A 56,572-nucleotide genomic window follows, 5' to 3' on the forward strand; every position below is an offset into this window, starting at 1 on the left:
TGCTCGCGAGCGCAGCGAGATCGCCGCGCAGGATGATGATCAGCACGCCGAGAAGCGAGATCGCGATGCCGGCGAGCTGCGCACCCGTCAGCCGCACGCCGAACAGCACCAGCGACCACAGCGCCACGAACAGCGGTCCGGCCGACTGGATCAGCAGCGCGTTCAGCGCCTCCGTGTATTGCATCGCCCAGTACGAGATCGCGTTGTTGAAGGCAAAGCCGACCAGCGACAGGAACAGCATCAGCGGCAGGCTCTTGCGCAAATTCGGCCAGTCGCGCTTCAGATGCGGCCAGGCGAACGGCAACAGGATCAGGAACACGCCGAACCAGCGGATCGTGGTCACCGTCAGCGGCGGCACATGCGCGCCGACATGGCGCGCGAGCACGATATTGCCTGCCCAGAACAGCGAGCTCAGGCTGAGCAGCAGGTAAGGCTGGTTGTTGAGCCAACTGGCCGGATTCGAGGCCTTTGGCGCGGGCGAAGCAATCGTCATTGGCGTTGGATGCGACCTTGCGCCGGATTCTTGTTGTGACACAAGTCTCGCGGCCGCAAGGCTACAATGCAGGCTTGGCTTGAGGAGGTGTCATTGGCGGTTAATATGTTGAACATCGAGGGCCTGGAAAAGCTCGATCCGAATGCGCCCGTCGTGATGCTGAATCTGATGCGCTTCCATGCGCGCTCGCGCGACGGCGACGGCTCGGGCTGGGACGCTTATCTTCGTTACAGTGCGATCACGGTGCCCATGATCAGGGCACGCGGCGGCACGCTGCTGTGGACCGGCGAAGCCAAGGCCGTCGCGCTCGGCCCGCACCAGGGCAATGGATGGGATTTCGTCGCGCTGGTCTATTATCCAACGGTTGCGGCTTTCATCGACATGATGACGTCGGAGGCTTACGAGACGCAGGCCGATCCGCATCGCGTCAACGGCTGCGCCGAGCACGTGATCATCGCGACGCGCGAAGCGTACAGCAAGTTCAAGACGAAGTAGTTGCCGTCTGTCGAGCGTACGGCTCTTACCCTCCCCCTCCAGGGGAAGGTGAACAGGCAGCGGTGTACTCGGCTCGAAGCGGTGACTACGTCGCCTGCTTCCTTGACGCCACGAACACGCCGGCCAGCACCAGCGCGAAGCCGATGAAATGGAACGCCTGCGGGTGTTCGCCCAGAAACGCCATCGCCATGATCGAGCCGAACACCGGCACGACATGAAAGAACGGCGCGGCGCGGTTGGCGCCGATCAGGCGCACGCCGCGATTGAAGCAGAGATAGGCGAGCGTCGACGGGAACACCGCGACATAGAACAGCGTCAGCAAATTCGGCCCGTCGAGCTTCATCACCGGACGCGCGGACAATTCCCAGATCTCGAGCGGGATGAGGCAGGCGGCGCCGGCGCCGAAGGTGAAGGCGAGGAACGACAGGCCGTGCATCGGCGGCCGCTTCAGGGTCAGCACCGAATACAGTGCGAAGATGATCAGCGCGACGATGAAGATGAGATCGCCCTTGTTGAACGCGATGTTCGACAGCGTGGTGAAATCGCCATGCAGCAGGATCGTCAGCACGCCGCACATCGACAGGAGCACGCCGAACGCCTGCGCCGCCGTGAGGCGGACGCCGAGAATGGCCAGCGACCACAGCGCCACGACCAGCGGCGCGGCCGACTGCAGCAGCAGCGTGTTGAGCGCCTGGGTATGTTCCAGCGCCCAATATTGCAGCGTGTTGAAGGCGCCGATGCCGGTGATCGACAGCACGATCATCAGGCCGAGCCTGCTGCGGATCGCGGGCCAGTCCTGGGCGAGATGTTTCCAGGCGAACGGCAGCACCAGCAGGAAGGCGAAGGTCCAGCGCAGGAACGACAGCGTCACCGGCGGAATGTGGCCGGCGGCCAGCCGTCCGACGATGGCATTGCCGGCCCAGCACATCGCGGTGATGCTGAGCAGCAAATAAGGCTGGTTGGCGATCCAGCTGTGACTGGATGATTCGGAGCCGGTGGTCTGGCCGGTGGCGGACATTGTGATTGTTATGGCCCCGCATGCGCCGGAGCCCCGGCCCGGCGAGGTCGGGCCGGCAGATAGCCCGGCGGCTCCCCAAAGACACGGAAATCGAGCCTGCATCAACGGGGGCGGACGCATCGCGACCATGCAGCGGCAGACAAGCGCCTCACTCTTTGGTGGAAGGCTGCCGAGCCATCCGGAACGTTTCTGGATTTTCCGGGGATATCAAAGGCTTAAAGTGCCTCTTGAGCCCCGAAAAAGCCCCGTTCTTGCTTGCCTAGAGAGGCTGCTTCCTTTATCCGGTTGGCTGCCTCGCGTGCGAACGGCTCCGGCCGTCAGCTGGGCTGGCGCATCTAAAATCTTCAGAGGATTACCCGCGAATGGCCAACGTTGTCGTCGTCGGAGCCCAGTGGGGCGACGAAGGGAAGGGCAAGATCGTCGACTGGTTGTCGGAGCAGGCGGACATCGTCGTCCGCTTCCAGGGCGGTCATAACGCCGGCCACACGCTGGTCATCACCGGCAAGACCTACAAGCTCGCGCTCCTGCCTTCCGGCGTGCTGCGCGACCAGAAGCTGTCGGTGATCGGCAACGGCGTGGTGTTCGATCCGCAGGCCTTCCTCGACGAGGTCACCAAGCTGCGCTCGCAGGGCGTCGCGGTCTCCCCGGACAATCTGCGCGTCGCCGAGAACGTCACCCTGATCCTGCCGCTGCACCGTGAGCTCGATGCGCACCGCGAATCCGCCAATGCGGCAACCGCGATCGGCACCACCCGCCGCGGCATTGGACCTGCCTATGAGGACAAGGTCGGCCGCCGTGCCATCCGCCTGATGGACCTCGCCGATCTCGACACCCTCCCGCACAAGATCGACCGGCTGCTGGCGCATCACAATGCGCTGCGCCGCGGCCTCAACCTGCCGGAGTTCGACGGCAAGGTGATCCTGAAGGAATTGACCGCGCTGGCGCCGGAGCTGCTGCCTTACGCCGAGACGGTGTGGCGGCTGCTCGACATCAAGCGGCGCGAAGGCAAGCGCATGCTGTTCGAGGGCGCGCAGGGCGCGCTGCTCGACGTCGACCACGGCACCTATCCCTACGTCACCTCGTCCAACACGGTGGCGGCGCAGGCCGCGACCGGCTCGGGCCTCGGTCCCGGTGCGGTCGGCTATGTGCTCGGCCTGTGCAAGGCCTATACGACCCGCGTCGGCCAGGGCCCGTTCCCGACCGAGCAGGACAACGAGACGGGCCGCAAGATCGGCGAGCGCGGCCGCGAGTTCGGCACCAACACCGGCCGTCCGCGCCGCTGCGGCTGGTTCGACGCCGTGCTGGTCCGCCAGGCGGTCCGGACCTGCGGCATCAACGGCCTGGCGCTGACCAAGCTCGACATCCTCGACGGCTTCGACACGATCGAGGTCTGCACCGGTTACAAGCTGGACGGCAAGGAGATCGACCACTTCCCGGCCGGCGAGGGCGCCCAGGCCCGGGTCGAGCCCATCTACGAGACCATCGAGGGCTGGAAGGAGCCGACCGCCAATGCCCGCTCCTGGGCGGACCTGCCGGCCCAGGCCATCAAATATGTCCGCCGGATCGAGGAATTGGTGGGGTGCCCGGTCGCACTGCTTTCCACCAGCCCCGAACGCGAGGATACTATTCTGGTGCAAAATCCGTTTGAGGCTTAACGATATCTTACCGGGACGTGCGCTAGTTGAGTTGAAATGGCTGATTACTATCCGCTGATCGCCCGCGCTATTTCCGCCCTGGACCCCAACGCTCCCGGCGAAAGCCGTCGCGCGCTCTATGAGCGCGCGCGCACGGCCCTGATCGCGCAGCTCCGCAGCGTGCAGCCGCCGCTCTCCGAATCCGAGATCACCCGCGAACGGCTGTCGCTGGAAGAGGCCGTCCGCAAGGTCGAATCGGAGGCCGCCCAGCGCGCCCGGGAGGCCTCGCGCCCCGGTCCCGGTGGCGGCGCCCGCAGCGGCGGCAGCGGTGACGCCTTCCGCCGGGCCAGCACCCGCGCCGCCGAAGGCAACCCGCCGCCGTCTCAGCCGGCCGCTCCGCGCACCCGTCCGGCTCCGCCGCCGCCGCGTGCCGACCGCCCGTCCTTCAATGTCGATGACCAGGGCGACGCCCCGCGCGCGCCGCGGGCCCCGCGCTTCGACGCGCCGCGCCAGCCGGGTCCCCCGGCAGCGCCGCCGATGCCGGAGCCGCCGGCTGCTCCGCCGGCCGGACGTGATCGCCCGCCCGGGCGCCGTCCGCCCGATGTCGGGCCGCCGCCGCCTCAGCCGCCGGCACCGGGCGTACGCGGTTTTCGCGACATCACCGCCGACGTGAACGATCTCGGCGGCGCTGCCGCGCAGGCCAACCGCGCCGCGCGTCGCACCTATGCCAATGTGCCCTCGCCGTCGCCAGAGTTCGACCGGCTGGAGCCGAGCCTGGAAAATCGCGCCGGCGAGCAGGACGCGCCCTATTCCTACGACGAGTCGATCGAGGAGGCCGAGCGCTACACGCCGCAGCCGCCATCGCCGCGTTCGCGCGTCGCGCCCGAGCGCGAAGCCAAGAAGCGCGCCCGCACCGGCTCCGCCTTCCCGTTCAAGAGCGCGATCGCCGTCGGCATCGTGCTGATCCTGGTCGGCGCCGGCATCCTCTGGGGCAAGCCCCTGATCCAGACCGTGAGCGGCCTGTTCAAGTCCTCGCCGACCCAGGTGGTGGAGGCGCCGAAGGATCCGGCCCAGCCGCAGAGCAAGCCCAAGATTCCGGATCGCGTCGGCCAGCCTTCGGCCAGCGACCAGCCGGTCGCGCCGGTGGCGCAGAAGGTCGTGCTCTATGACGAGGATCCGTCCGACCCGAAGGGCAAGCAATATGTCGGCTCGGTGGTGTGGCGGCTCGAGCCGATCAAGGCCTCGGGCAACCAGAAGGCCGACGTCGCCGTGCGCGCCGACATCGAGATCCCGGACCGCAAGTTCAAGATGACGATGTCGTTCCGCCGCAACACCGACTCGTCGCTGCCGGCGAGCCACACCGCGGAATTGACCTTCATCCTGCCGCCGGATTTTCCGGGCGGTGGCGTCGCCAACGTGCCGGGTATCCTGATGAAGTCGAACGAGCAGGCGCGCGGCACGCCGCTCGCGGGGCTCGCGGTCAAGGTAACCGACGGCTTCTTCCTGGTCGGCCTCTCCAATGTCGACGCCGACCGCGCCCGCAACGTCCAGCTCCTGAAGGAGCGCTCATGGTTCGACGTGCCGCTGGTCTACGCCAACCAGCGCCGCGCCATCATCGCCATTGAGAAGGGCGCCCCCGGCGAGCGCGCGTTCAACGACGCGTTCGCGCAATGGGGCGACTAGGGCCGGCGCGCGACCGATGTTCACCTCGCTCGACGAGAGAGGTGAATCGAACTCTCAAACGCTCCGATCGGGATTGAACCGGCCTATTGCGCCGCGGCCTCCCGCTTGCGCGCGGCGGCGTGCTCGCGGTCCATCACGGCGCGGCAGCCGGGGCTGACCTGCGCCTTGTTCCGCACCATGCAGGCCCTGATCCTGGAGATGTCTGGAATCTCACTGGAGCACAGCCGCATCGCATCGCCCGTGCACATCTGCTGTGCTTCGGACGAGAAGGCGAGGCCGGGCGATGTCTGGAGTACGATGGCGGTGGTTGCGAAAGCGAAGAGCGAAACGATGGTCGTGTAGCGTGTCATGACGAATGCGTCCCCGAGTTCCGTGGTTTGAACCACTTGGTTTTGGGGCGCCGCACGCGGCTTGATCTGCCGCATGTCACAGCCTTCACGCCGGGAACTTTGGTCCCGCATGTGGTCGCTCGATCTCTCGTGGTGTTCGAATCGAAAAGTGCTGCGCCGCCCGATTCGAGTATGCGCGATTGTCACGCCGCTGCAATGGTCCGCTCGAATGAATTCGCAGTTGTTGCGTGTCCGTCACGCAGCATGCGGCGCGAGATCAGATCAACCGATCGGACGACGCGCTCGCTTCTTCCGCATCGCTCGCGCCTGATGCTGCGGGGTGTTCCTCGACGGCAGTGACGCCTTTCGCAGTGAGCTCGAACAGATCGCCATCCTTCATCACGTAGCCGTCGGCGATCAGCTCGCCGATCTTGCCGTGCCGGTCGTCGGCAAAGGCGACCGACTGGCTGATGTCCCGCAGGATCGAGAGCTGCTCGTCGCGCAACATGGCTTCACTCTCCGTGCGACGGGGATCGTTCCCGGCCTTACATGCCGTGGCTCTGAAACACCTTGCTGCAGGACTTCGACAGCTTCGCCCGGTTGGCCTGCAGGCACGCCTGCACAGCGCCGTCATTGCCGAGGTCCTTGCGGCAGAACCGCGAGGCGTCACGCGAGCAGGCGTTCTGCTCCTGCGGCGTACCCATGTGGCCTTGCGCGAGAGCAGGCGTGAGCGACATGCCGCTCAGGGCTGTCAGGGCGAGCGTCGCCATAAGGACGGGTTTCCGGAACATCGACAAACTCCAATCTGACTGCTGGTATGAATTTCAGTCCTGTCTGAACTCGTCGCCTTGCCGCTTGTTCCCGCCAGGACGGGCCGGTGCCCCGCTATTCAAGGTTCCCGCGTCGCTGCTATAACAGCGGCGAAGGATGAGGATGCTTGATGAAACGCTATCTGGTGTTTGCGCTGGTCGGTCCGTTCGTCGGCGGGTTCCTGCTGCTGCTGACGACGACCTATCAGTCCGGTTATTGGGCCCAGACCAACCTCAGCGAGGTTGGCAAGCTGTTCGCGGTGTTCTTCAAATCGCTGCAATACAGCTATCTGTTCGGCTTCCTGCCCTCGCTGATGATCGGTGCGGTCGACGACATCCTGATCCATGTCCGCCGGATCGGCCCGGCGCTGCGGATGATCCTGGTCGGCCTGTTCGCCTTCGTGCTGGCGTCGCTGACCTACAGCTCGCGCGGGCCGGATTCGGGCGCGCTGCAATTCATCCTGTACGGCCTCGTCGGATTCGTGCCGGCGGTGCTTTCATCCTGGCTCGTGCATAGATATGTCGAGGAGCCGCAGCCGGCTGCGGCTCAGACCTGAACGCGCGGCGTTCGGGCGCGGCGCGGCAACTTCCGCCACACCGGCGCGTTCTCCAAAGGCCATGGCCATGCCCGATGACGACATTCTTGCTCCGCATCGACCCCGTTCCGGGGCCCGCCCGCGCGGGCCGTTTTCGGGGACCGAAGCGCGCGGGCCGATCATCGACCAGGACGGCCATGAGATCCGTCCCGAAACGCTGGAGCAGGGGTTTCGCGAGTTTCGCTTCGAGTTCGGTAAAGACGGTCAGTTCGCTGGGAACCCGTTCGGCAATTTGACGCGGGAGCAGCGGGTGGCGCGGATCGAGGCGATCGCAAAGCTGCTCGATGTCGCCTTCATCCTGCCCGGCACGAATATCCGCTATGGCATCGACGGCCTGATCGGGCTGATCCCGGTCGTCGGCGACATCATCACCACCGCGATCTCGCTGTGGCTGGTGCGCGAGGCCCGCGCGCTGGGCGCGCCGTGGTATCTCACCGCGCGCATGCTCGGCAATGTCGCGGTCGACGGCGTGGTCGGCATGGTGCCGTTCGCGGGCGATGCCTTCGACGTCATGTTCCGCGCCAACATGCGCAACGTCCGCCTGCTGCGCCGCTGGCTTGACAAGCAGCCGCGGATTTAGCGTGGCGCTTCTTGCTTCGCCTTTCCCCGTAAGAACGGGGAGAGGGAAGAGAGAGAGCACCGCCCCAAAAAGCAAAAAGCGCGACGGCCTTTCGGCCATCGCGCCTTCAGCGCATATCGGGCTTGGCGAAAACTTACGCCGCGTCGGCGTCGGTCTCGGCGGCCGGCGCCGGCCGGGGGCGGCGGGGCAGCGGGAAGGCTTCGCTCTCATAGAGCGAGCGGATGCCGTTCTGGTCGAAGCGCGCTTCCTCGACCTGGAGATAGGCGCCGTTCAGCGAATCCGTCGGCAACTGCTCCATCGCGAACTGCACGGCTTCGGCCGCGGTGCCGAACCGGCGGTAGGTAAAGCCCGCGCGCTTCTTCTTGCGGATCGCGGCGGGGAAGAGCTCGGCGGAGGTGTTGAAGTTGAACGGACGCAGTGGACGCATGGTCAAAGACCTCGTGATCTTGTCTGGGGCTTTAAGCGCGTGGGGTTTTGAAAGGCAGGGGCCACCATCGAGTGGGCCCGCCGCACATGTCATTTTCGCTCTCTAATATAGGCCGTTTTGACAGAAATGCGACCCCCGCGATGGGAGATGATGAATCCGCGCATGGCAGCTCCGCAAGCGCCGTAAACCAAGTAATTTCAATATGTTAGATGGTTTACAGTTTGCCAAGCAGCAAGAGCACGACCAGGACCACCAGCACGACGCCGCCGATCCCCATGCCGGAGTGGCCCATGCCATAGCCATAACCACCGAACCGTCCGGACATGCCGCCCAGCAGATAGATGATCACCAGGATGATCAGGATGGTCCCAAGCGTCATGGCATCCTCCCTGGCGGCCGCCGGATTGCGCGCATCGGCTGCACCGCCAGAAGAGAAAAGCACATCGCGCCGCCGGGTTCCATGACGGAACCGGGCGGCGCGCAATGTTATTTGGGCTCGAGCTTCAGCGCGGCCGAGTTGATGCAGTAGCGCAGGCCGTTCGGGCCGGGGCCGTCGGGGAAGACGTGGCCGAGATGGCCGCTGCACTTGGAGCACAGCACCTCGGTGCGGATCATGCCGTGGCTGGCATCGTGCTCCTCGTCGATATGGCTCTCGACCGCGGGCTGGGTGAAGCTCGGCCAGCCGCAGCCGGAATCGAACTTGGCATCGGACTCGAACAGCACATTGCCGCAGCCGGCGCAGACATAGGTGCCGGCGCGGTGGTCGTGCTCATATTCGCCGGAGAAGGGACGCTCGGTCGCCTTCTCGCGCAGCACCGCGTACTGCATCGGCGACAATTCGCGCCGCCACTGCTCTTCGCTCTTGATGACCTTGTCGTCGGTGGTTTTCGTCTTGGTGTCGGGCATGGGTCTCCCGTCTGTTTGGTGAACTTGTTTCGGTGATCTTGCGATCAGTTGGTGGCCTTGCTGGCGCTCACCAGCGTCGGCTTTTCAATGTAGTTATCCGCGAACAGCTTTTTGAGGTTCTCGACCTTCGGAATGTCGTTGTAGGCGATGTAAGGCTGGTTCGGGTGCAGCGTCAGGTAGTCCTGGTGATAGGCCTCCGCCGGGTAGAACGCTTCCAGCGCGCCGACCTTGGTCACGATCGGCTTGCTGAATACCTTGGCGCCGTTGAGCTGGGCGATATAGGCCTCCGCCACCTTCTTCTGCTCGTCGGAGGTGGTGAAGATCGCCGAGCGATATTGCGTGCCGGTGTCGGGGCCCTGGCGGTTGAGCTGGGTCGGGTCGTGCGCCACCGAGAAGTAGATCTGGAGGATCTTGCCGTAGGAGATCTTCTTCGGGTCGAACTTGATCTCGACCGACTCGGCATGGCCGGTCCGGCCGCTCGAGACCGTCTGGTAATCGGCCGTCGCCTTGGTGCCGCCGGCATAGCCGGAGACTGCGTTGACAACGCCGGCAGTGTGCTGGAAGACGCCCTGGACGCCCCAGAAGCAGCCGCCGGCGATGACGGCGGTCTGGATCCCGGTTGCGGGCGCCGCATCCACGGTGGGCGCGGGGATCACGACCGCATCCTCCGCGGCCCTGGACGGCAGGGCGAAGGCCAGCGTCAGTGCGGTGGTGGCGGCGAGCAGCGAGGCGAGGGCGGTGCGGCGCATGGCGATCCTCTTCGGAAGGGTCTGACAGTGTAGGGCGGCCGGGGACGGGCGAACAGCCTGTTTGGCCGCGTTTTCGGACATCTGAGATACGGGCGCAGACGGCGATTGTTACGGGGAAACGGACACGAGTCTGTGAAAAATAGCCTCAGATAGTGCGGCTTGGCGAGGCCGGGAACTCCGGGCTAGATGAACGCGCGCGATCGGCGCTCGACTCAATATGTGGTGGCTGGAGCTGACCTGACAACATGCTGCGCGTCATTCCCCTGACCCTGGCCATCCTGATCTCAAATGCCGCCATCGCCGCGGCCGAGCCGCAAGCCGGCGACGACCTCGCCACCTGTCGCGACCGCCAGGCGGAGGCCCAGGCCCGCGCGACGGCCTGCGACAATTTGTTGAAGGCCGATAAGCTCGGCGGCAAGGACAAGTCGCTCGCGCTCGTCGTGCGTGGCAATGCGCTGATCAACAAGCGCGACTATGACCGCGCCATCGAGGCGCTGTCGTCCGCGATCGATCTCGATCCGGACAATGTCGGCGCCATCAACCTGCGCGGGCTTTCCCACGAGCGCAAGGGCGAGGACGATCTTGCCATGGCCGACTACAATCTCGCCATCCAGAAGCGCGCGAATTTCGGCTATGCCTACAACAATCGCGGCACCATCCATCTGCGCCGGGGCGCGCTGCAAAGCGCGCTCGACGACTTCAACCTGTCGATCAAATACACGCCCGCGTTCCTGCTCGGCTGGACCAATCGTGCCCGCATGCGCACGCTGAACAAGGATTTCGACGGCGCGATTGCCGACTTCGCGGCAGCCGAGAAGATCGACCCGGCCGCGCCGCAGATCGCCGGCAACCGCTGCATCACCTACGGCATGATGGGCAAGTACGACCAGGCTTTCGCCGACTGCGACGGCCTGATCCAGAAGCAGCCGAGGAATACCTTCGCGATCAACAATCGCGCCGAGGTCAACGTGATGAAGGGCGACCTCGACGCCGCGCTGAAGGACTACAACACGGTCATCCAGCTCAATCCGAACAGTGTGCGCGCCCATTCCGGCCGCGGCCAGATCTACGAGCGCAGGAAAGATCTCGCCCAGGCCCGCGCCGACTACCGCGCGGCGGCCTATTCGCTGACGAGGTTCGACGAGCCCGACGTCGCGCGCGCCCGCGCCATCGCGCAGGAGCGCCTGGCCGCACTGACGCCGCAGGCGCCGGCCGGGTCCACCGGGCGCCGCGTGGCGCTCGTGATCGGCAACGGCGCCTACAAGAACGTCCACGCCTTGCCCAATCCGCCGCGCGACGCGAAAATGATTGCAAACGTGTTGCGCGATGTCGGCTTCCAGACCGTGATCTCCGTCAGCGACCTCTCCCGCGACAAGTTCTTCGAAGCGTTGCAGACGTTTGCCACCGAAGCCGAGAATGCGGATTGGGCGGTGGTCTATTACGCCGGCCACGGTTTCGAGATCGGCGGCGTGAACTATCTCGTCCCTGTCGACGCCAAGCTTGCCGCCGACAGGGACGCCGAGACCCAGGCGGTTGCGCTGGAGCAGGTGATCGCCGCGGTGGGCGCTGCGAGAAAAGTGCGTCTGGTGATGCTGGATGCCTGCCGCGACAATCCCTTTGCGCCGGCCATGCAGCGCACGCTGTCGCTCAAGCTGGTGGACAAGGGCTTTTCCAACATCGAGCCCGGCGCCGGCTTCATGGTGGTCTACGCCGCCAAGCACGGCGAGACCGCGCTGGACGGCGACGGCGGCGCCGACAGCCCCTTCGCCACCGCGCTCGCCCGCGAGATCAAGGTCCCGAAGGTCGAGATCCGGAAACTGTTCGACATCGTCCGCGACGACGTCTGGTCCGCCACCAAGCACGAGCAGCAGCCGTTTTCATACGGCTCGCCGCCGGGACGCGAGGATTTTTATTTTGTGGCGGGGAAGTGAGCGGGTGCGTGTCAGACGCGAAAGCCACGCCTCATTTGCGGTGCCGTAGGGTGCGCCAAGCGAAGCGTGCCCACCATTTTTATTGAATGTGTGGAGAGACGGTGGGCACGGCGCGTTGCGCCTTTGCCCACCCTACGGCAGCTTCACACGACGATACTCAACCGCTTCGCCGCCCGCGTAATCCCCGTGTACAGCCACCGCGCCCGGCTATCCTGGAACGCAAAGCTCTCGTCGAACAGCACGACGTCGTCCCATTGCGAGCCCTGCGATTTGTGCACGGTCAGCACATAGCCGTAGTCGAACTCGTCGTACGGCTTGCGCTGCTCCCAGGCGATCTGCTCGACGCCGCCCTCGAAGCAATCGGCGCGCACCGAGACTTTTGTCACCTTGTGACCGAAGTCTTCATCCGGCGACAGCCGCATGCTGAGGATGCGCGATTTCGAGCGCGAGGTGTTGCGCGACTTCACGCGCCACAGGCCGCCGTTGAACAGGCCCTTCTTGCGGTTGTTGCGCAGGCACACCAGCTTGTCGCCGGCGACCGGGAAGACGTCCTCGATGTTCTGGCGCTGGCGCACCCTCATGTTGTAGGCGCGGCGCGTGTTGTTGCGGCCGACCAGCACCTGGTCGGCGCCCATGACGCGGTCCGGGTCGAGCTCTTTCCGCGACACCACCTCGCTCTCGCCGTAGCGGCCGATGTCGAGCTCTCGGCCCTCGCGGACGTCCATCGACATCCGCACGATCGGATCATCCTGGGCCTGGCGATGCACTTCGGTCAGCATCGCGTCGGGCTCGGTGTTGGTGAAGAAGCCGCCGCCCTGGATCGGCGGCAGCTGCGCGGGATCGCCCAGCACCAGCAGCGGGCAATCGAACGACATCAGGTCGCGGCCCAATTCGGCGTCGACCATCGAGCATTCGTCGATCACGATCAGCTTGGCCTTGGAGGCCGGCGCATCGTCCCACAGCTCGAAACTCGGCTGCTCCTCGCCGGATTCGCGGGCGCGGTAGATCAGCGAGTGGATGGTGGAGGCCTCGTCGCAACCCTTGTTGCGCATGACGAGCGCGGCCTTGCCGGTGAAGGCGGCGAACTTCACCTCGCCGTCGACGCCTTCGGCGATGTGCCGCGCCAGCGTGGTCTTGCCGGTGCCGGCAAAGCCAAACAGGCGGAACACCGGCGGCGTGCCGTTGCGGCCTGGTTTTGCCTTGAGCCAGTCGCCAACGGCTTTGAGCGCGGCATCCTGATGCGGGGTGAAAGTGGCCATATCTGTCTTGAGAAGGGGCGAAACGAGGCGATTCGCCGTCCCTCAAAACTAACCATTCCCCCGCCGGTTCAAGCGGCGGCGCCGCCCCTACTGCCACCCCGGAACGCCGCGCATGTCGGGCAGGTGGTGCGCGATGCCCTTGTGGCAGTCGATGCAGGTCTTTTCCTTGGTGAACAGGAAGCGCTGGTGCGCGACCGAGGCCCGCGGCGACTGCTTGGTGATGTCCATGGAATCGGCGCTGTGGCAGTTGCGGCATTCCAGGGAATCGTTGGCCTTGAAACGCGCCCATTCATGCGCGGCGAGCTCCAGCCGGTGGTCCAAAAATTTCTCGCGGGTGTCGATGGTGCCGAAGATCTTGCCCCAGACCTCCTTGGAGGCCTGCATCTTGCGGGCGATCTTGTCGGTCCAGTTGTGCGGGACGTGGCAGTCCGGGCAGGTCGCGCGCACGCCGGAACGGTTGGTGAAGTGGATGGTCGACTTCAGCTCGGCGTAGACGTTGTCCTTCATCTCGTGGCAGCCGGTGCAGAACTTCTCGGTGTTGGTCAGTTCCAGCGCGGTGTTGAAGCCGCCCCAGAAGATCACGCCGGCCGCAAAGCCCGCGAGCACCAGCACGCCAAGCCCGAACACCGAGCTCGGCCGGATCAGCACCTGCCAGAGCTCGACCGCGAAGTCCCAGCAGCGCAGGATAAAGCTACGCTTGGCTTCCACCTTTCCCTTGGGCTCGTCAGCGGCCGTCGTCATCGTCGGCCACCGGGGCTGGCGCGCGACAGCAGCGTGTCGATGTCGATGAAATCGTTGCTCACCGGCGGCGTGGCGGTGTTCTGCGGCACGTGGCATTCCGTGCAGAAGAAGCGCCGCGGCGAGATCGAGGCCAGGAACTGGCCGTCGCGGTCCATGAAATGCGTGATCGAGACCATCGGCGCCTGCGATTCCGCGGTGCGTGCCCGCGCATGGCAGGACAGGCATTTGTTGCCGTTGAGGTCGATCTGGTAGCCGTCGATCGTGTGCGGGATCACCGGCGGCTGCTCGGGATAGTTCCGCGTTTCCTTCTCGGACGTGTTGCGGTTCGGCAGCATCGGCGGCGCCGGGCCCTCGTCATTGAGCGGGGCCGGGCCGCGCAGGCCTGACGTCACCGTCTGCGCGGTCAGCGAGCTCGCGCCCGCGGCGATCGCGACCGCGAGCAGGGCTATGCCAAATCGTTTCATCATGACAGGTTCACCCGCTCGATGCGCACGGCGCATTTCTTGTAGTCGGTCTGCAGCGAGATCGGATCGGTGGCGTCCAGCGTCACCTTGTTGATCATCTTGGATTCGTCGAACCACGGCACGAATACGAGGCCACGCGGCGGCCGGTCGCGGCCGCGCGTCTCGACGCGGGCGCGGATGAAACCGCGGCGGGATTCCACCTTCACCTCGTCGCCGCGCCGGAGTTTTGCTTCCGACGCGTCGTCGGGATGCATGAAGCAGACGGCCTCGGGGAACGCCTTGTAGAGCTCGGGCACGCGGCGCGTCATGGTGCCGGAATGCCAGTGCTCCAGCACGCGGCCGGTCGAGAGCCAGAACGGATATTCGTTGTCGGGCGATTCCGCCGGCGGCTCGTAGGGCAGGGCAAAGATGCGCGCTCTGCCGTCGGGATAGCCGTAGAACTGCACGTCGGTGCCTTGCTTGACGTAGGGATCGCTGCCCTCGCGGAAACGCCATTTGGTTTCCTGGCCGTTGACGACGGGCCAGCGCAGGCCGCGCTCGCGGTGATAGGCCTCGAACGGCGCAAGGTCGTGACCGTGGCCGCGGCCGAACGAGGCGTACTCTTCAAACAGTCCCTTCTGCACGTAGAAGCCGAACGCCTTGGATTCCGCGTTGGCGTAGCCTTCCTCGATCTCCGAGGTCGGAAACTTGTCGACCTGGCCGTTCTTGTAGAGCACGTCGAACAGTGTCTTGCCGCGAACCTCCGGCTTCTTGGCGATCAGCTCCTCCGGCCAGACCTCCTCGATCTTGAAGCGTTTGGAGAACTCCATGAGCTGCCAGAGGTCGGACTTGGCCTCGCCGGGCGCGTTGACGAGCTGGTGCCAGAACTGCGTGCGCCGCTCGGCATTGCCGTAGGCGCCTTCCTTCTCCACCCACATCGCGGTCGGCAGGATCAGATCGGCGGCCAGCGCCGTCACCGACGGATAGGCGTCCGAGACCACGATGAAATTATCGGGGTTGCGGAAGCCCGGATAGGTCTCCTCGTTGACGTTGGGACCGGCCTGGAGGTTGTTGTTGACCTGTACCCAATAGGCGTTGATCAGGCCGTCCTTCAGCATCCGGCTTTGCAGCACGGCGTGGGCGCCGTTCTTGTCGGGAATGGTGCCTTCCGGCAGCAGCCAGAGATGCTCGGCGTGGTCGCGGTGCGCCTTGTTGGTGACGACCATGTCGGCGGGCAGGCGGTGCGAGAAGGTGCCGACCTCGCGCGCGGTACCGCAGGCCGAAGGCTGGCCGGTCAGCGAGAACGGGCTGTTGCCGGGCGAGGAGATTTTTCCGGTCAGGAGATGGATGTTGTAGACGAGGTTGTTGCACCAGACGCCGCGGGTGTGCTGGTTGAAGCCCATGGTCCAGAACGAGACCACTTTCGTCTTCGGATCCGCGTAGAGCTCGGCGAGCGCCTCCAGCCGGTTCAGCGGCACGCCGGACATCTCGGCCGCCTTCTCCAGCGTGTAGTCCGAGACGAATTTGACGTATTCGTCGTAGCTCATCTCGGTGGAGTCGTTGGCTTTGGCCGCACCGGTTGCTTTTTTCTGGAGCGGATGCTCGGGCCGCAATCCATAGCCAATGTCGGTCTGCCCGCGCCGGAAGATGGTATGCGCGGCAACAAAGTCCTTGTTGACGCGGCCGGTCTTGATGATGTGGTTGGCGATGGCGTTGAGGATGTAGAGATCGGTCTGCGGCTTGAACACCATGCCGATGTCGGCGAGGTCGAACGAGCGGTGCTCGAAGGCGGACAGCACGGCGACGCGGACATGCGGCGCGGACAGCCGGCGGTCGGCGAGGCGCGTCCACAGAATGGGATGCATCTCCGCCATGTTGGAGCCCCACAGCACGAAGGCGTCGGTCGCCTCGATGTCGTCATAGCAGCCGGCCGGCTCGTCGATGCCGAAAGTGCGCATCATGCCGGCGACGGCGGAGGCCATGCAGTGCCGCGCGTTGGGGTCGATGTTGTTGGTGCGGAAGCCGGCCTTGAACAGTTTCGAAGCCGCGTAGCCTTCCCAGATCGTCCATTGCCCGGAGCCGAACATGGCGACGCCGTTCGGCCCGCGCTTCTTGAAGGCCTCCTTCCACTTCACCTCCATGATGTCGAAGGCTTCGGTCCAGGACACGGGCGTGAACTCGCCGTTCTTGTCGTACTTGCCGCCGGTCTTGCGCAGCATCGGCTGCGTCAGCCGGTCGTGGCCGTACATGATCTTGGAAAGGAAGTAGCCCTTGACGCAATTGAGGCCGCGATTGACCTCGGCCTTGATGTCGCCGTGGGTGGCGACGACGCGGTTGTCCTTGGTCGCGACCATCACGGAGCAGCCGGTGCCGCAGAAGCGGCAGGCGGCCTTGTCCCATTTCAGTTCGCTGTTGTCGCGCTCGGCGACGAGATTGGCGGCGAGAGCAGGTGCCGGCATGCCCGCAGCGGCGGCCGCGATCGCGGCGGCCTCGAGCTTCAGGATCTGGCGGCGGTCGAGCTTCGGCGATGTCATGATGGCTCTCCCGTCCCTTAGGCGGTTTCGATGGCGTGGAAGACCAGCGCCGCGGAATAGACGTTGGGCAGCGACTGGATGGTGTTGAGCAGGGTGCCGAGGCTGCCGGCGTCCGGCGCTTCGGTCACGACGACGAGTTTTCCGCGCGGGTCTCGTCCGTGAATTTCGCAGCCGGGAAGTGCTGCGATCTCCGCTTCCAGCGCGTCGAGGCGTTCGGGGCGCGCCTGCACGATGATGCTGGCGATCTCGTAGCCTGGCGGCGCGACGACGCGGTCGGCGGTGAGCACCCGGCCGGTGATCAGTGCGCGGCGGTTGAGTGTGGATTGGGCCATGATGCCTGTCTTTCGCTGTTCGGGGGTCAATGCGGGGAGGGCGGCGGGCCGGGAGGGCCGGCGAACATCTGATAGATCCAGACGCCGAGCCCGTATGAGCCGACCGTTCCGACCGCGAGGACGGGCATCACGACCGCGGTCAGGAACAGGAAAGCGAAAATCTCCATGCGCTTGCGGCGCACGCGCGAAGTCCCGTCGTCAGGGGCCGACATATTCGGTCTCTTTGAAAGGTATAGGAATCGGGACGGCATCCGGGCCGTTGCCTTGCTGCAATTTAAATGCAGCAGGGCCGCTAACGCGTTGATCTGGATCAACTGCTCAAGTTGCGATGATGGTTGTCGACACCGCCAAAAGCGCAAGTTTAGATTGTGCACGCGCGAAGGCGATGCGAGAGTTGAGCTCCCCAATGGAGACGGCAGGGCGTGATGGGGCTCACGGCCATCGATCTCGGTCTTCGCGGCGCAACGAGCGGCGTGTTCCTGTTGATCATTTTCGTGGCGCTGCTGCGTCGAGCCGGCAGTCAGCAGGCTTTGCTTGGCATGGCCATGTCCGCCGGTGGCGTGTTTTACGCCATCGCGACCGCCCCGTTCTTTCCCAAATCGTCATGGTGGTGGGTGTTGCCGATCCTGTCCGCGCAACCCCTCGTGTTCTGGCTGTGGGCGCGCGCGGCGTTCGACGACGATTTCGTGCTCAGGCGATGGCACGGCGGCCTCTGGCTTGGCATCGTGGCCTTCGGCTTTGCGCTCACGCTGGGCTGGGCCTACTCGCCCGCTTTGGCCGGGGCCGGCGGGCGAGGCCTGGCGTTGGTCAATCTGGCGCTGGCTCTCGCGGCCGCGGTCCAGACGGTCAAGACCTGGCGTGCCGATCTGGTCGCGCGCCGCCGTCGGCTGCGGCTAGCGATGCTGGCGATCAATGTCGGGCTCATCGTGGTCGTGGCCGGTGTCGGCTTCGCCGCAATTCCCGTCGCGGTCCCCGGCGCGCCCGGCAGTCTGCCGACCGCGCTCGCCCTGTTCGTGGTGGCCATGATCGCCGGACTGGGGACTTTCGCCACGCAGCCGGTCGTGCCTGTCAACGACGCCACCGCGGCGATCGCATCCGGCGGCGGACGCGGGGCCGATCGTGCTTCCACGGGCCGGGTCGCCGTCGACCCCCGGGTCGCCGTCGACCCGATCCTGCTGCGGCGTCTCGACCATCTGATGACCGTGGAACGAAGCTACCGGCAGGAAGGCCTCGCGATCGGGGCGCTCGCCGCGCGGCTTGACGTTCCCGAGCACCGGCTGCGCCAGGCCATCAACGAAGGGCTGGGCTATCGGAACTTCAATGCGTTCCTGAACCGCTATCGCATCGAGGATGCCAGGCTGGCGCTCTCGGACGCGACGCAGCGGGAGGTCCCGGTGCTGACCATCGCCATGGATGCGGGTTTCCAGTCGATCGGACCTTTCAACCGCGCCTTCAAGGCCGAGACCGGCGTAACCCCGACCGAATTCCGGCGCGAGGCGCTGAGCCGGCCGGATAGGGCTGACATCCGCGAACCGCGTCGAGAAATCGGCTAGCCGATTTTTGGATCGGGCGAGAGGGCCGCGCCCCGATTCGGCAGATTGTCTGGCGGAAACCTTTCGCCAACCGGAATGAGCGCATCCATGTCTGCTTCGACCACCGCCGCTCCCGCATCGGAACGGCTCCATGCCCTCGATGCGCTCAGAGGCGGCGCCCTGTTGCTCGGCATCGTCCTGCACGCCGCAATGTCGTTCGTGCCTGCCACGCCCCGGTTCTGGTTCATCCAGGACACCCATCCAAGCCTGCTGCTCGGCCTGCTGACCTTCACGATCCACGTCTTCCGGATGACGACCTTCTTCCTGATGGCCGGTTTCTTCGCCCGCATGAGCTTTCATCGCCGGGGCACCCAGGGCTTCGTCCGGGACAGGCTTCAGAGGATCGGGCTGCCGCTCGTGATCGGTTGGCCGATCCTGTTCACGCCGATGAGCCTCATCGCGATCTGGGCGTCGCATTTCCCGAATGGCGGCTGGTCCCGCAGCTGGCCGCCGGTGCTGCCGAATTTCCCCCTGGCCCATCTCTGGTTCATCTATGTGCTGCTCGAGCTCTATGTCGCCATGCTGCTGCTGCGCGGCGCATTTGTCTGGCTCGATGCATCAGGCACGTGGCGAGCGGTGATTGACCGCGTCTTCGCAGGGATCATGAGAAGTCCGCTGGCCCCCCTGGTTCCGGCGATCCCGATCGGTATCGCATTCTGTCTCGACCAACGCTGGATCAACGTGATGGGCGTGAGGACGCCGGATCAATCGCTCATCACCAACGCACAGGCCTGGATCGGCTTTGGCTCCGCATTCGCCGTCGGCTGGCTGCTGCATCGGCAGGTCGATCTGCTGCGCCTCATCGAGCGACGCTGGTTGCCGCACCTCCTGCTCGCGGTCGTCCTGATCCTGATCAGCTTCGTGCTCGCGGGTGTGATGTTGTCTGCGCCGGGCGCGCCGAAATTGCCGGTCAGTTTCGCGACGCTCAGGCTTGCCTCCGCCATCCTCTACGCGCCCGCAATATGGATTGCGACCTTCGCGGCCATCGGCCTTGCGCTCCGCTTCATGTCGGGCTTCAGCCCGACCCGGCGCTACCTCGCCGATGCCTCCTACTGGCTCTATCTGATCCACATGCCGATCGTGATGGCGCTCCAGGTCGCGCTGTCGCAACTCGACTGGCCCGGGCTGATCAAGTTCACAATCATTCTCGCCGTTGCAATTCCCGTGATGCTGGCGAGCTATCATCTGCTGGTGCGCTTCACTTTCATCGGCGTGGTCCTGAATGGCCGCCGCGCCGAAAAGCGCGTTCTCCCGCACGGCGGAATTGCCACTGCGTAGACAGCGCCGCCCCGCTCACTAAGATGAGCGCAACAAGAATAAGCGGGAGAGGCGTCATGAAGTTCGGCATCTTCTACGAGCTGCAGCTGCCACGGCCCTGGGTGGCCGGCGACGAGCTGAAGCTCTACCAGAACGCGCTCTCGCAGATGGAACATGCCGATAGGCTCGGTTACGACCACGCCTGGGTCGTCGAGCATCACTTCCTCGAAGAGTACTCGCACTCGCCCTCGCCGGAATCGTTTCTCGCGGCGGCAAGCCAGCGCACGAAAACATCAGGCTCGGCCACGGCATCCTCCAGCTCACCACCAATCATCCGGCGCGCGTCGCCGAGCGCGTCGCGGTGCTCGACCTGCTCTCCAACGGCCGCTGCGAATTCGGCATGGGTGAGAGCGCCTCCATCACCGAGCTGACGCCGTTCGACCGCGACATGGAGACCAAGAAGGAGGTGTTTGAGGAGGCCGTGCAGGCGATCTTCCCGATGTTCAGGGATGCGGGCAGCGAGCACCACGGCAAGTATTTCGACATTCCCTTGCGCAATGTCGTGCCGAAGCCGGTGCAGAAGCCGCATCCGCCTTTGTGGATGGCGTGCTCGCAGCTGCCGACCATCGAACGCGCCGGCCGTCACGGCTTTGGCGCGCTGGGCTTCCAGTTCGTCAGCGCGGATGCGGCGCATGCCTGGGTGCACGCCTATTACAACGCGATGACCAAGCGATTGCACAAGCTCGCCGACTACGAGATCAATCCGAACATGGCGCTGGTCTCGTTCTTCATGTGCGCCAAGACGGACGAGGAAGCGCGTGCGCGCGCCGACGGCGCCACCTTCTTCCAGTTCGCGCTGCGCTTCTACGGCGCCTCGCAGAACCGCCAGCGCCCCGCGCCCTACACCGTCAACATGTGGGACGAGTACAACAAGTGGAAGCGCGACAATCCCGAGGCGCAGGAGGCGGCGCTGCGCGGCGGCCTGATCGGCTCGCCCGAGACCATCCGCAGGAAGCTGAAGCGCTTCCAGTCGTCGCATATCGATCAGGTGATCCTGCTGAATCAAGCGGGCAAGAACAGCCACGAGCACATCTGCGAATCGCTCGAGTTGTTCGGCCGCGAGGTGATGCCGGAATTCCAGAACGACCCGGCGCAGGCGGCCTGGAAGCAGGGCGTGATGAGCGGCGAGATCAAGCTGGAGGAGATCGACACCGAGGCTTTCACGGATCGCTACGGCAAGCTCGCGATCAACGTCGCGCCGGCGAAGGCGGCGGCGGGGTAGGGGGCGCAGGCGTTTCCGTTGTTGCGGCATGGGCCCCGGCTCGGCAGCGCACCGCTGAAGAAGCGCTGCGCTGCGTCCGGGGCACGAGACCATCCTCTGCATCGACCAGCAACACTCTCGTGTCCCGGACGCGCGGCAGCGTGTAACGCTGCTGCGCAGAGCCGGGACCCGGAAGGCGGCATACGCCGACCCAGCCGACTTCCTGCCAAATCCCCTTGCTGATATCGTCCGCCAAAAGAACTTTTGCGGAGGAAACCAATGCGGCCCCACGGCATGGCCTCAACTCCAGCGGCGAACGACATCGCGCCGGCGGTGCTCGCCATCGGCCGACCTGATTTCCCGAATGTCCTCATCGACACACTGCGCCGGCAGGCGGGCGTCGGCCATTGCATGGTGTTCGCGCTGGCGCGCACCGGCGCGGCGAGCTGTCTGCTCGACGCCGGCAACATCCCGATCGGCAGCGATCTCGGCGCGGCCTATGCCGGCCAGTTCCACGAATCCGATCCCAATCGTGATGCGCTGTTCGAGGCCGAGACCAGCACGCCGGTCATGCTGCCGTCGTTCGCGCCGCGCATGTATGGCGCGCGCTACCGGAAAATCTTCTTCAATGACTCTGATATCGTCGACAAATATGCGACAGCGATCTGGGTCGGAGACACCTGCTTCTATGTCAATTTCTACCGCATCACGGCCCAGGGCCGCTTTGGCGACGCCGAGCGTGCGCGGCTTCAGGTTATTGCGCCTGCGATCGGCGCCAGCGTTGCGCGTCATTTCCAGCAGGCGGCCACCGCGACGCCCGACCAGAACCTCGCTGCGTTGTTCGCAACGCGCGCGCCACTCTCCGCGCTGACGCCGCGCGAGCAGGACGTCTGCCGCCGCATCCTGCTCGGCTTCAGCTCCGAGGCGATCTCGCAAACGCTCGGCATCAGCCTGCATTCGACCCTGACCTACCGCAAGCGCGCCTATGAGCGGCTCGGCATCTCCTCGCAGAATGAATTGTTCTCGATCGTGCTGGGCCTGCTGGCTGGTCCGCGCGGCCTGAACTGAGGGGACTTGGTCTGCGATATCTGCTTCCGAGAGCAAAGCGGACATGCAATCTGCCGCCAGGGTTGTCGCCTCTTGACCCGTCGCGGACATCAGGCGGCGGAGCTCGTAGAGGTGCGAGAGACCGGCCTGATGTGCGCGAACATGCTGCGGGCGTTCCAGGTTGGGAACGCTCTTATCAGCGAGGGCGGGCCGTCGAGTTGGATGCGGCCCTCGCCAGTGGCTTGGGCCCAGGTGAGCTGGCCGGCATGCCATTTGACGAATGCTTCCGCTTCCGCCGTGATGTAGAGATCCTCTTCGAAGCCGGGGTTTGTCTTGCAGATCTCGGTGTCTCCCAGTTCGATGAGTAGCCAATAGCGCTCGCGGCGCGGGCGGCCGGTGAAGTCGAAGCGGATGACGACGCGTCGATCCGGGAGCCGGTCTTGGCGGAGCGCGTTGCACATCGACCACAGGGCCACAAAGGGGTCGAGGTGCTCGGGGGCGATCTCGAGCCAACGCGCACCCCACTCGCCGAGCGACTGACAGACCGTGAAGAGATCGTGGCCTGCGGACGTGAGTTCGTAGCGGTGCCCGCGCCCGTCGGACTTGAATGCCGACTCGACGAGACCGACCCGTTCGAGCTGCTTGAGCCGTTGCGAGAGCAGGGTACGGGAGAGTCCGGGCGCGCCCTCCAAGATCTCGCTGAAGTTTCCGCAGCCAAGGTGCAGGTTGCGGATGATCAGAGGTGTCCAGCGCTCGGCGAAGATCTCGGCGCCACGAGCGATGGGACAATATTGGCCATACGTCCTCATGAGCCCAGTGTCCCACACCCGCCTTCGGCTTTGAAGTCCAGATTCTTGACTATGCGACGGTGGCTCGCCGTGGTCCGATCTCGCCTCTCGAAGAGAGGAGGACACCATGACGACACCAATGTCCGGGGAAGTCAGCCAACGCAGCAAGGGGCCACCCCTCGTGGAGATCGACGGGTTCCGAGGCCGGCTAATCAGCGCCGACCACGCCGACTACGACAGCGCCCGTGCAGTCTGGAACGGTGCCATTGACCGGCGCCCGCACCTAATCGCCCGTTGCATCGGAACCGCCGACGTGGTCGCGGCCGTGCGTTTCGCCCGCAACCACGATCTAGGGATTGCTATACGGGGCGGAGGCCACAACGTGGCGGGCACTGCCGTTTGCGACGACGGGATCGTCATCGACCTCTCGGCGATGCGGGGCGTCCGCGTCGATCCCGCCGATCGCAGGGCCTGGGTGCAGGGCGGCGCGCTGTGGGGCGACGTCGACCACGAGACGCAGGCGCACGGTCTGGCCACTACCGGCGGAATCGTGAGCCACACCGGCGTCGCCGGACTCACCCTCGGCGGTGGTGTCGGCTGGCTGATGCGCAAGCACGGCCTTACGGTCGACAATCTGCTCGCCATTAACCTCGTAACGGCCGACGGCGGGCTGTTGCGGGTGTCCGAGGACGAGCACCCCGACCTGTTCTGGGCGTTGCGGGGCGGCGGGGGCAACTTCGGCGTGGTCACCTCGTTCGAGTTCCGCCTCCACCCCGTCGGACCCATCGTCCTGGCCGGGCCCATCCTCTGGGATGCGACCGACGCCGCGGAGGTCCTGCGCCTCTACCGCGACTTCATCGCAGACGCTCCTGACGAACTCGGCACGGTCGTAAGGTTCGGCACCGCGCCGCCGCTAACGGTCATCCCCGAGAATTTGCACTGGCGCCCAGTGATGATGGTTGGTGCCTGCTACGCCGGGCCGATCGAGGAAGGCGAGCGCGTGCTCCGCCCGCTCCGCGCATCCCGGCCCCCCCTCCTCGACCTCGTCGGGCCCGCGCCGTACGTGGGATTCCAGAGCGCGCTCGACTCGACTGTCGTCCACGGTTGGAACTACTACTGGAAGTCCACCCACCTCCCCGAGCTCCGCGACGACCTCATTGACGTGATCACCGAGCACGCGTTCTGCTGCTCGTCACCGCGGTCGTACGCGGCGATGTTCCATCTGAAGGGAGCGGTGAGACGAATAGCCGAGGGCGCGACGGCATTCGGGAACCGGCAAGCGTCGCACGCAATCACGCTCGATGCTGTGTGGCGGTCCGGAGAGGACTTCGGCGACCGGGACACGGCATGGACGAGGCAGTTCTTCGCCGCCCTCCGCCCCTTCCGCCAGGGCGTTTACGTCAACTTCCTCGGCGGCGACGAAGATCCGGGCCGGGTCCGCGAGGCGTACGGCGACGCCGTCTATGACCGGCTGGTTGACGTAAAGACCACGTACGACCCCGAGAACGTCTTCCACCACAACCAGAACATCCGCCCCCGCGCCGGGACGCGGATCATCGGGCCCACCAGGGCGCCACATTAGCGCACTGATGGCGGGGATTTCGGGAGCCGACCGCTTTCATGCTGCCGCACAAGAGCTCGGCGTTAACCATCGCCAACGGCTCCAGTCGGAGCGAAATCGCTTCGAAGTTTCTTAAATTTTGCCGGGTACGTCTTCCGGGCATAGTGACTTGGGGAAAGAGTATGGGTAAGCGGGCCAAACGTAAGAAGGCAGAGGCCCTCGCAATACCCATGGCCGCGAGAGTCGCAATTGGCGCCGTGGCCGTCGCCGTCGTGGGGTATAGCTTGCTGTCCAGCCCGGCGGACGTGCAACCGATACGAAAACCGTCCGCACACGAAGCCCAGGCATCGTCAACTCCGGTTTACGTGGCAACTCCAGCTCGTGTATCAGCGCCAGCTCCGGCTGCGATTCCGGTCCCGGCTCCGATCCCGGCCCCGGCGGCTCTGGTCGAACCACCCAAAGCCGACGCTGGCGTTCCCGGAGCGCTTGTCCGGCAGGTGGTCGACTACGCCAGCCGCCAGGCGCCGGGCACCGTGATCATCGATACCGGAAACACATTCCTCTATTTCGTTCTGAACGACAGGCAGGCGATGCGCTACGGCATCGGTGTCGGGCGCGAAGGTTTCACATGGTCCGGTGAGCAGACTGTGGCCCGTAAGGCAGAATGGCCGGATTGGCATCCGCCTGTGGAGATGGTCTCGCGTCAGCCCTATCTGCCGCGATTCATGGCGGGCGGTCCGGGCAACCCGCTCGGCGCCCGGGCGATGTATCTCGGCGAGACCGAATATCGAATTCACGGCACCAACAATCCCGATACGATCGGGAAGAAGGTTTCGTCCGGCTGTATCCGGCTGACCAATGACGACGTCACGGACCTCTACGAGCGGGTGAAAGTCGGAGCGAAAGTGATCGTGCTTCCGGCAACCGCAGCCCGCAGGCCATCCCAGGGAGCGCCGGCCGACGCCGCGTTCCGGTTGCCGGACCCGGCATCGCCGTCGAAGCGGCCCCTGGCGGCCAACGCGCAGATGTTGTCATCTGGACCGAAGATCGCCGAGGTCCGGTAAATCAGTCCTCTGTCCTCGGTCTGCAACTGAGGACAAGGAGGCAATTCTATCTAACCCGACGATCGCTTCTCGATAGCCGTCGCGATACTCTCCAAGGCGGCGTTCCTGCGCTTTATCTCGACGAGTTCATTCTCGCACATCTGAACCATCGTCGGCCCAGACCACCGTCCCGGCAAATGGGCGCTCCTTCGGCAACAAAGCCAGATCACCACTGCCAAAAAGGCAGCAGCAGCGAGCCATGATAGCGCCTGCCGCCGATCGAAGTCCGCGATGGCGCCGCGGAAATCGCCCTTGGACAGGTGCGCAATGGCGCGATTGCTGTAAGCGGAATAGTCGTGAGCATATTCCGGATCGAGTGCGATCACCCGGTCGTAGTCGGCGGTGGCACGATCAAAATCGCCCTTGGCAAAATAGGCGTTGCCTCGCGCGGTGAGAGCGAAACTATTGTTCGCACCAAGCTGGATACTCTCGGTATAGTCCGCGATGGCACGGTCATTGTCGCCTTTGGCCTGATAGGCGTAGCCGCGCTCGCCGTATCCGACCCGCTTTCCATAGTCCGACAGGCCACCTTCGAACGCCTGGTTAACGTCCGCTATCGCCCGGTCGTAGTCGTGCCGTTGGTTGTAGATGTGCGACCGATTGAGCAGTGATCCGCCGGATTTCGGGTTAGCTCGGATCGCCTCGGTAAAGTCTTTCAAGGCTCGGTCGTCGAGATCGGCAAAGCTTGTCCATGACCAGGAGTAGCCGCGCGCATGATAGAGGGCGGACAGGTCTTGGTCATTGCTGTCTCCGCTTTCGATCGCGCGTGTACAGGCGGCGATCGTCGCGGCAGCGGTTTCCTTCGACCCATTCAAACACTCCTGTCGATCGTCGGCTGCCGCCGGCTGGCTGACAGCAGCGGCTGTTGCGAATGCCAAGGCAATCAGCCAGACGTGCGCGGAAATCCCTGAGCGCATATCCTTCCTCCCCGCGATGCGCCAGTGTTCGAGCTAACCCGGAGACGGCTTTTCCAGAGCCGCCGCGATCCTTTCCAACAATGCGTTCGTGCGTTGGGTCTCGGCGACCTGCTGCTCGAAGAGATCGACCCAACTCGCCCCGGATGATGCGCGCCCATTCCTGCGCGAAAACCATAACCAAACGCACACCAGCGCCAGGAAGGGTAACCAGGAGACAATCAGACTCACCAACCAGTACGGCGCACCACCGCGTGGTGTGAGCGTAAACCAGGCGAGAAGAACTCCGACGAGAGCGATCCACACGACAACGGGCAGAAACCAAGAGCGAAGCTTGGTCATTCCAGGCACGATAGTCCCCTTGGTTGGTCTCAGGAAGGGCATGCTATCATTGGTTGTTTGGCCTTTCCATGTCCTCCCCTCTGCAGCAGTCGCAACGTGGTTAGCCGTTCCTTTGCGAGATGCCTCAGCCACCATGAGAGGCTCGTCGTCATGATGAAAGTGACGGCGCCATATAGCTCGCTGCAATTGTCCGGATTTGGCTCGAAGCCGACTGACTTCGCTCTGGAACGTTCGCGCGTGACCCCTTAGCAGAAATTAACGTTGTGCGACCAACATGCTCAACATGTATTCCGAATGGCGTCGTCAACTGCCCTATTTGGTTCATACCAATAGAGAACTTGGCTTAATGCTGAGGGGGACCAAGCCCCTCGCATATTTCAAGGATTTCGTTGGCCACGAGCCGGACATCTGCATTCGGTATTGGCGCATGTTCGACAGGCATGTTGCCGAAGGCCGCTTCATAAGACGCGAGTTGATCGAAGCCTGTCCTGGCGCGCCGCAGCTCGAATATCGGATGCTGTTTTACACATTGCCCGGCAGCGAGTGGCGGGTTGACGCCATGCTTGCGCTGCTAGGCGAATCCGGAGCTTGGTCCGATGATCGCGAACGGCGCTTTGGCGAGTTGCTTGGTTACGAGAGCTGGCAGATCGACTATTGGCTGATGCATGGCCGCTCGCTCGCGGATGCTTAGTCCGCGTTGGGCCTCTCGCTAGCGCGCCTATGAGCGTCTCGGCATCTCCTCGCAGAACGGATTGTTCCGTCCAGCCCAATTGTCTGAACCTTGAAGGCATTTTCAGTCTGCTGCCCAACGTTGCCTGGACGACCTCGGTTCCCGTGACGGAACGATCGGGTTCCGAAGTTGGTCAGCATCGCTGTCCAGTGCGTCTTGGCCGCAACAGCCAGTGAGAAAATGCGGGCCGTCCAGCCTCATGCCTTCGTTGTGGCGAATCCAAAAATAAACCGATACCGGATTGGGGCCGGGCTGAACACGGGGTGGTTGGATCGATTGGGGGCCGCGGCCGCGCGGCTGGCGACATTGAAGATTTGGCAAGCAAGCTGTATTGCCGGCGCGCTGACAGTGACTTCGCTTGCCGCGATTGGTCTGATCGCGGTACCGCGTCCAAGCATCGCAACGGCGAATGCAAGAGTGGCTGATGCATTCAGCGGCATCCCGCTGAATGTGACGACGGTCCTGGCAAATGCCGGCGCCGCATTTCCGGCCCCGGCCATCGAGACGAAATTCGATACGGGATTGTCGGCTAATGCGATCGTTGCGGCGGGATTCAGCGCCGCGGCGCCGGACTCGGTGCCGCCATCCGATGCAACCACTTCGCAAGGGCCAATGTTGCAGGTCGCCAGCCTTGAGGTGGCGTCGCCCGAGAGCTCGGCAACGCTTCAGCAGGACCGTCCGCCCGTTGCTTCGCCCAATCCGGGCGAAGGCAAACCGTCGTATCTCAAATACTACGTCTACTCGGAAATTCCGCCGCCGGAGAAACCCGCGAAGATCGCCTTGTCGGCGTTGAGCGGCGTTCCGCTCGGAACGCCCGTCCAGGAGATCGAACGTGCAGCCGAAGCGTTCGGTGTCGATGTCAATTTCATGAAGGCGGTCGCCAAGATCGAATCCGATTTTGATCCCAAGCAACGCACCGGCTCCTATATCGGCCTGTTCCAGCTGAGCAAGTTTGAGTTCAGCAAATACGGATCGGGCGACATCCTCAATCCTCGCGACAACGCTATGGCTGCCGCCTACAAGTTTCTCAGCGAGGCTGCGCTATTCGAAATATTGACGCACAAGAAGCCGACCTTTTCCGACCTTTACCTGATCCACCAGCAGGGCTGGGAAGGAGCCGCCCAACACATCAGCCGTCCGCAGCGGATTGCCTGGAAGTCGATGTGCGCAACCCGGGAGGGCTTGGCGAAGGGTGAGCGATGGTGCAAGCGCGCTATCTGGGGGAACACGCTGCCTGCGGTCAAACGCGAATGGAAGTCGGTCGATAGTCTCACCTCGGGTGCGTTCGTGGCGATGTGGCGGGACCGCGTCGACACGTTCTATGCCCGCTATCCTGTGCTAACTGCGGCGGCCGAACGCTTGAGATAGAACAGCTGGCGACTGCCCACACGTACACCTCTGGGTTCACATTCGTTTCGTCGAGAAGCTGTGTCGGTAATCTAGTTTCCGGCGCCAGGTAAGTTTGCGTTCCGCTTGGAAACTGGGTGGTTGTTAGGCCCGGCGGCCGGATCGACCCAACACCTCGACCAGTGCCGTTCCGCGGCCCGGACTCCTATTCACAGGCAATCAGGTCGGCTGATGGCCCGACTGAGACATTCCGACCGGCCCGGAAACTGTCCGCTTATCGAGGGGAGACCGGAAGTGGCTCGCCCGCGGTCAAAATGGCGTATTGACTCCAACCGGACGTTGCGCGCCCCAAGACAGGAACTGTGGTATCCTCCGTCAAACGCGATGGGACGGTTCAATGAAAGCGGCTGCCCCCTCGAATGGCACTTGCTGCGCGTCCTCGTGTCCTCGCCGGCTCCGGGACAGCATAAAATGGCCTGGCATCCCCACCTCTTAGGCGCCTGCTCGGCCCGCGCCGACGAGGTGATCGAATGAGTGCGCTAGGCAGGATGGTGCAATCCAGCCGGCGGAAGACCGATCCGAGTAAGGGGTAGCGCTCTCCCGGGTCTCGAGGAGGACCAGCGTCGTGAAGCGGGACTTCGACCTCATCGTCTATGGCGCGACGGGTTACACCGGCCGTCTCATCGCCGAATATCTGGCGACGTCCTATCGCGGCGACGATGCTCCGTCCTGGGCGATCGCGGGACGCTCGACCGACAAGCTCCAGAAGGTGCGTGCCGACATCGGCGCACCAGACGATTTGCCTTTGGTGAAGGCGGATGCCGGCGAGCCGGCCAGCCTACGTTCGATGTGCGAGCGCGCGACCGCGATCATCACGACGGTCGGGCCTTATCAGCTCCACGGCACCGAGCTTGTGGCGGCCTGCGCGGCCACGGGCACTGGCTATATCGATCTGTGCGGCGAACCGGCTTGGATGCGGCGCATGATCGACGCCCATCACGAAGACGCGAAACGGACCGGCGCGCGCATCGTCTTCTCATGCGGCTTCGATTCCGTCCCGTTCGATCTCGGCGTGCTCACGTTGCAGGACAAGGCGCGCGAGAAATTCGGACGCCCGGCGCGGCGGGTCAAAGCCCGCCTGCGCAAGGTGAAAGGCGGCATGTCTGGCGGTACCGCGGCGAGCGCCCAGGCAACGTTGGCGGCCGCCGCGCGCGACCCGGCCCTGATCCGGCTGCTGACCGATCCCTTCGCGTTGACGCCGGGGTTCACCGGGCCGTCTCAGCCGTCGGGCCTCATCCCCGAATACGACCCGCGTATGAACGTGTGGCTCGTCCCGTTCCCTATGTCGCCGGTCAACACCAAGAACGTGCACCGCACGAATTTCCTGTTGGGGCATCCCTACGGCACGGACTTCGTTTACGACGAGATGATGGTCGCGCCGGGATTGGGGGAAATCGGTCGCGTGACGACGGAGACGTTCGCCACGATGGTTTCCTTGTTCGGGATCGGCGGCCTCAAACACGGCGCAGGCCCGACTCGGGAACAGCGTGAGAAGGGCTTCTACGACATCCTCTTCCTGGGCGAGCTGCCGGATGGCGGACGGGTCGAGGCCGTGGTCACGGGCGACCGCGATCCGGGCTATGGCTCGACCAGCAAGATGATCGCCGAAAGCGCTCTCTGCCTCGTGCGCGACGTGCAGGGCGAGGGCGGCATCTGGACGCCGGGCGCGCTGATGGGTACGGCGTTACGCGAGCGTCTGAAGGAGCGCGCCGGCCTTACCTTCAGCGCGCCGAGGTAACGCTCAGAACTGCAGCGGCGTGCGGGACCTGCTGGTGAGGGGGCGCCAGCATTTGCGATCGGAAAACGGGGCAAACCGGATGCGACCAGAAGGCGAGAATAGCATGACTTCTCAGTGGAAGTATCAGGTTAGATTCGATGTAAGCGATTCTACCACGGCGGAATCGGTACGCCGAGAACTCCGTGATCCGGTGCTTGCGCCGCTATTCGATGTTCTCGCCGAGCATCGCGCGGCACCGAAATGCCAGTTCGACGCTTTTGCCGAGTATGTCGCCGCAGCAGAAGAGCGCGGCGTCGAAAACTATCCGCTCTACGAGTGGACGAAGGCGACGATCGCGGATCCGGCGAAGAAGGAAAAATATTTGAAATCCTTCACGCTCTACGTGGACGAACGGGAGATCTATGCCAAGGAGATTGCTGACGCCCTGGAGGCAGGTTTGCAACCGCTTGCCACCAGCGGGCTAATTGCGCGAATATCCAAGTACGATACGAATCCCGCAAACAATCCGCAGCCGCCGCAGCGCACCAGCGATCAGGGTTAGCCCATCCGCGAGACGGCGCCCTAAGGTTTTCCGAGATTGGCCCTTGCGAGATAGGCCGACCGGCGCCGAAGATGTCCGTTCACTGGGATGGACCTGAAGTCATCGTAACCGGGACAAACAGACGCGAATGACCCGAAGCCGAGATCGGCGAGCACAAGGTCGTGCGCTATTTGGTCGGTCCTCCCGGTGGTCAAATGAGGACATCAGATGGTGGACGTTTGCGTTTTGGGCCCATCGAAAAGCTTTCTTCAAGAATCGCTTGTGAGGGATCCGCACCCGCGCACGCAACAAGGCGGCGATGACGTCGTGTTCGATTTCTCCAAAAGGGTACGGCACGCCGTCACGTCGGATGACGTCGGGGACGCTTCGCGGCCATGGACCCGTCCTAGTGCGGCTGGGAAGCACTGCCATTTCAAGAGTTTGACGCAGAATGCGCTGTACGACTGCGAGCACATGGTATTCAATCCCTGGAACTGTCTGCCTGGGGACGGGCCGCTCGGCAGCGTCAACTGGATGCGGCTCGCCGTCTATCTTGCCTCGCGGCGGGTACGGCGGAAAGTGAACTTGGTGGGTCATGAGCAGCGAGCCGAAGCCCGATCGTTTGGGCGGACTTCAGCGGACACAGGGGCCGCCGAATGTCGAGAATGAGGCTCCGCGTGCCGAACGCCGCCAGCTCACCGTGACATTTATCGACATCGTCGGTTCGACACCCCTGAGCGAGCGGATCGATCCCGAGGAGTTCTTCGCGATTATCAGAACTTACCGCGATATCTGCGACGAGCAGATTCGCCGCTACGGCGGTCATATCGCCAGGATGATTGGTGACGGGTTGCTCGCATTTTTTGGCGTCCCGCAAGCACATGAAAATGATCCTGAGCGCGCGGTCCGCGCCTCTCTGGCGATTGCCGCGGCGATCAAGGAACACAAGTTTCTGCTGTCGGACGGCAGCTTCGTTCGCCTGGGCGTGCGCATCGGGGTCAACACCGGGGTCGTCGTCGTCGGCAGCGTGCCCGGCGAGCCCCCCGATCGACGGGAAGTGTTCGGCAGTACGGCGCATGTCGCTGCCCGCCTGCAAGGACTCGCGAGTGAGAACGGTATCGTAGTTGGCTCGAGCACTTACGATCTGACCCGGAGAACCTTCAGCTATGTGCCGCTTGGCCGACAAGCTCTCAAGGGCGTGGAGGGGCCGGTCGAGGCTTGGCGTGCAGAGGCGCTTGGGTCAAACGAAAGCAGGTTCGACCGCGCGCGGAGGTCGCCTCTTGCCCCGATGATAAACCGAACCAGCGAAAGTGCGTTGCTTGCCGAGATGTGGCAGCAGACTCTCGCCGGCTCGGGGCAAGTTGGCGTCATTTCCGGCGAGCCCGGAATCGGCAAGTCACGTTTGATCCGCCAGTTCCGCAGTTCGCTCGGTGCGTCTCCGCGTGATGTTCTGTCGCTGCAATGTTCACCGTTCCACATTAACACGCCGCTTGCCCCGGAAATCGAGCGCCTCATACGCGCGACCGGCATCCACGACACCGACAACGCGGAACTCGCGCTGGCAAAACTGCAATCGCTGTTGGCGAGCGCCGTCACCGATCTCAAGCAGGCGCTTCGTTACTACGGGGCGGTGCTATCGATCCCCGCATGCGCGGGATACGAGCCCGCGGATTTCGGATCTCCCCTGGAGCGCGAGCGTGCGTTTCAGGTGTTCGTCGACGCTCTTGTCGCCGCCTCGCGCAAGCAGCCGATCCTCGGGATCGTCGAGGACGTCCAGTGGATGGACCCGACCACCATCGAACTGCTGGTACGCGTGATGGCTCGCTGTCCTGGCGAGCGGATCATGGTCCTGATCACGCATCGCGATGATTACAAGGCCGACTGGTTGTCAAGCACGGCAATTAGACGGGTCCCCCTCCGGAAGCTGGCAGCGCATGAATGCGAGCAGATGGTCGCAGCCGTCGCGGGCAGCGATTTCGTGCCGCGCCAGATTACCAGCCAGATCGTGGAAAGGACCGACGGCGTGCCACTCTTTGTCGAGGAGTTCACGCGGGCCGTCGTCGATGCCGGTGCGGTCCCGCCGGCCGCCGTAAGCCCTGTGCCGAAGTTGCCAGAACCCCTGGTGCCGTCAAGTATTCACGATTCCCTGATGGAGCGCCTTGATCGTCTCGGTCCTGCCAAGCGCGTCGCCCAGATCGCCTCCGTTTTCGGAAGGCGTTTCGACTATGAAGGCATTTTCAACGTGTTTCCGGATAAGAGCCAAACGCTGCCACAGGCGTTGCGAGCTCTCGAGAGAGCGGGGATCGTGTATCGCAGCAAGGAACCTCAAGGCGAGGTCTTCACGTTCAAACATGCGATGATACAGGAAGTGGCCTACTCCTCGTTGCTCATGGAGGAAAGGCGTGAACTCCATGCGCGCGTGGCATCGTGGCTGCTCCAGGATGCCTCCATTGAAGAAAGCGGCCAGCCGGCGGTATTAGGCTATCATTATGCGCGCGCAGGCAACATTCCGGAAGCGATCGAGGCCTGGCTCCAGGCTGGAAAATCCGCGCTGCGCAGATCTGCCACCAAGGAAGCCGTGGCTCACCTTCGCGAAGGCCTCTCGCTGATATCCAAGATGCCGGCGTCGCCACGGCGCTTCGAGGCTGAAATTGGACTGCAATCCAATCTGGCGATGGCGTACACGGCCAACGCCGGATGGTCCGACCCGAACGTCTATGGTCCCTACAGTCGTGCGCTCGAGCTTTGCGCGAGCCATGGCACCATTCGCGAGAAGGCGACGGTGCTGTGGGGAAGTACCATAGCCAAGCTGGTCAACTGCGAGCTCACCAAAGGCCTCGAACACGCGGAAAATTTCGTCCAGCGGGCAGAAGAGTGGCGCAACGACGAGGCTGCCCTCATGGCCTACACCGCCGCCGTGATCGCCAATTTCTTCCTCGGTCGTTTGCAGCAGGCGAGTGAGCTCGCGGCTCTGGTCAGCGCTCGCTACAATCCGCGCGAGCACGGCAAGCTGGTCCAGATCTATCAGCATGATCCATTAATTGTATCGCTCGTCTATTCCGGACACATTGAATGGCTGTTGGGCCGGCCTGGCCGGGCCAGAGAGTGCTGCGTGACGGCGCGGCAGCTTGCGAACGAGATTGGACATCCGTTCATGGTGGCTTTTGCCTCCATTCTCGGCGTCGCCGATCACTGGTATGAGGGTGACCTTGCGGAGAACCTTGCCAGCGTGAAGCGTGGTCTGAAGGTCGCTGACGAGTATGGCTATCCGATGTACCGGGTCATCGGTCCATTGTGGGCAACCGCAGCGTTGGCGGCACGAGGCCCCGCGCCGGACGTGCTCGAGCAGCTATGCGGCCTGCTCGATAAGCTGCCCGCCGAGAACCGGTGCATCCAGATGCCGCTCTATCGAATTCTGCTTGCCACGGAATTCGGACGGATCGGGCAGATGGATAGGGCTCGAAACTTCGCTGCCTCGGCTGAGGCTCTGGTGAAGCAAACCGGCGAGTGCTGGGCTGCTCCCGAGATTTACCGGATCCACGGCTCGCTGCTGTGTCGCGATCCATCGCGGGACGACCGGGCCGCCATGCGCTTGTTCAAGCGCTCGCTTGCCTCCGCCAGGAAGCTCGGGGCGGTCGGTTGGGAATTGCGCACGGCGATCAGCATCGCACGCCTGGTCAGCGCAGGCGAGAGCGCATCCGGACGCACTGAGGCACGAGACCTGCTAATATCGACCCGGGCGAAATTCGCATCCGCGGAAACTTCCCGCGATCTGCGCGAGGCTGATGATCTGGCGAGAGTGTTGAACTAGTGTTGGCGCCTGAGATCGGATCGTTGGAGCCGGTGATGCGCGGAGTCTGGAGGCCAAGATTCAACCAATCGCAGGACATAGCCTCGAACTTGGCGCCGACGCACAAAGTTAGCCGAATGATGCGCCGCGCAATTCGAGTCGAATTGCAAGGTTCGACTCCCGATGGTACTCGCGCGCACTGATAAAGTGATCGGCTCAGTGCGCATCTTGTTGCGCTGCATGAGTCCGGATGTGGCCCGAAGCCGCCGATGGTGGACGGGCAGAGCATGTCCGCTCTGCTCAGGTGGTTCAGACATCAACTTGTTCGGCAATCGCGAGCGCGTCATCAACCTCGATGCCAAGATAGCGGACCGTGCTCTCGATCTTGGTGTGGCCGAGCAAAAGCTGCACGGCTCGCAAGTTTCCAGTGCGTCGGTAGATCAGCGTTGCCTTGGTCCGGCGAAGTGAGTGTGTGCCAAACACTCTTGGGTCGAGCCCAATGCTTGCAACCCAATCGGCAAGAAGGCGAGCATATTGACGGGTTGTCATAGCCCAGCTCGGGCCGCGGCGCCCAGTGAATAGGTAGTCACCTGGCGTCTTGCCGGCCACCTTCAGAAAATCATCAACGGACTGACGGGTCTGATCGGTCAGCTCGAACTTGACCGGTCTCCCTGTCTTTTTCTGTCGGACGGTCGCGCGATCGAGTGCGTAGCCGTTCGGTGCAACATCTTCGACCCTCAAGGCAACGACGTCGCAACCACGCAGCTTGCTATCGATCGCAAGATTGAACAGGGCAAGATCACGCGACCGTCTCTCGATCAATAGCCGGGTTCGGATCGACCAAAACTTGGTTTGGCCTCAACGGCGGCTTGGCACCAATCAGCTTGCCCTTGTTCCAAGGGGTGTGGTGGGTAGAGGTGGAAAGGCAATTTTCGTCAGCCATGTCCGTGCTCCTCGTTTTTCGGGGGCAGCAAGCATGCACGTGGCGAGCAGATTGTGTCTGCTTTCAGAGACTTGCGGTCATAGCCGCGTCGTTGGCCGGTCTTAAGTCAGTCGCTCGTGACCCGGAACGGACATATCGAAATCAAAACAGACCGAAACGGACGAGAAGCACCGCGACTCAACTACGGGAGTCCCTTTGTCACCGTAAAGGGATTGAACCCACGTTCCGCGAGGGCAGCCCACGAAGCTGCGCCAAGATGTGACAATCGGAAATAGAGCCGCGGTTTGGTCGGATCGGTGTCCAACACGAACCCGGTCGGCAACTCGTGGGCAGTTGTGGCATAGAACCCACCATCCGGCGACCTCTGGGATTCGACTACAGCCATCAACGAGTCTGCTCTCCCAATCCTGCCGAGCAATTTCATCAAGAGAGCCATTTGGCCCGTTCCTTCGGTCCACACACCGTCTCGGTCTTCACCGTAAGAAAAGCCCTCATCGACACTCATTCGCTGTTCGGCGGTCGCAATTGCCGATGCAAATTTCTCGACCGCTCCGTGGAGCGCTATTAAAGGCCAGACCTGAGCATCGAGAGCTAAAATCGGATTGTGCGTGACACCGTCTTCAGCGGTACCTGCGGCGAAACAGGCGCATGCCGGATCCCACATCGCATTTACGAAGTACTCAGCGACCGTTGCCTTATCGCGCCAGCGCGAATCCCCTGTACGGATCGCAAGAAGGCCAAACGCGGCGGCGAGGTCAGTATTATGTTCAGTCGATTTCCACGTCCGCACTTCCGGCGTCGGTTCGTGCCCAAACGTACCACCCGTGAAACCGCCAGTACCGCGCGTATCGGCCCATTGCGTGACCCAGGCGCCAAGCCGTGCTGCACCATCGCGGAACCGAGAGCCGGCGTTCACATCATCAAGCGACAGCAACGCCAACATGGCCCATGCCATGTTACCAACATCGCTGCCCACCTGATATCGATCCTCTAACCATTTGTTCTGAGTATTGTCCCACCACCCCGGAAGTTTGACGGGGCCATTCCCCACCACGCCCGCGGCGTAAGCGTTCCGGAGCCGTCCATCATGCCAGGTGCGGTCGTTGTCGATGGCCCAGAGAAGCGCCGAGCCAATCCGATACGCTTTGTCTTGCTCACCGCAACCGACCAACGCGATGGCGGCTACCGCATTGTCATAGAGGTAGGCGGCGCCATGCAGAGGCCCCGATTCGACGGTCGGATAGCTGGGCAGGAACAACGGCCCTGATGGCGGTGCCTTATCAATTAGACCAGCGAGGTATCCGCACGCTGACGTTTTTGGTGCTGTTGAGGCTTGCAGTGGAGCGGAGGCCATCATGATTGCGAAAGTCGCGACGATCCAAGTCTGAAGGCAGAGTCCGCGACAACGGTAGAAGCAATAAGTGATTGGTGCCGGTAGCATTTCGCTGCCTCTCGTGTCTTTTCAACCAAGATAGACTTTAGGACATCGGGAAGAAAGCCAGTCAGGATCGAGAAAAAATGTGCCTTCGTCTTCAATGGCAGCTTATGGCCCGTAGCTGAACAGCCGACTGGCCGTGGCAACGTCGCCTGTCGAGGGTCAACCAGACATAAGAAAATTCGCGCCCGACCGCTGCTTTTGACCCGCAGGAGACATTTGGTGCGTGCGAAGTGATCGGAGGAGCGTCAATTCGAATTGGTTAGAGCGGCGCATTCACCGTTCGACTGCAAAGATGCGCCAATCTCCCGGGACACCCTTGAGCGAATGATTGCCGCGATCACCAAAACGCAAGCCGGAACCCGCCACTAGGTCCTTGACCGTGCTCGACACCAATACCTCGCTCGCGCCGGCAAGCGCCGCCACGCGCGCTCCGATGTGAACGGCAATGCCGCCGATATCATTGCCGATCACTTCGCACTCGCCAGTATGAAGCCCGGCCCGGACTTCAATGCCCAACGACCTGATTTCGTCGGCGATGGCGCAAGCGCAGCGCACGCCGCGTGCCGGACCGTCGAAAGTAGCAAGAACGCCGTCCCCGGTCGTCTTGATTTCGTGGCCGCGGAAGCGCGAGAGGGTGCGCCGTATCGCGGTGTGATGAGTGTCAAGAAGGTCGTGCCAGCGATGGTCGCCGAGCGCGGCGGCTTTCTCGGTCGAGCCGACGATGTCTGTAAACAGCACGGTGGCAAGCACGCGGTCGACCGCGACGGGCGCAAGCGAGCCGGTCAGAAACTCCTCGATTGCATCGGCGATGCCGTCGGCATTGTCGCCGACGAAGGGGAGGTGGTCGATCCCTGCAAACTCTAGATAGCGGGAGCCTGGAATATGCGCGGCGAGAAACCGGCCGCCCTCGACGCTGACGTTCCTGTCGCCCGTCCGGTGGATGACGAGGGTCGGAACCCGGATCGTCGAGACGATGTCGCTGACGTCAATCAGACGGTTCATGCGCACGAACGCGGCGGCACCAGCAGGGCTATTGGACACGCGCTCGTTCTTGCCCCACCAGCGTTTGAACGCCAAGTCGTTCGCGCGCGAGGGCGCAAATCTTGCCAGGCTGCCGCCGCTGCCCCAATCACGCTCGATATAGTCGAAAATTTGCGCCGGCGTCGACAGAACAAATGTCGATGCCGGATAGGCGTTGCAGAGCACCAGCGCGCGGCAGCGACTGGGATAGGTCGCGGCGAACAGCGCCGACATCGTGCCACCTTCAGAAATGCCGAGAAGCGCTGCCTGTTCCATGCCGGTGGCGTCCGTAACCGCACGCAGGTCGTCCATGCGCTGGTCTAGCCCCGGGTAGTCGGCGACCCGATCCGACAGGCCCGTGCCGCGCTTGTCGAACATCACCACCCGGGCGTAGCGCGCCAGCCGCGTCAGCCAACGGCTCACCTCCGGTTCGTCCCACCAGTGCTCGACGTTGGTAAAGCCCGGCGGAGCGAAGACAACGTTGAGCGGACCCTCGCCGAACACTTGATAGGCGATGTGAACGTCGCCGCTCTTGGCGTATCGGGTGTCTGGCTGCATTGACGACCCCCACGCTTGCCGGGACTTTCCGGCCTGCCGGAGTTATAGCAGCAGCTTAGATTGTCGGGAACGGCTCAATGTCCCCTGTTGGCCCCAAGCGGACGTCGCTCATGCGTTTGTCGATGTCCGCTGTGGTGGGCCATGCGGACCCGTTATCGTGCCCGCGCGTACCGGACCTGCGATGACACGCTCCAATACCGCCTGTCCCTACCGCTAGGGACAGACGTCTGCGCCGCGATGCTCTAGTCTGGCCTGAACGAGACGAGAATCCCGGGGGAGGCCGCCTTGAGCACCGCGCCGCGCATCGACATCGACCCTGCCTCGTTCTGGGTCGATCCCTATCCGATGCTCGCAAAAATGCGCAAGGAAGCGCCGATCGCCTTCGTGCCGCAGCTCGGCTCGACGCTGCTTGCGAGCCGCGACGACATCTCGATCTCCGAGAAGCAGATCGACGTGTTCTCCTCGCACCAGCCTGCCGGCCTGATGAACCGGCTGATGGGCCACAACATGATGCGCAAGGACGGCGAGGCGCATCAGGTCGAGCGGCGCGCGATGTTTCCGACGGTGTCGCCGAGGACGGTGAAGGCGCATTGGACCGCGCTGTTCCAGGCCCATGCCGACCGCATCATCGACGCAATCGAGCCGGGGCGGATCGATTTCATGCGCGACTTCGCGCTGCCGTTCTCCGGCGAATGCCTGAAGTCGATAACCGGCCTCACCAACATCGGCTTCCAGGACATGGACGCGTGGTCGCAAGGCATGATCGAGGGCATCGCGAACTATGGCGGCGATCCCGCGGTCGAGGCGCGCTGCCATGCGGCGACGTCGGGCATTGATGCTGCGATCGACGACATTCTGCCGGTGATGCGCAAGCATCCCGATCAAAGTATCCTCGGCGTACTTCTCGCTGCGGGCATGCCGATGGAGAGCGTGCGCGCAAATGTAAAACTCGCGATCTCAGGCGGCCAGAACGAGCCGCGCAAGGCGATCGCCGGCACGGTGTGGGCGTTGCTCTCCCATCCCGAGCAACTCGCTCTCGTGCGCAAGGGCGAGGTGACCTGGCTCGAGGCGTTCGAGGAATACGCTCGCTGGATCTCGCCGATCGGCATGTCGCCGCGGCGCATCGCAAAGCCGTGGAGCATCCGCGACGTCTCTTTCGAGCTGGATGAGCGCGTGTTCCTGATGTTCGGCTCCGCCAATCGCGACGAGAAGCATTTTGAGCGCGCCGACCAGTTCGACGTGCGGCGTGATACGTCCAAGAGCGTCGCCTTCGGCGCCGGCCCGCATTTCTGCGCCGGCGCCTGGGCCTCGCGTGCGATGATCGCCGACGTCGCGCTGCCGACGGTGTTCGCCCGTGCCAAACAGCTCGAGATCGCCGATGACGAGCCGGTGCGGATCGGCGGCTGGGCGTTCCGCGGCCTGCAGAATCTGCCGGTGAGGTGGCATTAGCTCGAAAGGCATCTGCGCTTCGCACGGGATCAAGGCACGCGCTTGCCACAGTTGCGGTGTCATCGCCCGGTTTGACCGGGCGATCCAGTACTCCGAGACAGTTGTGGTTGAATCGATAAGCCCCGGCGTACTGGATCCCCGCCTTCGCGGGGAATGACAGCGGAGGTGGTGGAAGGAGCTTTGCGCCACAGCAACCCCAGTCCGCCATGATGCCATCTTGCCCCTGTTTTGCCCGACGTGTCAAACGAACTTCGGATAATACGTAAGTCATTGATCGGACTATCGTCGGCTACTGTGCATGGGGTTGTTTTGGACATTTCATGTTCTGGCGCTGCGAGCGTCGGCCGGATTCCCGCGGCTCTTACATTCGCGTGCGGAAAAATCCCTCTGCATGAGCGCGGCGGCTTGAAAGATTAATCATGCGCTTCGCCACGCGCGCAGTGCTCGCATCGCTATTTTCCTCGGCGTCTCGACACCTCCGCTGACCCGCACCATCATTCCTGCAACGCAAGGGAATGACGGCCGCAGGCGGCCGGGAGTGTGGAATGCAGCGTCGTGATTTTCTCAAACTCTCCGTTGGAACTGCGGCCGCCGCTGCATTCACATCGCGCGCGAACGCGCAGGGCGCGGTGAAGGAAATTCGTATCGGCTACCAGAAGAACGGCGTGCTGATCATCACGCGCCAGCAGGCTGCTCTGGAAAAACATTTCACCCCGCAAGGCATCGAGGTGAAATGGGTCGAGTTCTCGTCGGGTCCCCCGATGATGGAGGCCATGAATGTCGGCAGCGTCGATTACGGCGCGGTCGGCGATTCCCCGCCGGTGTTCGCCCAGGCGGCCGGAGCGGCGATCGTCTATGCCGCCGGCCAGCCCATCACCAACGGCCAGGGCATCCTGGTGCCGAAGGACTCACCGATCCGATCGATCGCCGATCTGAAGGGCAAGCGTATCGGTTTCACCAAGGGGTCCAGCGCCCACAATGTCGTGGTGCAGACGCTGGAGAAGGCCGGTCTCACCTATGCCGACATCACCCCGGTGTATCTGACGCCGCCCGATGCCGGTCCCGCCTTCGCCAATGGCAGCATCGAGGCCTGGGCGATCTGGGATCCCTATTTCGCGATCGGCGAGACCAAGCAGAACGGCCGCATCCTGATCAATGCGCGCGAAGTCACCAAGACCAATTCCTTCTACATCGCCAATCGTGAGTTCGCGAAGACCCACGGCGCCATCCTGCAGCAGATCGTCGACGTCACGACCGCAACCGGCAAATGGGCCGAACAGCACCGCGGTGAGGTTGCCAAATGGCTCGCCGCCGTCACCGGCGTCCCGCTGGACATCCAGACGGTTGCGGCCGATCGCGCGAACTTCGTGGTCGGCCCCGTCACCGACGACATCGTCGTGACCCAGCAGGGCGTCGCCGACCGCTTCTACAAGCTCGGCCTGATCCCGAAGCCGATCGTCGTTCGCGACATCGTCTGGCGCAACCCGGCAGCCTGACCGTGCCGACCACTCTTCCCACGCACAAGGGTTTGAACATGAGGCGTATCATTCAGCGTCTGATTGCGGCCATCGTGCTGTCGATCGGTATCGTCGCCGCCGCGATCGGCACGTCCTACGGCCAGGACAAGCAAGACAAGGTGGTCCGCATCGGCTACCAGAAATACGGCAAGCTGGTGCTGCTCAAGAGCAAGGGCACGCTGGAGCCGAAGCTCGCCGCCGACGGCTACAAGGTGGTGTGGACCGAATTCCCCTCCGGCCCGCCGCTGCTCGAGGCGCTCAATGTCGGCGCGATCGATTTCGGCAACACCGGTGAAGCCCCGCCGATCTTCGCGCAGGCCGCCGGCGCGCCGATCCAGTACGTCGCCTACGAGCCGCCGGCGCCGAAGGGCGAGGCGATCCTGGTGCCGAAGGACAGCCCGCTGAAATCGGTCGCCGACCTCAAGGGCAAGAAGGTCGCGCTCAACAAGGGCTCCAACGTCCACTACCTCCTGCTCAAGGCGCTGGAGAAGGCGGGTGTCAAATATTCCGAGATCGAGCCGGTGTTCCTGGCGCCGGCCGACGCGCGCGCCGCCTTCGAGCGCGGCGCGGTCGATGCCTGGGTGATCTGGGATCCGTTCCAGGCCGCGGCGGAAGCCGCCACCGGCGCGCGCACGCTCGCCGACGGCACCGGCATCGTCGCCAACTACCAGTTCTATTTCGCGTCGAAGAAATTCGTCGCAGCCAACCCTGAGATCGTCGACGCCGTGCTGGCTGAGCTGAGCTCGGTCGACGATTGGGCCAAGGGCGACATCCATGCGGTTGCCGAGCAGCTCGCGCCGGCGATCGGCCTGTCTGTTCCCGTGGTCGAGGTGGCGCTGAAGCGGCAGGCCTACGGCATCAGGCCGATCACCGATGCCGTCATCGCCGACCAGCAGCAGGTTGCGGATGCGTTCTTCGCGCTCAACCTGATCCCCAAATCCATCAAGATTTCCGACGTCGCCCGGAAACCCGGATCGTGAGCAAGCACATGAGTAAGCAGTCCAACGCCAACATCCTCTGGTTTCTGCCGACCCACGGCGACGGCCGTTATCTCGGCACCGGCATCGGCGGGCGTGAAGTCAACTTCAACTATCTCCGCCAGATCGCGCAGGCCGCCGACCAGCTCGGTTATTACGGCGTGCTGTTGCCGACCGGACGATCTTGCGAGGATTCCTGGATCGTGGCCTCCTCGGTTGCGCCGTTCACCGAGCGGCTCCGCTATCTCGTGGCTGTCAGGCCCGGCCTGCAATCGCCGAGCGTGGCGGCGCGGATGACGGCGACGCTCGACCGCGTCACCAACGGCCGGCTTCTCGTCAATGTCGTGACCGGCGGCGATCCCGTCGAGAACAAGGGCGACGGCATCTTCCTCGGCCATGACGAGCGCTACGAGGTCACCCGCGAGTTCCTCAACGTCTATAGCGACCTGCTCGCCGGCAGGACCGTCAATGTCGAGGGCAAGCACATCCATGTCGAGGGTGGCAAGCTGCTGTTTCCGCCAGTGCAGTCGCCACGGCCGCCGCTCTATTTCGGCGGTTCGTCCGATGCCGGCATCGACGTCGCCGTCGACGCCGTCGACAAATATCTCACCTGGGGTGAGCCGCCGGCTCTGGTTGCCGAGAAGATCGCGAAGGTGAGGGAGGTCGCAGCTGCGCGCGGCCGCAAGCTCTCCTTCGGCATCCGTCTTCATGTGATCGTCCGCGAGACCAATGAAGAGGCGTGGCGCGCCGCGAACGAGCTGATCAGGCATGTCAGCGACGACACCATCGCGCTGGCGCAGAAGAACTTTGCCCGCATGGACTCCGTCGGCCAGCAGCGCATGGCGCAGCTCCACGGCGGCAAACGCGACAAGCTCGAGATCGCTCCGAACCTGTGGGCCGGTGTCGGTCTCGTGCGCGGCGGCGCCGGCACGGCGCTGGTCGGCGACGCCCAGACGGTGGCGGCGCGCATCAGGGAGTATCAGGACATCGGCATCGATACCTTCATCATGTCCGGCTACCCGCATCTGGAGGAGGCGTATCGCTTTGCCGAGCTGGTATTCCCGCTGCTCTCGCTGGAGCAGCCCTCCAACGTGACCAAGCTGCACTTCAACGGAGGTCCCTTTGGCGAGACCGTCGGCAGCGATTACCGTCCGCAGCAGAAGGTGTCGCAGTCATGAGCCTGATTGACAGCGTTTCACTTCCGCGCAGCTTCCGCCTGCCGCGGGCCGAAGGCCTGATCCAGTGGATCGTGCCGCTGGCCATCATCGCGATCTGGCAGGTTGCGAGCGTCACCGGCTTCGTGCCGGTTCGTGTGCTGCCGGCGCCGAGCGATGTCGTGCTCGCCGGCTGGAAGCTGCTGCTCTCCGGCGAGCTCGTCCGCAACATCTGGGTGTCGTTCTGGCGCGCCTCGATCGGCTTCCTGATCGGCGGCGGCATCGGCTTCGCCTTCGGTCTCGCCAATGGCCTCTCGCAGCTCTCGGCCAAGCTCACCGACACGACATTGCAGATGGTGCGCAACGTGCCGCATCTGGCGCTGATCCCGCTGGTCATTCTGTGGTTCGGCATCGACGAGAGTGCAAAGCTGTTCCTGGTCGCGCTCGGGGTGTTCTTCCCGATCTACCTCAACACGCTGCACGGCATCCGCACCGTCGATCCGCAGCTGATCGAGATGGGCCGCATCTACGGCATGACCGACAGTGAGCTGTTCCGCCGCGTGATCTTCCCCGGCGCGTTACCCTCGATCTTCGTCGGCATCCGCTTTGCGCTCGGCATCATGTGGCTGACCCTGATCGTCGCCGAGACCATCGCGGCCTCCTCGGGTCTCGGTTACATGGCGATGCAGGCGCGCGAGTTCATGCTGATCGACGTCGTCGTGCTCTCGATCCTGATCTACGCCCTGCTCGGCAAGCTCGCCGACAGCGCCTCCCGCGTGCTGGAGCGCCTGACGCTCTCCTGGCACCCCGCCTTCCAGAAACGCTGAGCAGAAATACTGGGAATCACATGCAGACAGCTCTTCGTACGGCCCTTCCCGAAACCGAGCTCGCCAGCCGCGCCAATTTCGTACCGCAGGCCCGCGTCGTGCGCGAGGAGCGCCCGACGCAGACCACGGGCCTGCCGCTCAGCATTCGCGGCTTGCGCAAATCCTTCGGCGACAACGAGGTGCTGCGCGGCATCGACCTGCACATCCCCGCCGGCCAGTTCGTGGCGATCGTCGGCAAGAGCGGTTGCGGCAAGAGCACGCTCTTGCGTCTGATCGCCGGGCTGGAAAAGTTCGAGGCCGGCAGCATCAGCCTCGGCCAGGATGTCCAGCCCGAGGACATCCGCGTGATGTTCCAGGAGCCGCGCCTGCTGCCCTGGGCGCGCGTGCTCGCCAATGTCGAGGTCGGCCTCGGCCGCGATCGGGCCTCCAGTGATGCGCATGCGCGCGCCGAGAAGGCGCTGACCGAGGTAGGGCTCGCCGACAAGCGCGATCAGTGGCCCTCGGTGCTGTCGGGCGGCCAGAAGCAGCGCGTCGCGCTCGGCCGCGCGCTGGTCTCCCGTCCCCGCGTGCTCGCCTTCGACGAGCCGCTCGGCGCGCTGGACGCGCTCACCCGCATCTCGATGCAGCGTCTGCTGGAACGGGTCTGGCGCGACCAGGGCTTTACCGCGATCCTGGTGACCCACGACGTCGCCGAGGCGGTCGCGCTGGCCGACCGGGTGCTGGTGATCGACGAGGGACGGATTGCCCACGATGTTACGGTTAACGCCGCCCGGCCGCGCGAACGCGGCTCCGCCGAGCTCGCAAGCCTCGAAGGCTCGATCCTGAGCCACCTTTTGTCGACCGACGATCGTACCTAAATACAGGGGAACCCCGCTTCGGGGACCATGCCATGAATGTAGTGCCCCGCGATCTCATGACTGAAACTGCCGTCTCGTCCGCCGATTTCCGCGGCGCCATGCGCCACCTCACGGGCGGCGTCAGTGTCATCACCGCCGGGCGAGGCAAGGACATCACCGGCATGACGGTCACCTCGGTGACCTCGCTGTCGGTCGATCCGCCGACGCTGCTGGTCAGCATCAACCGCGATGCCTCGTCCTTCCCGCTGATCAAGCGTTACGGTGCCTTCGGGGTGAATATGCTCGCGGCCGATCAGGTCGACGTCGCCGAGCGCTTTGCCGGCAAGGGCGGGCTGAAGGGGGCTGATCGCTTTGCAGGCAGCCAATGGGTGACGGCGGTCTCAGGCGTTCCGCTGCTGGTGGGTGCATTGTCCGCGGTCGATTGCGAGGTCGAGGAGATCGTCGAGCGCCACTCGCATGGCATCGTCATCGGCCGCGTCAGGAGCGTCAGGAATTCGACCCGCAATGCTGCATTGGCCTATTGGCACGGCCAGTACGTGGCGGTCGACCAGGACGAAGACGCGGCGAGGCTCGCCGAGGTCAGCGTTCCCGCCCGCGGCCTGCGCGGCGTTTGATCGCTGCGCTAGGGCGGCCCGCAGGCTGGCCTTTTCCCCGTCATCGCTCTAGAAGCGCCCTGAGCCGTCCCGTCCGGGACGGCAATGGAGCGGAACGATGAAGCGCGTCGCCACCTGGGCCTTCTACGCCATCGGCGCGCTCGCGATCGGCTACCTCGCGCTCTACGCCTATGCGATGTTCAGCGGCCGGCCGATCGTGCCGGGCGACCCCATCCACATCTTCCGCAAGCCGGACGCGCCGAGCTATTCGTAGGACTTGGTCGGTCTCGTAGGGTGGGCAAAGCGAAGCGTGCCCACCACTTCTATCGAACGAGACGAATGGTGGGCACGGCGCAAACGCGCCTTTGCCCACCCTACGGCACCTTCGCTCACCCCCGCAAAATCGCCAGCGCCAGCGCCTGGGCGCGCGGCACGATGCTGTCGAGCTCGAGATATTCCTCCGGCGTGTGCGCGAGCCCGCCGACCGGCCCGAGGCCGCAGATCGTCGGCGTGCCGACCGCAGCGGTGAAGCCGGAATCGGCGCAGCCGCCGGAAAACTCGCCCTGGAGCGTGGCGAGGCCGACCCGTTTTGCGGCGGCTTGATAGCCCTCGAACAGCGCCTTCGACTCCGCGCTCTGCACCACCGGCACGAACTCGCCCTTCACCGTGAGCGTCGCGCTGGTACCCGGAACGTAGGACGTCGCGATGATCTTCTCGATCGCCGCCATGATCCTCGCACGATCCGCCGGATCGACATAGCGCAGGTCGATCTGGCCCTCGGCTGAGGGCGCCGTGGTGTTCACGGACTGCCCGCCCGAGACGAGACCGACATTCAGCGTGATGCCCTTGTCGAGATCGGTCAGCGCGTGGATCTGGACGATCTTGTGCGCGAGCTCGCCGATCGCGCTGACGCCCGCGGCGAAATTGGCGCCGGAATGCGCGGCCTTGCCGGTGATGGCAAAGTGCATGAAGATGCCGCCCTTGCGGCCGGTGACGATGTTGCCGGTCGGCCGTCCGGGCTCGGAATTGAACACGGCGCGTGCGGCGCGTCCCTCGCGCTCGATCACCGGGCGCGAGGAGGGCGAGCCGATCTCCTCGTCCGAGGTGATCAGCACCTTGATCGGATGCGGGCTGCCGCCGAATTTGTGGAAGGCGGTCGCCACGAAGATGTTCATCACGACGCCGGACTTCATGTCGGCAACGCCGGGTCCATAGGCGCGCTTGCCCTCAATCGTGAACGGACGCCGTCCGGCCTCGCCCTTGCCGAACACGGTGTCGCGATGGCCCATCAACAGCACCGGCTTCTCGTTGCTGCCGGGTTTGGCGACATCGGCATGGATCGCATCGCCGAAGGTGGCGTTGCTCTCGCGCCGGAACGGAATGCCATGCTCGGCAAAATGCCGCTCGAATCGCGCACCGACCGCATCGACGCCTTCCTTGTCGTAGGATCCGGAATCGATGTTCACGACATCGCGCAGCAGATCGATCATCGCCTGCCGCTGCGACGCCAGCCAGTCCGTGATTTGAGCTTCCGACATGTTCATCCTCGCGTGGTTCTCACGCGGGGTTATAGAGTGTTGCCCGGCCGCGACCTAGTCGCCGGATGCGGTGCGGCCATGTGTTCGCTCCATCACCGTCAACCCTAAGGCGCCCGCAAAGCGGGCCTCGAAGGGCGGCGGCCCGGCTGCATCGGGGCCGTGCATCCTTCGAGGCTCCCCATGGGACGCGCTGCGTCCCACGCCTCGCACCTCAGCGATTCGAGACTTACAAGGATGACGGAGCTTGAGCGTGCGGTGGACCACAAAACAAAATGCCCGGGACTGGGCCCGGGCATTCGTTCGTCAGCCTGTATGCTCTGAGGGATTACGCCCCCACCATCGGCATCCGCGGATATTCGCCCGGCGTTCCCGCCGGTGTGATCGGAATTCCGCCGTCGGAATATTCGTTGAGCTTGTTGCGCAGCGTGCGGATCGAGATGCCCAGGATATTCGCGGCATGGGTCCGGTTGCCGAGGCAGTGCTTCAGCGTCTCCAGGATCAGGTCGCGTTCGACGTCGGCGACGGTGCGCCCCACCAGTGCTCGCGTCACCTGCTCGGCGGCCATGGTCGCATGCGCCACGGCCGGCGCGGTCTTGGCGAGGTCGAGGCGGTCACCGTCCGGGGTGAGGATGGCGTCGGGCCCGATCTCGTCGCCCTGCGCCATCAGCACCGAGCGGTGCATGGTGTTCTCGAGCTCGCGGACGTTGCCCTGCCAGCGATTGGTGGAGAGCACGCGGCGCGCTTCCGCCGAGATCGGGCGCACCGGCACGCCGTTGGCTTCGGCATATTTCTTCACGAAATGCTGGGCGAGCTCGAGGATGTCGAGGGGACGCTCGCGCAGCGGCGGGATCTTCAGATTCACGACGTTGAGGCGGAACAGCAGATCCTCGCGGAACGTGCCTTCGCGCACGGCTTCCGCCAGGTTGCGGTTCGAGGTCGCGATGATGCGGATGTCCACCGGCACCGGCTTGGTGCCGCCGACGCGGTCGATCACGCGCTCCTGGATGGCGCGCAGCAGCTTCGATTGCAGGCGGACGTCCATCTCCGAGATTTCGTCGAGCAGCAGTGTGCCGCCGGTCGCTTCCTCGAACTTGCCGATGCGGCGCGCGATCGCGCCGGTGAAGGCGCCCTTCTCGTGGCCGAACAGTTCGGACTCGAGGAGGTGCTCGGGGATCGCGGCGCAGTTGATCGAGATGAACGGCCGCTTGGCGCGGGCCGAGCGGGTGTGGACGTAGCGGGCCAGCACTTCCTTGCCGGTGCCGGATTCGCCGGTGACCATCACCGAGGCGTCGGAGCCCGCGATCTGCTGGGCGAGCTTGATCACCTTGGCCATCGCTTCGTCGCGGTAGACCAGCTCACGGGAATCGTTGGCGACGGCGGCCAGCACCGCGGCGATCAGCTCCGGATCCGGCGGCAGCGGGATGTATTCCTTGGCGCCGGCGTGGATCGCGGCGACTGCGGCGCGGGCGTCGTTGGTGATGCCGCAGGCGACGATCGGGGCGTGGATGTGCTCGGCCTCGAGCCGCATCACGAGGTCGCGGATGTCGAGGGCGACGTCGACCAGCAGGAGGTCGGCGCCCTTGCCGCCGCGCAGCACGCGCATCGCCTGCTCGTGATCCTCGGCATGGGTCACGGTGGCGCCGTTCTCCATCGCGATCTTGGTGGCGGTGGTGAGCTGGCCCTTCAATGTGCCAACGATGAGAAGCCGCATGTCAGTCTCCTGTCCGTCTGGTCGCGCTGCCGCGCGTCATTCCTTGCGCTACTAGCTGCGTTCGGTCTTGATGATTTCGGTCATGGTCACGCCGAGCTTGTCCTCGACCAGGACGACCTCGCCGCGGGCGACCAGCTTGTTGTTGACGTAGATGTCGATGGCCTCGCCGACGCGGCGGTCGAGTTCGAGCACGGTGCCGGGCCCGAGCTTCAGCAGCTCGCTGACGTCCATCTTGGAGCGGCCGAGCACGGCCGAGACCTGCACCGGCACGTCGAACACGGCCTCGAGGTCGGCGGCGGCGCGCGCCGCATATTCGTCCTCGTTGTAGCCGATGTCCGTACCGGTCGGCGGCATCGGGCCGTTGAGATCGGGCAGCGGGACCTGTCCGTCGGTGTCGCTCATGGCTTAGCTCCCCCTGCGGGACGCGATATAGCGTCCGACCATTTCGTCGATCTTGGCCGCGATGGCGCCGCGCTCCAGCACGACGCCGCCGTCGGCCCATTCGATCCGGCAGTCGCCGGTGGCGATATCGGGCTCGGCCAGGATCACCAGCCGGCCCTCGAAGCCGCTCTGCTTGGCGAGCCGCTCGACCTTCTCGCGCGCGCTTTCGTAGAGCGCGTCGTTGATGCGCACGACGAGATGCGGCGTCGCGACCAGGTGCGAGAAGCAGTCCTTGACCAGCGCCATGATCTCGCCGAGCGGTTCGGCAGCGACCAGATCGGCGCACAGCTTGCGCGCCACCGCCACCGCGACGTCGACCGCCTCGGTCTCCATCTTGGTCTCGATGTTGCCGATGCCGGCGGCGACGCCGCGGATACCGATGTTGATCTCTTCCATGGCGAGTGCGACGCGGCGGTCGCTCTCGGCCTTGGCGTCGCGCTGGCCGGCGGCGAAGCCGTCCTGATAGGCGCGCGCCTCGGCTTCCGCGATCTTCTGGGCGATCTCGGCGGCGGTCGCAGCCTTCTCGCGCGGCGACCGCTCCGGCGCTGCGAAGTCGGTGTCGAACAGGAATTTTGCCGGGGCGCCCATCAGTACACCAGCTCGTCGTCGGCGCGGTTCTTGGTCAGCATGATCTCACCCTTGGCGGCGAGGTCTTTCGCGAGGTTGACGAGCAGCGCCTGGGCCTCGTCGACGTCGCGCAGGCGGACCGGGCCCATTGCCGCCATGTCGTCCTGGAGCATCTTGGCCGCGCGCGAGGACATGTTGCCGAAGAAGAAGTTGCGAACGTCCTCGTTGGCGCTCTTGAGCGCGACGCCGAGCTTGTCCTTGTCGACATTGCGCATCAGGGTCTGGGCCGAGCCGGAATCCAGCTTCACGAGGTCGTCGAAGGTGAACATCAGCGCCTTGATGCGCTCAGCAGATTCGCGGTTGTCCTCTTCCAGCGAGGTGATGAAACGGGTTTCGGTCTGGCGGTCGAAATTGTTGAAGATTTCCGCCATCACCTCGTGGGCGTCGCGGCGGCGGGTCTGTGACAGATTGGACATGAATTCGGTGCGCAGCGTCTTTTCCACGCTCTCGATCACCTCCTTCTGCACCGCTTCCATTTTCAGCATGCGGTTGACGACGTCGAGCGCGAGTTCCTCGGGGAAGATGCCCAGCACGCGGGCGGCGTGTTCCGGCTTCAGTTTCGACAGCACGACCGCGATGGTCTGCGGGTATTCGTTCTTGAGGTAGTTGGCGAGGACCTCTTCCTGCACGTTGGAGAGCTTTTCCCACATGTTGCGGCCGGCGGGGCCGCGGATCTCGTCCATGATGCCGTTGACGCGCTCCGGCGGCAGGTACTGCTGCAGCAACCGCTCGGTGGCGTCGAAATTGCCCATCAGCGCGCCGGAAGCCGACATGCGGGAGACGAATTCGAGCAGCATGTCCTCGACCGTGTCGACCTCGACGGTGCCGAGCGTCGACATTTCCAGCGAGAGCTGGCGCACCTCGTCGTCGTCGAGCATCGACCAGATCTTGCCGCCATATTGCTCGCCCAACGCCAGCATCAGGATCGCGGCGCGCTTGGGCCCCGTCACCGCTTCGGTCTTGCTGCCCGCGCGGCTGCCCTGGCGGGCACCGAGCGTCGAGATCACGCTGGTGATGTCGTTGGAGTTGGCGTTTTGCAGGTTGCCGGCCATGTCAGTTCACTTCTCGATCATTTCGCGGGTTCGGTCAGCCATTGGCGGATGATGGCGACGGTTTCGTTGGGGTTGCGCTCGGCGAGCTCACCGACGCGATGAACGGACTGGGCGTGGACCTGGCCCTGAATGGTGGCGACGTCGATCGCGCTCGCGGCGCCGCCTGGCAGCAGCGCCTGCCCGGCAGGCGCGGCCTCCTCCGAAGCGGCGGGGCCGGTGAGGGCGCCGGAGATGGCGGCGGCGACCTCCTCGGAAGCGAGGATGCGCTTGACCAGCGGCCGGATCACCAGGAACAGCACGACCAGGCCGAGCAGCATCATCACGCCGAGCTCGACGAAGTACATGACGTCGTCCTTGGTGAACTGCAGCATGCCGAGGAAACCGGAGGGCTCGGCGATCGGGGCGGTGGAGGGGGCGTCGGCAAAGCGCAGGTTGACGACCTCGACCTGGTCGCCGCGCTTCTGGTCGAAGCCGATCGCCGAGCGCACCAGGGTGGCGATGCGGTCGAGCTGTTCCTTGGTGCGGTCCGTGTAGGCGAGCTCGCCCTTCTCGTTCTTCGAATAGATGCCGTCGACCAGCACCGCGACCGAGATGCGGTTGACCCGGCCCGCCTCGGTCACCTCGGTCTTGGTGGTGCGGGAGATCTCGTAATTGTTGGTCTCTTCGGTCTTCTTGCTCTGGTCCTTCGCCGTCGGACCGCTGTTCTGCTGGTTGCCGGGCAGCTCGTTGTTGACGGTGACCTGGCCGTTATTGTCGGCGGTGAGGCTGCTCTCTTCCCGGGTCTGGCTCGAGCGCAGCACGCGGCCCTCGGGATCGAACTTGTCCGAGGTCTGGGTGATCTTGTTGAAGTCGAAATCGGCGGAGAGCTGGACGCGGGCGCGGCCGGAGCCGACCACGGAGGAGACGATGTCCTCGACCTGCTTGCGCATCCGCTTCTCGAAGGCGGTGCGGCGCTCGTCGCCGACCGCCTGCTCCGGATCGGTCGCGGCGCCGTCGGCGAGCAGCTGGCCGGCCTCGTCGACGATCGAGACCCGCTGCGGCTTCAGCCCGTTGACGGCGGAGGCGACGAGGTGGCGGATGGCGCGGATCTGCTGGGCCTCGAGCGAGCCGCGGACCCGAACCACGATCGAGGCCGACGGCTCCGGCGCCTCGCGCGAGAACAGCGGGCGCTCGGGCAGCACGAGGTGGACGCGGGCGGCCTGGATGCGGTCGATGGCGCGGATGGTGCGGGCGAGCTCGCCTTCGAGTGCGCGGAGATGGTTGATGTTCTGGACGAAAGAGGTGGTGCCGAGCGCATCCGACTTGTCGAACACTTCGTAGCCGACGCCGCCGCCCTTGGGCAGGCCGCCCTCGGCGAGCTTCATCCGCAGGCGGGTGACCTTGTCCTTGGGCACCATGATGATGCTGCCTTCATTGCGCAGCTCGAACTGGATGCCCTGGCGCTCCAAATCCTTGATAATACCCGAAGAATCCTCGACCGAGAGGTCGGTGAACAGCGTCGTCATCTGCGGCGTGGTCACGCGCATGATAACGAACGCGAAGAAGCCGATGAGCGCGGCGGTGACCGCGATCATCGCCCCGAACCGGGCGGCGCCGATACCCTTCAAAAAGTCCGCAAGACCTTGCAAGCAACCGCCCCGAAGCTTCGACCCGCAACCGAGCGGTCGAGTGGGCAATTATTGCCTAGGTGATGGTTTCGATATGGTTAACGAAGGTTAAGAGCTGGGACAAAAGTCGCGCCGAAAGGAAACATGAAAAAATCGGCCTCGCGGGGCGAGGCCGATTTTCGTCAAAAGCTGCAGATTTCCGGATCGCTTACTGGCGATATTGCTGGATGCGGGTGGTGCGAAGACCCGCCAGACCGTGCTGGTCGATGGAAAACTGCCAGGAGAGGAATTCGTCGACCGTCAGGGTATAACGGCTGCAGGCCTCCTCGAGGGAGAGAAGTCCGCCACGCACAGCGGCGACGACTTCGGCCTTGCGGCGGATGACCCAGCGTTTGGTGCCGGGTGCGGGCAGATCTGCGATCGTCAGCGGACTGCCGTCCGGCCCGATGACGTATTTTACCCTCGGGCGATGGGGTTCTGTCATGGCGTACTCACAAACTCTCAACCACTGAACTCACGCCGTAACCCTACGCGTGCGGGCTTAAAAATCCGCTAAGCCTAAGGCTTCAATACAATTCTCGTTGAAAATGGCTGGAACACAGCCGGCCCGGAGGGCTGGACACCATGATCCGAGCCGTCCGAGCGGGGTCTTCGTAAATACTTTACTAACGAATGGAGCCGGCGAAGCCCCAACTGTCGTCCCGGGGCGCGCGTAGCGCGAGCCCATCTGTGGCGATGCGCGCGCCTTTAGTTGCTGCTGGTGGCGATGATGCTCTTGACCTGGCTCAGGGTGTAGCTGGCGCCGTCGATGGTGAGCAGCGGCGGCGACTGGGTCAGGTCGACGGACGACACCACGCCCTGCACCTGCGCGGCGATGCCGACAGTGTTGTTCGCGACGTCCGTGCCGGTGGCCGTGATCGTGTACTTGCCGTCGGGCCATTGCGTGCCGTCATTGCCCATTCCGTTCCAGGTGAAGGGGATGTCGGTGCCGGCGGAGGCGGTATATTTGCCGGTGAACACGGTCTGGCCGCTGGCATTGGCGACGGTGATGTTGACGGTGGAGTCGGTCGGCACGTTGAGATGCCAGGTCGCCGACGAGTTCGTCATGGTCGCGGTCGAGCCGTCGACCAGCGCGGTCTTGCCGACGAAGCCCAGCGCCTGGGTCGCTTGCGTGGTCTGCTGCAGGGTGACGAGCTGGGACAGTGAATCGTTGGTCTTGAGCTGTTGCTCGACGCCGGCGAACTGCACCAGCTGCTGGGTGAACTGGTTGGTGTCGAGCGGATCGAGCGGGTTCTGGTTCTGCAGCTGCGTCGTCAGCAGCGTCAGGAAGGTCTGGAAGTTGCCGGCCAGCGTCGATCCCGTGCTCGAGCTCAGCGAGCTCGACGAGGAGGACGACGACGATGTCGGCGTCGTGCCGGAGACGACGGCGGGCGCGGTGGCGGCATTCGTGGTGGTCATGTTCGAATACTCCTCACACTCTGATGTCGACGCCGCTGCTCGATCCGAGCATGCGGCCGTAACCGCGCCCGACGGGCGCGGCAGCAACGGTGTCGTCCTCGCTGATGATCAGCCGGCGGGCATTGCCGCCATTGTCGTTGTTCTGGCCGGAATTCTGGCCCGATGAATTCTGGTCGCGCAGGCTGAAGGACAGCCCGTTGCTGCCGGTCTTGAGGCCGGCATCGTCGAGCGCGCGCTGCAATTGCGGCGCGTCCTGCCGCAGCATCTGCAGCGTCTCCGGCTTCTCGACGGTGAGATGCGAGGTGACCTGGCCGTTGCGGTCGACATTGATGCGGACGTCGATGCGGCCGAGGTCGATCGGATCGAGGCTGATGTCGAAGCGCGTCTTGCCGGCGCGCGCGGCCGCTGCGATCTCGACCGGCACGCCGCTGATCGGAACGGCATTCGTGTTGGCCGCGGTCGCGGTCAGCGTTGCGGTCGAAGCTGTCGCGGCCGAGGTCGTATTGGTCACCGGCGCCTGGATGGCGGAAGCCGGCTGCGCGCTGGTGTCGGTCGTGGGCACGGCGGCCTGCGTGCCCGCATGCGCGTGCGTGTTCGCGGCAGTGGGCGTCGCGTCGGTGGCGCCGGCTTTCGCATCGTCCTTCGCATCAGTCGCAGCGGAATCGGCCTGCGGCTTGGCGGCTTGCGCATGCGCGGTTGTCGCCGCGGTTTGCGTGGCGTTCGCCTTTCCCGCGTCCTGGCCGATATTGGAGACGTCGCTTTCGCGTTGCGCGGTCGCGACGGCCTTGAACGAAGGCTTCGGCGTGCCCTGGTCGACGGCGGCGACCAGGCCGCCATTGGTCTTGGCATCGGTCGCGGTGCCGTCGGTCGTGCCGGTGGCGGCATCGCCCAGCGTTGTCGTGGTGTCGGCATCGACCTTGGCGCCTGCGGTCTTGGCGCCCTTGTCGCTCGCCGTGGCGGTGTCGGTCTTGCCGCCTGCGATCTGTGACGCGGTGGAAGCGCTGGCGGCGATGCCGGCGGCCGCAATCGTCAGCGGCGAGGCGGCGGCATCGCCGGCCTTGCTCGCGGCCGCGTTCGGATCGACCGGCACCACGGGCGGGGCGACCACGATCGCGTTCGGATCGGGCATAGCGACCTGCGCCGCGTCGGGCTGCACGGCAGCATCGACGGTGGCGGCAGCGGTGCCGTCGGTCTTGTCGCCCTTGGCGTCGTCGGCTTTATCCGCCGATTTGGCGTCGGAGGTCTCGGACTTGGCCTTGGTCGGCTTGGCCGGATCGGCCGTCGCGTCGCTCGCGGTGGGCGCCGATGTGTCGGTGTCGTCGTTTGCCTTGCTCTGCGAGGGCTGGTCGGTCGCGGCGGTATCGCGCGGGCCCTTGTCCGGGGCGGATGACGACGAGGACGACGACTCGGGCCGGCGCGGCGCGGTGTCCTGCGACGGCGCGTTGTTGCTGATCGCCTGGGTGTTGCTGTCGACCAGCGAGCCGAAGGAGTCGTTGGTGGACGTGTCTTTGGCGCTCTGCGACCGGGCAGGCTTTTGCGGCGTGCTCTGGATTTGCACGCTGACTGCTACGTCTGACGCCCGACCGACCACGGAAAACCTCTTGGCAACATCTTCGGCATAGGGGGGAGCAAGGAGCGGGCCAGCTCCCTGATGAGATGTTTTGCTAAGTAAAATCAATTGCTTGGGTGATTTTTGCCCTCGCCGCGAAGGGCGCAAAAGCCCCGCCATTTCTGCCTCCCCGGCAAGAATTGCCCTAAGCGGCCGCCCGCGTGATTGCTTCACCGGAATGGCGCCT

General features: G+C 64.3%; 53 protein-coding genes and 2 pseudogenes (1 of these 55 only partly in view). 25 read left to right on the forward strand and 30 right to left on the reverse strand.

The window, feature by feature from the left end:
* Positions 1-493, reverse strand: partial view of a DMT family transporter gene (locus tag BJ6T_RS11345; protein WP_014492492.1) — the 5' portion only. The gene continues 443 nt to the left of window position 1, outside the view; the window shows 493 of its 936 coding nt (coding positions 1-493); it begins with the start codon at positions 491-493; the stop codon falls past the left edge of the window.
* Between the two features lie 93 nt (positions 494-586).
* Here BJ6T_RS11345 and BJ6T_RS11350 point away from each other — a divergent pair, with 93 nt between their 5' ends.
* Positions 587-988, forward strand: coding sequence for a hypothetical protein (locus BJ6T_RS11350; protein ID WP_014492493.1), 402 nt, complete (start codon positions 587-589; stop codon positions 986-988).
* Positions 989-1,073: 85 nt separating this feature from the next.
* On the opposite strand, the gene BJ6T_RS11355 is transcribed toward BJ6T_RS11350, so the two are convergent.
* Complete coding sequence (locus tag BJ6T_RS11355) at positions 1,074-2,006, reverse strand: DMT family transporter (RefSeq protein ID WP_014492494.1); 933 nt, start codon at positions 2,004-2,006, stop codon at positions 1,074-1,076.
* Positions 2,007-2,368: 362 nt separating this feature from the next.
* On the opposite strand from BJ6T_RS11355, the gene BJ6T_RS11360 reads away from it, so the two are divergent.
* Together BJ6T_RS11360 and BJ6T_RS11365 are read left to right on the forward strand one after the other, a co-directional pair.
* Positions 2,369-3,661, forward strand: a complete 1,293-nt coding sequence (locus BJ6T_RS11360) for an adenylosuccinate synthase (RefSeq protein ID WP_014492495.1) — start codon at positions 2,369-2,371, stop codon at positions 3,659-3,661.
* 36 nt (positions 3,662-3,697) lie between these two features.
* Complete coding sequence (locus BJ6T_RS11365) at positions 3,698-5,323, forward strand: hypothetical protein (protein ID WP_014492496.1); 1,626 nt, start codon at positions 3,698-3,700, stop codon at positions 5,321-5,323.
* An 83-nt stretch (positions 5,324-5,406) separates the two neighbouring features.
* Here the strand turns inward: BJ6T_RS11365 and BJ6T_RS11370 are convergent, their stop codons facing one another.
* The 3 genes from BJ6T_RS11370 to BJ6T_RS11380 all read right to left on the reverse strand — a co-directional run bounded on the left by BJ6T_RS11370 (position 5,407) and on the right by BJ6T_RS11380 (position 6,422).
* Positions 5,407-5,673 (reverse strand): hypothetical protein, encoded by a 267-nt coding sequence (locus tag BJ6T_RS11370; RefSeq protein ID WP_028161001.1) that lies wholly within the window; start codon positions 5,671-5,673, stop codon positions 5,407-5,409.
* 256 nt (positions 5,674-5,929) lie between these two features.
* Positions 5,930-6,160: a hypothetical protein gene (locus tag BJ6T_RS11375; protein WP_014492498.1), complete on the reverse strand. Its 231-nt coding sequence runs from the start codon at positions 6,158-6,160 to the stop codon at positions 5,930-5,932.
* A gap of 37 nt (positions 6,161-6,197) precedes the next feature.
* Positions 6,198-6,422, reverse strand: coding sequence for a cysteine rich repeat-containing protein (locus BJ6T_RS11380; protein WP_167541720.1), 225 nt, complete (start codon positions 6,420-6,422; stop codon positions 6,198-6,200).
* 170 nt (positions 6,423-6,592) lie between these two features.
* On the opposite strand from BJ6T_RS11380, the gene BJ6T_RS11385 reads away from it, so the two are divergent.
* Complete coding sequence (locus tag BJ6T_RS11385) at positions 6,593-7,018, forward strand: DUF5413 family protein (RefSeq protein ID WP_014492500.1); 426 nt, start codon at positions 6,593-6,595, stop codon at positions 7,016-7,018.
* A gap of 61 nt (positions 7,019-7,079) precedes the next feature.
* Positions 7,080-7,637: a DUF4112 domain-containing protein gene (locus tag BJ6T_RS11390; protein WP_028170239.1), complete on the forward strand. Its 558-nt coding sequence runs from the start codon at positions 7,080-7,082 to the stop codon at positions 7,635-7,637.
* Positions 7,638-7,770: 133 nt separating this feature from the next.
* Here the strand turns inward: BJ6T_RS11390 and BJ6T_RS11395 are convergent, their stop codons facing one another.
* The 4 genes from BJ6T_RS11395 to msrA form a co-directional block, all read right to left on the reverse strand.
* Positions 7,771-8,064 (reverse strand): hypothetical protein, encoded by a 294-nt coding sequence (locus BJ6T_RS11395; protein WP_014492502.1) that lies wholly within the window; start codon positions 8,062-8,064, stop codon positions 7,771-7,773.
* 214 nt (positions 8,065-8,278) lie between these two features.
* A complete protein-coding gene (locus BJ6T_RS42865) occupies positions 8,279-8,443 on the reverse strand; it encodes a DUF3309 family protein (RefSeq protein WP_014492503.1) in 165 nt (54 codons plus the stop codon).
* Positions 8,444-8,550: 107 nt separating this feature from the next.
* Entirely contained in the window at positions 8,551-8,970 is a 420-nt protein-coding gene (gene msrB / locus BJ6T_RS11405) for a peptide-methionine (R)-S-oxide reductase MsrB (protein WP_014492504.1), read from the reverse strand.
* 44 nt (positions 8,971-9,014) lie between these two features.
* Positions 9,015-9,719 carry a peptide-methionine (S)-S-oxide reductase MsrA gene (msrA, locus tag BJ6T_RS11410; RefSeq protein WP_014492505.1) on the reverse strand — a complete coding sequence of 235 codons (705 nt, stop codon included), beginning with the start codon at positions 9,717-9,719 and terminating at the stop codon, positions 9,015-9,017.
* Between the two features lie 245 nt (positions 9,720-9,964).
* On the opposite strand from msrA, the gene BJ6T_RS11415 reads away from it, so the two are divergent.
* Positions 9,965-11,650 carry a caspase family protein gene (locus BJ6T_RS11415; protein WP_014492506.1) on the forward strand — a complete coding sequence of 562 codons (1,686 nt, stop codon included), beginning with the start codon at positions 9,965-9,967 and terminating at the stop codon, positions 11,648-11,650.
* 143 nt (positions 11,651-11,793) lie between these two features.
* Here BJ6T_RS11415 and BJ6T_RS11420 read toward each other — a convergent pair whose 3' ends face one another.
* The 6 genes from BJ6T_RS11420 to napE all read right to left on the reverse strand — a co-directional run bounded on the left by BJ6T_RS11420 (position 11,794) and on the right by napE (position 17,171).
* Positions 11,794-12,909 carry an ATP-dependent DNA helicase gene (locus BJ6T_RS11420; RefSeq protein ID WP_014492507.1) on the reverse strand — a complete coding sequence of 372 codons (1,116 nt, stop codon included), beginning with the start codon at positions 12,907-12,909 and terminating at the stop codon, positions 11,794-11,796.
* Between the two features lie 87 nt (positions 12,910-12,996).
* Positions 12,997-13,650, reverse strand: a complete 654-nt coding sequence (locus BJ6T_RS11425; protein ID WP_014492508.1) for a NapC/NirT family cytochrome c — start codon at positions 13,648-13,650, stop codon at positions 12,997-12,999.
* A complete protein-coding gene (locus BJ6T_RS11430; protein ID WP_028170240.1) occupies positions 13,647-14,117 on the reverse strand; it encodes a nitrate reductase cytochrome c-type subunit in 471 nt (156 codons plus the stop codon). Before BJ6T_RS11430 ends, BJ6T_RS11425 begins: the two co-directional genes overlap by 4 nt.
* Positions 14,114-16,627, reverse strand: a complete 2,514-nt coding sequence (gene napA / locus BJ6T_RS11435) for a nitrate reductase catalytic subunit NapA (protein ID WP_014492510.1) — start codon at positions 16,625-16,627, stop codon at positions 14,114-14,116. Before napA ends, BJ6T_RS11430 begins: the two co-directional genes overlap by 4 nt.
* Positions 16,628-16,644: 17 nt before the next feature.
* Positions 16,645-16,959 carry a chaperone NapD gene (locus tag BJ6T_RS11440; RefSeq protein WP_014492511.1) on the reverse strand — a complete coding sequence of 105 codons (315 nt, stop codon included), beginning with the start codon at positions 16,957-16,959 and terminating at the stop codon, positions 16,645-16,647.
* Between the two features lie 26 nt (positions 16,960-16,985).
* A complete protein-coding gene (gene napE, locus BJ6T_RS11445; protein WP_014492512.1) occupies positions 16,986-17,171 on the reverse strand; it encodes a periplasmic nitrate reductase, NapE protein in 186 nt (61 codons plus the stop codon).
* A gap of 213 nt (positions 17,172-17,384) precedes the next feature.
* On the opposite strand from napE, the gene BJ6T_RS11450 reads away from it, so the two are divergent.
* The 4 genes and pseudogenes from BJ6T_RS11450 (at position 17,385) to BJ6T_RS11465 (ending at position 22,137) form a co-directional block, all read left to right on the forward strand.
* Positions 17,385-18,512, forward strand: a complete 1,128-nt coding sequence (locus BJ6T_RS11450; protein ID WP_014492513.1) for an AraC family transcriptional regulator — start codon at positions 17,385-17,387, stop codon at positions 18,510-18,512.
* An 87-nt stretch (positions 18,513-18,599) separates the two neighbouring features.
* Complete coding sequence (locus BJ6T_RS11455; protein WP_014492514.1) at positions 18,600-19,829, forward strand: acyltransferase family protein; 1,230 nt, start codon at positions 18,600-18,602, stop codon at positions 19,827-19,829.
* A 56-nt stretch (positions 19,830-19,885) separates the two neighbouring features.
* Positions 19,886-21,090 (forward strand): annotated as a pseudogene (locus BJ6T_RS11460) (LLM class flavin-dependent oxidoreductase).
* 258 nt (positions 21,091-21,348) lie between these two features.
* Positions 21,349-22,137, forward strand: coding sequence for a helix-turn-helix transcriptional regulator (locus tag BJ6T_RS11465; protein WP_014492517.1), 789 nt, complete (start codon positions 21,349-21,351; stop codon positions 22,135-22,137).
* Between the two features lie 89 nt (positions 22,138-22,226).
* On the opposite strand, the gene BJ6T_RS11470 is transcribed toward BJ6T_RS11465, so the two are convergent.
* Positions 22,227-22,925: a winged helix-turn-helix transcriptional regulator gene (locus tag BJ6T_RS11470; RefSeq protein ID WP_028170242.1), complete on the reverse strand. Its 699-nt coding sequence runs from the start codon at positions 22,923-22,925 to the stop codon at positions 22,227-22,229.
* A gap of 106 nt (positions 22,926-23,031) precedes the next feature.
* Between BJ6T_RS11470 and BJ6T_RS11475 the strand changes: the two genes are divergently transcribed.
* On the forward strand, positions 23,032-24,486 hold the full coding sequence (locus tag BJ6T_RS11475; protein WP_014492519.1) for an FAD-binding oxidoreductase: 1,455 nt from the start codon (positions 23,032-23,034) through the stop codon (positions 24,484-24,486).
* A gap of 161 nt (positions 24,487-24,647) precedes the next feature.
* A complete protein-coding gene (locus tag BJ6T_RS11480; RefSeq protein WP_014492520.1) occupies positions 24,648-25,529 on the forward strand; it encodes a L,D-transpeptidase in 882 nt (293 codons plus the stop codon).
* 50 nt (positions 25,530-25,579) lie between these two features.
* Here BJ6T_RS11480 and BJ6T_RS42515 read toward each other — a convergent pair whose 3' ends face one another.
* Positions 25,580-26,485, reverse strand: a complete 906-nt coding sequence (locus BJ6T_RS42515) for a tetratricopeptide repeat protein (RefSeq protein WP_014492521.1) — start codon at positions 26,483-26,485, stop codon at positions 25,580-25,582.
* Between the two features lie 33 nt (positions 26,486-26,518).
* Positions 26,519-26,824: a hypothetical protein gene (locus BJ6T_RS48215; RefSeq protein ID WP_225894945.1), complete on the reverse strand. Its 306-nt coding sequence runs from the start codon at positions 26,822-26,824 to the stop codon at positions 26,519-26,521.
* 274 nt (positions 26,825-27,098) lie between these two features.
* Here BJ6T_RS48215 and BJ6T_RS11495 point away from each other — a divergent pair, with 274 nt between their 5' ends.
* The 5 genes from BJ6T_RS11495 to BJ6T_RS11515 all read left to right on the forward strand — a co-directional run bounded on the left by BJ6T_RS11495 (position 27,099) and on the right by BJ6T_RS11515 (position 35,030).
* Positions 27,099-27,515, forward strand: a complete 417-nt coding sequence (locus BJ6T_RS11495; RefSeq protein ID WP_014492522.1) for a hypothetical protein — start codon at positions 27,099-27,101, stop codon at positions 27,513-27,515.
* A gap of 195 nt (positions 27,516-27,710) precedes the next feature.
* Entirely contained in the window at positions 27,711-28,922 is a 1,212-nt protein-coding gene (locus BJ6T_RS45475) for a transglycosylase SLT domain-containing protein (RefSeq protein ID WP_240537961.1), read from the forward strand.
* A gap of 604 nt (positions 28,923-29,526) precedes the next feature.
* On the forward strand, positions 29,527-30,699 hold the full coding sequence (locus BJ6T_RS11505) for a saccharopine dehydrogenase family protein (protein WP_014492525.1): 1,173 nt from the start codon (positions 29,527-29,529) through the stop codon (positions 30,697-30,699).
* Positions 30,700-30,802: 103 nt separating this feature from the next.
* Entirely contained in the window at positions 30,803-31,240 is a 438-nt protein-coding gene (locus tag BJ6T_RS11510; protein WP_014492526.1) for a hypothetical protein, read from the forward strand.
* Positions 31,241-31,814: 574 nt separating this feature from the next.
* Positions 31,815-35,030 carry an ATP-binding protein gene (locus tag BJ6T_RS11515; RefSeq protein WP_014492527.1) on the forward strand — a complete coding sequence of 1,072 codons (3,216 nt, stop codon included), beginning with the start codon at positions 31,815-31,817 and terminating at the stop codon, positions 35,028-35,030.
* 288 nt (positions 35,031-35,318) lie between these two features.
* Here the strand turns inward: BJ6T_RS11515 and BJ6T_RS11520 are convergent.
* The 3 genes and pseudogenes from BJ6T_RS11520 to BJ6T_RS11530 all read right to left on the reverse strand — a co-directional run bounded on the left by BJ6T_RS11520 (position 35,319) and on the right by BJ6T_RS11530 (position 38,968).
* Positions 35,319-35,952 (reverse strand): annotated as a pseudogene (locus tag BJ6T_RS11520) (tyrosine-type recombinase/integrase).
* Between the two features lie 181 nt (positions 35,953-36,133).
* Positions 36,134-37,210, reverse strand: a complete 1,077-nt coding sequence (locus BJ6T_RS11525; RefSeq protein WP_014492529.1) for a hypothetical protein — start codon at positions 37,208-37,210, stop codon at positions 36,134-36,136.
* A 453-nt stretch (positions 37,211-37,663) separates the two neighbouring features.
* Complete coding sequence (locus BJ6T_RS11530) at positions 37,664-38,968, reverse strand: adenylate/guanylate cyclase domain-containing protein (protein WP_014492530.1); 1,305 nt, start codon at positions 38,966-38,968, stop codon at positions 37,664-37,666.
* A 285-nt stretch (positions 38,969-39,253) separates the two neighbouring features.
* On the opposite strand from BJ6T_RS11530, the gene BJ6T_RS11535 reads away from it, so the two are divergent.
* The 8 genes from BJ6T_RS11535 (at position 39,254) to BJ6T_RS47115 (ending at position 46,616) form a co-directional block, all read left to right on the forward strand.
* Complete coding sequence (locus BJ6T_RS11535) at positions 39,254-40,417, forward strand: cytochrome P450 (RefSeq protein ID WP_014492531.1); 1,164 nt, start codon at positions 39,254-39,256, stop codon at positions 40,415-40,417.
* 545 nt (positions 40,418-40,962) lie between these two features.
* Positions 40,963-41,913, forward strand: coding sequence for a sulfonate ABC transporter substrate-binding protein (locus tag BJ6T_RS11540; RefSeq protein WP_014492532.1), 951 nt, complete (start codon positions 40,963-40,965; stop codon positions 41,911-41,913).
* A gap of 38 nt (positions 41,914-41,951) precedes the next feature.
* A complete protein-coding gene (locus BJ6T_RS11545) occupies positions 41,952-42,914 on the forward strand; it encodes a sulfonate ABC transporter substrate-binding protein (protein ID WP_014492533.1) in 963 nt (320 codons plus the stop codon).
* An 8-nt stretch (positions 42,915-42,922) separates the two neighbouring features.
* Positions 42,923-44,089, forward strand: coding sequence for an FMNH2-dependent alkanesulfonate monooxygenase (ssuD, locus tag BJ6T_RS11550; RefSeq protein ID WP_028170245.1), 1,167 nt, complete (start codon positions 42,923-42,925; stop codon positions 44,087-44,089).
* Positions 44,086-44,892, forward strand: a complete 807-nt coding sequence (locus BJ6T_RS11555; RefSeq protein WP_014492535.1) for an ABC transporter permease subunit — start codon at positions 44,086-44,088, stop codon at positions 44,890-44,892. Before ssuD ends, BJ6T_RS11555 begins: the two co-directional genes overlap by 4 nt.
* Before the next feature lie 20 nt (positions 44,893-44,912).
* Positions 44,913-45,749, forward strand: a complete 837-nt coding sequence (locus BJ6T_RS11560; protein ID WP_014492536.1) for an ATP-binding cassette domain-containing protein — start codon at positions 44,913-44,915, stop codon at positions 45,747-45,749.
* Positions 45,750-45,781: 32 nt separating this feature from the next.
* On the forward strand, positions 45,782-46,363 hold the full coding sequence (locus tag BJ6T_RS11565; protein ID WP_014492537.1) for a flavin reductase family protein: 582 nt from the start codon (positions 45,782-45,784) through the stop codon (positions 46,361-46,363).
* Positions 46,364-46,460: 97 nt separating this feature from the next.
* Positions 46,461-46,616, forward strand: a complete 156-nt coding sequence (locus tag BJ6T_RS47115; RefSeq protein ID WP_014492538.1) for a hypothetical protein — start codon at positions 46,461-46,463, stop codon at positions 46,614-46,616.
* Between the two features lie 115 nt (positions 46,617-46,731).
* Here BJ6T_RS47115 and BJ6T_RS11575 read toward each other — a convergent pair whose 3' ends face one another.
* The 9 genes from BJ6T_RS11575 to BJ6T_RS11615 all read right to left on the reverse strand — a co-directional run bounded on the left by BJ6T_RS11575 (position 46,732) and on the right by BJ6T_RS11615 (position 56,367).
* On the reverse strand, positions 46,732-47,880 hold the full coding sequence (locus BJ6T_RS11575; protein WP_014492539.1) for a M20 family metallopeptidase: 1,149 nt from the start codon (positions 47,878-47,880) through the stop codon (positions 46,732-46,734).
* Positions 47,881-48,205: 325 nt separating this feature from the next.
* Positions 48,206-49,591, reverse strand: coding sequence for a sigma-54-dependent transcriptional regulator FlbD (flbD, locus tag BJ6T_RS11580; protein ID WP_014492540.1), 1,386 nt, complete (start codon positions 49,589-49,591; stop codon positions 48,206-48,208).
* A gap of 51 nt (positions 49,592-49,642) precedes the next feature.
* Positions 49,643-49,993 (reverse strand): flagellar motor switch protein FliN, encoded by a 351-nt coding sequence (gene fliN / locus BJ6T_RS11585; protein WP_014492541.1) that lies wholly within the window; start codon positions 49,991-49,993, stop codon positions 49,643-49,645.
* Between the two features lie 3 nt (positions 49,994-49,996).
* Positions 49,997-50,620, reverse strand: a complete 624-nt coding sequence (locus BJ6T_RS11590) for a FliH/SctL family protein (protein ID WP_014492542.1) — start codon at positions 50,618-50,620, stop codon at positions 49,997-49,999.
* Positions 50,620-51,711 (reverse strand): flagellar motor switch protein FliG, encoded by a 1,092-nt coding sequence (gene fliG / locus BJ6T_RS11595; RefSeq protein WP_014492543.1) that lies wholly within the window; start codon positions 51,709-51,711, stop codon positions 50,620-50,622. The genes BJ6T_RS11590 and fliG overlap by 1 nt, the downstream gene beginning before the upstream one ends.
* A 17-nt stretch (positions 51,712-51,728) precedes the next feature.
* Entirely contained in the window at positions 51,729-53,339 is a 1,611-nt protein-coding gene (fliF, locus tag BJ6T_RS11600; protein WP_014492544.1) for a flagellar basal-body MS-ring/collar protein FliF, read from the reverse strand.
* A 187-nt stretch (positions 53,340-53,526) separates the two neighbouring features.
* Positions 53,527-53,802, reverse strand: a complete 276-nt coding sequence (gene sciP / locus BJ6T_RS11605) for a CtrA inhibitor SciP (RefSeq protein WP_002714638.1) — start codon at positions 53,800-53,802, stop codon at positions 53,527-53,529.
* Between the two features lie 263 nt (positions 53,803-54,065).
* Positions 54,066-54,776: a flagellar hook assembly protein FlgD gene (locus BJ6T_RS11610; protein ID WP_014492545.1), complete on the reverse strand. Its 711-nt coding sequence runs from the start codon at positions 54,774-54,776 to the stop codon at positions 54,066-54,068.
* A 13-nt stretch (positions 54,777-54,789) separates the two neighbouring features.
* A complete protein-coding gene (locus tag BJ6T_RS11615; RefSeq protein WP_014492546.1) occupies positions 54,790-56,367 on the reverse strand; it encodes a flagellar hook-length control protein FliK in 1,578 nt (525 codons plus the stop codon).
* Between the last annotated feature and the right edge of the window lie 205 nt (positions 56,368-56,572).

Source organism: Bradyrhizobium japonicum USDA 6, from assembly GCF_000284375.1.
Classification (GTDB): domain Bacteria; phylum Pseudomonadota; class Alphaproteobacteria; order Rhizobiales; family Xanthobacteraceae; genus Bradyrhizobium; species Bradyrhizobium japonicum.

Coding starts and splice junctions, on each gene's coding strand:
- BJ6T_RS11375 (WP_014492498.1), bottom strand. CDS start 6,160: ATGTTGCGCGACGAGCAGCTCTCGATCCTGCGGGACATCAGCCAGTCG.
- napE (WP_014492512.1), bottom strand. CDS start 17,171: ATGTCGGCCCCTGACGACGGGACTTCGCGCGTGCGCCGCAAGCGCATG.
- BJ6T_RS11540 (WP_014492532.1), top strand. CDS start 40,963: ATGCAGCGTCGTGATTTTCTCAAACTCTCCGTTGGAACTGCGGCCGCC.
- BJ6T_RS11510 (WP_014492526.1), top strand. CDS start 30,803: ATGACTTCTCAGTGGAAGTATCAGGTTAGATTCGATGTAAGCGATTCT.
- BJ6T_RS11545 (WP_014492533.1), top strand. CDS start 41,952: ATGAGGCGTATCATTCAGCGTCTGATTGCGGCCATCGTGCTGTCGATC.
- BJ6T_RS48215 (WP_225894945.1), bottom strand. CDS start 26,824: ATGACCAAGCTTCGCTCTTGGTTTCTGCCCGTTGTCGTGTGGATCGCT.
- BJ6T_RS11470 (WP_028170242.1), bottom strand. CDS start 22,925: ATGAGGACGTATGGCCAATATTGTCCCATCGCTCGTGGCGCCGAGATC.
- BJ6T_RS11365 (WP_014492496.1), top strand. CDS start 3,698: ATGGCTGATTACTATCCGCTGATCGCCCGCGCTATTTCCGCCCTGGAC.
- fliG (WP_014492543.1), bottom strand. CDS start 51,711: ATGGCCGGCAACCTGCAAAACGCCAACTCCAACGACATCACCAGCGTG.
- BJ6T_RS11440 (WP_014492511.1), bottom strand. CDS start 16,959: ATGGCCCAATCCACACTCAACCGCCGCGCACTGATCACCGGCCGGGTG.
- BJ6T_RS11415 (WP_014492506.1), top strand. CDS start 9,965: ATGCTGCGCGTCATTCCCCTGACCCTGGCCATCCTGATCTCAAATGCC.
- BJ6T_RS11530 (WP_014492530.1), bottom strand. CDS start 38,968: ATGCAGCCAGACACCCGATACGCCAAGAGCGGCGACGTTCACATCGCC.
- fliN (WP_014492541.1), bottom strand. CDS start 49,993: ATGAGCGACACCGACGGACAGGTCCCGCTGCCCGATCTCAACGGCCCG.
- sciP (WP_002714638.1), bottom strand. CDS start 53,802: ATGACAGAACCCCATCGCCCGAGGGTAAAATACGTCATCGGGCCGGAC.
- BJ6T_RS11560 (WP_014492536.1), top strand. CDS start 44,913: ATGCAGACAGCTCTTCGTACGGCCCTTCCCGAAACCGAGCTCGCCAGC.
- BJ6T_RS11480 (WP_014492520.1), top strand. CDS start 24,648: ATGGGTAAGCGGGCCAAACGTAAGAAGGCAGAGGCCCTCGCAATACCC.
- BJ6T_RS11430 (WP_028170240.1), bottom strand. CDS start 14,117: ATGATGAAACGATTTGGCATAGCCCTGCTCGCGGTCGCGATCGCCGCG.
- BJ6T_RS11515 (WP_014492527.1), top strand. CDS start 31,815: ATGAGCAGCGAGCCGAAGCCCGATCGTTTGGGCGGACTTCAGCGGACA.
- BJ6T_RS11590 (WP_014492542.1), bottom strand. CDS start 50,620: ATGGGCGCCCCGGCAAAATTCCTGTTCGACACCGACTTCGCAGCGCCG.
- BJ6T_RS11390 (WP_028170239.1), top strand. CDS start 7,080: ATGGCCATGCCCGATGACGACATTCTTGCTCCGCATCGACCCCGTTCC.
- msrB (WP_014492504.1), bottom strand. CDS start 8,970: ATGCCCGACACCAAGACGAAAACCACCGACGACAAGGTCATCAAGAGC.
- BJ6T_RS11355 (WP_014492494.1), bottom strand. CDS start 2,006: ATGTCCGCCACCGGCCAGACCACCGGCTCCGAATCATCCAGTCACAGC.
- BJ6T_RS47115 (WP_014492538.1), top strand. CDS start 46,461: ATGAAGCGCGTCGCCACCTGGGCCTTCTACGCCATCGGCGCGCTCGCG.
- BJ6T_RS11495 (WP_014492522.1), top strand. CDS start 27,099: ATGCTCAACATGTATTCCGAATGGCGTCGTCAACTGCCCTATTTGGTT.
- BJ6T_RS11565 (WP_014492537.1), top strand. CDS start 45,782: ATGAATGTAGTGCCCCGCGATCTCATGACTGAAACTGCCGTCTCGTCC.
- BJ6T_RS11425 (WP_014492508.1), bottom strand. CDS start 13,650: ATGACGACGGCCGCTGACGAGCCCAAGGGAAAGGTGGAAGCCAAGCGT.
- ssuD (WP_028170245.1), top strand. CDS start 42,923: ATGAGTAAGCAGTCCAACGCCAACATCCTCTGGTTTCTGCCGACCCAC.
- napA (WP_014492510.1), bottom strand. CDS start 16,627: ATGACATCGCCGAAGCTCGACCGCCGCCAGATCCTGAAGCTCGAGGCC.
- BJ6T_RS11555 (WP_014492535.1), top strand. CDS start 44,086: ATGAGCCTGATTGACAGCGTTTCACTTCCGCGCAGCTTCCGCCTGCCG.
- BJ6T_RS11455 (WP_014492514.1), top strand. CDS start 18,600: ATGTCTGCTTCGACCACCGCCGCTCCCGCATCGGAACGGCTCCATGCC.
- BJ6T_RS11420 (WP_014492507.1), bottom strand. CDS start 12,909: ATGGCCACTTTCACCCCGCATCAGGATGCCGCGCTCAAAGCCGTTGGC.
- msrA (WP_014492505.1), bottom strand. CDS start 9,719: ATGCGCCGCACCGCCCTCGCCTCGCTGCTCGCCGCCACCACCGCACTG.
- BJ6T_RS42515 (WP_014492521.1), bottom strand. CDS start 26,485: ATGCGCTCAGGGATTTCCGCGCACGTCTGGCTGATTGCCTTGGCATTC.
- BJ6T_RS11610 (WP_014492545.1), bottom strand. CDS start 54,776: ATGACCACCACGAATGCCGCCACCGCGCCCGCCGTCGTCTCCGGCACG.
- flbD (WP_014492540.1), bottom strand. CDS start 49,591: ATGCGGCTTCTCATCGTTGGCACATTGAAGGGCCAGCTCACCACCGCC.
- BJ6T_RS42865 (WP_014492503.1), bottom strand. CDS start 8,443: ATGACGCTTGGGACCATCCTGATCATCCTGGTGATCATCTATCTGCTG.
- BJ6T_RS11395 (WP_014492502.1), bottom strand. CDS start 8,064: ATGCGTCCACTGCGTCCGTTCAACTTCAACACCTCCGCCGAGCTCTTC.
- BJ6T_RS11360 (WP_014492495.1), top strand. CDS start 2,369: ATGGCCAACGTTGTCGTCGTCGGAGCCCAGTGGGGCGACGAAGGGAAG.
- BJ6T_RS11380 (WP_167541720.1), bottom strand. CDS start 6,422: ATGGCGACGCTCGCCCTGACAGCCCTGAGCGGCATGTCGCTCACGCCT.
- BJ6T_RS11385 (WP_014492500.1), top strand. CDS start 6,593: ATGAAACGCTATCTGGTGTTTGCGCTGGTCGGTCCGTTCGTCGGCGGG.
- BJ6T_RS11465 (WP_014492517.1), top strand. CDS start 21,349: ATGCGGCCCCACGGCATGGCCTCAACTCCAGCGGCGAACGACATCGCG.
- BJ6T_RS11450 (WP_014492513.1), top strand. CDS start 17,385: ATGGGGCTCACGGCCATCGATCTCGGTCTTCGCGGCGCAACGAGCGGC.
- BJ6T_RS11575 (WP_014492539.1), bottom strand. CDS start 47,880: ATGTCGGAAGCTCAAATCACGGACTGGCTGGCGTCGCAGCGGCAGGCG.
- BJ6T_RS11370 (WP_028161001.1), bottom strand. CDS start 5,673: ATGACACGCTACACGACCATCGTTTCGCTCTTCGCTTTCGCAACCACC.
- BJ6T_RS11475 (WP_014492519.1), top strand. CDS start 23,032: ATGACGACACCAATGTCCGGGGAAGTCAGCCAACGCAGCAAGGGGCCA.